Origin of the sequence: Vibrio sp. J2-4, from assembly GCF_021728155.1 — a bacterium.
Lineage (GTDB): Bacteria > Pseudomonadota > Gammaproteobacteria > Enterobacterales > Vibrionaceae > Vibrio > Vibrio diabolicus.
Genome location: NZ_JAKKCN010000007.1, coordinates 57,672 through 115,342, shown reverse-complemented (window position 1 = coordinate 115,342; position 57,671 = coordinate 57,672). Strand labels below are relative to the sequence as shown.

Genomic DNA, 57,671 nt, shown 5'->3' with positions numbered 1-57,671 from the left:
AAAGTGAAATTACGGTATAAAACCTGCCATAGCTACTGTCCTAACTGCATTTTCTTGAAGTTACGTTCAAGCTTCCTCATTTCCTTTGTAGCAGCCTTATCTAGGTGCTCATCCAAGTAGTCACTTTGCCTTTGAGAACGCCAGCGATTGAATTGTGGATGGCTAAATAGAGTGTAATGCACGTGACACTCTAAGTGAGGAGCCCCAGAGTCTTGGTAGTAGTGGTCTAAAGCGGCTTGTAACAATATAAAGTCCTGCATACCGAACTCTTGTAGTATTGCGAATTTCATTACCTCTAGAGCTTCCCTGTTCACTTCAACGACTGTATTTAGGGTTGTATCACCATGTTTAGGGATGTTTGGTCCAAGAGTCTTTATTACTTGTAAGGCTTGATAAGCTTGATTGAAGAGGGCTTGTTCTTTATCAGTGATTTTGCACATAGCCCATGTTGGCATTTTCTTTGCCGCATTACGGCTTGATTTTAATTTCCCTGACTTAGTTCTCGGTCCAGTAGACTGTCCTCCATGTAATTTGCACTTTCCGTTGAGCTTTGAGCCTCGTCGCTTACATGGTGTTCCAGCTCGTGTTGTTGCCCCACACAATGGTAGAGCTGTCAGATCGAAGCGTTTTTTAGACATAATTGTTTGTTATAAAGATCCTAAACCTCGCAGAATGCTTCGGTGAAAATGACACAATACATTCGGTTCATGGGGTTTGATTTGATGAAAAAATTGAGTTGTTACTGTGCACTGTTTTTAAGGCGGCTATATCTGAACACGTTTGTATAATTGCTAAATTCCGTTTTGCCCTCCTTTTTTGCCATATAGCTCAGACGCATTCTCAGTGCTCTTAACTCATGACCATTTCCATTGCGATGAATACGATAGATTCTGTTCCTCACTCTAAAAGAAAAGTTATCTGGATGTATGCTCTGCCACGCTTCTTGAACGACTTTGTCTACTAGTGTGCTTTGTTGGCACTTGTGACCATTCAACATAATTACCATGTGATAGTGGTGAGATTCAGCCTTGTCTTGTTCTCTAACCCAAAAGTATCCGATCTCACATTTGTAGTGTTTCTTTAATTTGCCCTTTAGCTTTTGAATCATACGTGTCAGTAGCTTATTGTCTTCAGTGGATTGAGCTTGATGAAGTTGGACAAGCACAGCGGTTACCTTGCTGTAGTAGCTGAGCATGATGTCTATTATGCGATAAGACTTATTGAGTATTTCTTGGATTATTCCTTTTTTACTAAGGAATATGAGTTGAGGCTTTCCTTGGTATACAAAGTAAGCCAAATGTTTTTTTGACGGGTGGAGAAGAATAGGGCACATACAATATATAGTAACCTGCATATTGATGACTTTTGTTTACTCGAGCCGCTCCGCCAGCAAGGAGGAACGGTTCGATTTATGGTTATCATAAAGTTGGGATCTAGAGTCAAAATGGGTCAAAAGAAACCAACATTTAGTTTGGGCAGAGGCCTCAAGTGTTACTTGGTTGTGATTCGCTTTGTTTTTTTAACCATTGCAATATTGTGTTTTGTGTCCATCCACCATTTCGACCTTGTTGAGTTTTCAACGGCACAGGTAAGCGACCATCTTTAATCATTCGACCTACGGTTGAGATACTTTTACCTAAAAGTAGGGCGACTTCTTTTTTCGTTAGGATCCTGCTGAGCTCTTCTTTTGTCATGTTTCTACTGTAATCGTAGTAGCGAGTCGTTTTCATTATTGAACTCCTTCTCGTGTTTCGATCCACTCCAGAACCTCAGATAAACGCCAAGCAACAGAGCGATTACCAAGTCGGATTCTTCTCGGAAAGAGCCCTTTTTTCTCTAATAACCATGCTTGTGAGCGAGATATAGACGTGAGAGTTCTCCGCTCATCTTCTCGAATAAGACGGTCGGTAGGTTTATTGGGTGAGTTATAAGTATTAGCTGAGTGTTTTAGCATTTTTTTCCCTTGTTTAGGCTTGTTTTCAATAGGTTCTATTTTGCCAATAGGGAAATTTGCTTTCGTAAGTTCAGCTAGCCTTGGTAATTAAATGAGAAGAGCTTCTCTACCAAATATTTCTTGTGTTACTGCTTTTAGCTTTTCTATGTCCGAAAGAGTGCTTCTTCCTCTTCTGAAAGCTGACTTTGGTGCAAGCTCACTTATAACTTTGCGCAGAGTATTGTGAGATAACTTAGGCATTCCTTTAAACACGGAGCTTTGACAGTGACCCTGTATGAAGTTGATAACGGCTCCAACTTGTACGTCTAAATGTGCGTAAATTGATTTTGCGAATTCTTTAGTCTTTTCAATAGCAGGTAGGTATGGAGCTTGAACTATACATCCACCAATAATACGTTCTAGCAGGCTTTTAAAATGCTTTTGCTCATACGTTGTTAGGGGATGAGGAGACTTATCACGCTGTCTGATGTCCGCATGTTGCAATGCTTTTGTTTCAATTTGAGCTTCTAGGTTCTTAAGTTTTGAGTTTTGTGCCACTTTGGTCTTTAAGGCAAGGCGTACAAATGCACTAGCTGGATTTAATGGCGCTACTTGTTGAAGCTCTGACTCCAATTCTTCTAACGTTGGGGCTAGTTGCCACCCACGTGATGACATATTAACTATTTTTATGCCACCTATTTTTACTAAGTAGGGTTGTTGTGATGCACCTGTACCAACTGGCAGTGTATTAAGTGCATGTTCTTGTAGAGAGACTGAATTACATATCATAAGAAATGCCTAAGTGTACATATAGGGGTACATAAATAAAAAAGGCCACTAACGAGATAACGCTAGTGGCCTGATTTAAAAGACTTTTTTGCAGGATTTTTAGTTCATGCCGTATTTCTTAAGTTTTTTGCGAAGAGTACCGCGGTTGATACCCATCATAGTTGCCGCGCGAGTTTGGTTACCGCGAGTGTACTGCATGATGGTATCTAGTAGTGGCTGTTCAACTTCAGCTAGAACTAATTCGTATAGTTCTGTTACTTCCTGGCCGTTTAGTTGAGCAAGGTAGTTTTTAAGAGACGCTTTAACAGAGTCACGTAAAGGCTTCTGAGTAATCTGGTCTTGTGACGTTACTGTAGTTACTGTTAATGCTTCTGAAGTCAGATTTTGTTCGAACATATTCGGTCTAGCTCTTCTCTTAATTATGATGCAACGTTATCAAAATAACCTTCTAACGCCTCAATTTGCAGCGGAGCTGCGTCGATAGCGTTGAAGGTACGGCGAAACTCACTTGCCTGTTCATGCTCTTTCAGGTACCACCCAACGTGCTTGCGCGCGATACGTGGACCTAAGAACTCCCCATAAAATTCATGCAGAGCATTTACATGACCAAGCATAATGGTTTTCACTTCCTCAGTTGGAAGCTCCTCCATTGTGGTGCCGTTTTCCAAATAGTGATGGATTTCCTGGAAAATCCACGGACGACCCTGGGCAGGGCGTCCAATCATTAAAGCGTCCGCACCGGTGTACTCCAGTACAAATTTGGCTTTCTCCGGGCTATCGATATCACCGTTCGCGATAACCGGAATTGAAATCGCCTCTTTTACCGCTTTAATGCTGTCATATTCGGCCTCACCTTTGTACATACATGCTTTCGTTCTGCCATGCAGAGCAAGAGCTTGTATGCCGCAGTTTTCGGCTAATTTAGCGATCTGGACACAGTTCTTGTTGTCTGTATCCCAGCCAGTTCGAGTCTTTAACGTTACAGGAACGTCCACTGCATTCACGACCGCTTTCAAAATCTCTTCGATAATGTTTGGGTATTGAAGCAGAGCAGAGCCCGCTAGCTTCTTATTCACTTTTTTTGCCGGGCAGCCCATGTTGATGTCGATGATTTGTGCACCGTTCTCAACACTGAATTGAGCTGCGTCCGCCATAAGCTGTGGATCGGAACCCGCAATCTGTACAGAGCGAATGCCCGATTCGCCCTCGTGTACCATGCGCTGTTTCGACTTTGACGTTCCCCATAGTTTTGGGTTAGCAGACATCATTTCACTGACGGCCATTCCCGCACCATAGCGAAGACACAACTCGCGAAACGGTCTATCCGTTACACCAGCCATAGGGGCTACGATTAGATTGTTCTTAAGTTGATAGTTTCCGATTTTCAAAACGTCATCACAGTTCTGTACCAGCAAGGGCGCGCATTTTACGCATTTTTTCACTGCGTGAAAAGACTAATATTTGAGCATTTACAAATTGTTTTTGTAAATTGTATGAATTTCAAACAATTAGCTCTGAAAACCTTGTCTAGCCTTGCTTACGACCAGAGATGCGACACCATTCACTTTGCTCAACAATCGGGTCAATGTGAAGCTCGTCACGGTAATAGTTCGCAACATCTTCGGCTTGAGTGTCTAATACGCCAGACATAGCGAGGTCGCCATGTGGCTTAACTAGGCCTTTAATGATTGGTGCAAGTTCACGCAATGGGCCAGCAAGAATGTTAGCAACAACCACGTCTGCAATCAGACCTTCTGGTTGGTTTTGAGGAAGGTAAACTTCTAGTTTGTCGGCAACGCCGTTACGCTCTGCGTTGTCTTTCGAAGCAAGCAGTGCTTGAGGATCAATGTCGATCCCTATCACTTTTTCAGCGCCTAGTTTGATCGCCGCGATCGCCAGAATGCCCGAGCCACAACCGAAGTCGATAACGGTCTTACCGCTTAAGTTCATGCTTTCTAGCCACTCAAGACAAAGTGCTGTTGTAGGGTGAGTACCCGTACCGAATGCAAGGCCAGGATCCAACATAACATTAACAGCGTCAGGATCTGGAATGTCGCGCCAGCTTGGACAAATCCATAGGCGTTCACCAAATTTCATTGGGTGGAAGTTTTCCATCCATTCGCGTTCCCAGTCTTTATCTTCAAGCTGTTCTACTTTGTAAGCAAAATTGTCAGCCAGCATATTGCTCGCTTTAATTTGGTCGATGATGAAGTTGGTGTCTGCTTCTGCATCATACAGTGCCAGAATGTCAGTATCGCCCCATAAGCGAGTTTCGCCAGGTAGAGGTTCGAATACAGGTGTATCCTGCGCGTCTAAGAATGTAACAGACAGCGCGCCAGTCTCTTCCATTAGCATATCGCCGATTTGCTCAGCGTTTTCATTGGTCGCGTTGAGTTTGATTTGAATCCAAGGCATTGGTTTTTGCTCTTAAAGTGAATGAAGTGGCGCAGAGTTTACCAGAACTCTACGATTTGTTTGAGTATATACCCAAATAAGCCTACGTATTTGTTGAATGCTTAGAGTACATACAAAACAAAAATGCCCACGGGTGTGGGCATTTTTTAAGACGTTAGCTAAGGCTTATTGTAAGCCGAGCTTCTTCTCTAGGTAGTGGATGTTTGCACCACCATGCTGGAAGTTTTCGTCATTCATAATAGAGAATTGCAGTGGCACGTTGGTTTTGATGCCTTCGATGATCATCTCACCCAGAGCATTCTTCATGCGCGCAATCGCCACATCACGGTTTTCACCGTACGTGATTAGCTTACCAATCATTGAATCGTAATGAGGTGGTACTGTGTAACCAGAATAGATGTGTGATTCCCAACGTACACCCATACCGCCAGGCGCGTGGAAACGCTCGATCTTACCTGGAGATGGTAGGAAGCGTTCTGGGTCTTCTGCGTTGATACGGCACTCAATCGCATGGCCACGGATCTTAATGTCATCTTGAGTGAATGACAGAGGTTGACCCGCTGCAACGCGAAGCTGTTCTTTGATTAGGTCGATGCCGGTAACCATTTCTGTTACTGGGTGTTCTACCTGAATACGAGTGTTCATTTCGATGAAGTAGAATTCACCGTTCTCGTATAGGAATTCGAACGTACCTGCGCCGCGGTAACCAATTTCGATACATGCACGAGTACAACGTTCACCGATGTACTTACGCATCTCTTCAGTGATACCTGGTGCTGGCGCCTCTTCCACTACTTTTTGGTGACGACGTTGCATTGAACAATCACGCTCACCAAGGTGGATTGCGCCGCCTTGACCGTCAGCGATAACTTGCACTTCAACGTGACGAGGGTTTTCTAGGAATTTCTCCATGTAAACCATATCGTTGTTGAACGCTGCTTTTGCTTCAGCACGCGTCATTGCAATCGCTTGGATTAGGTCTTTTTCTGCGCGAACGACACGCATACCACGGCCACCGCCGCCACCAGACGCTTTGATGATGACTGGATAACCAATGCGTTTAGCAAACGCCTTGTTTTTCTCTTCGTCGTTGTCCAGAGGACCGTCAGAACCAGGTACACAAGGAACGCCAGCTTTCTTCATTGCGTTGATAGCCGACACTTTGTCACCCATCAGGCGGATAGTGTCTGCTTTTGGACCAACGAAGATGAAACCACTGCGCTCAACTTGCTCAGCGAAGTCTGCGTTTTCTGACAAGAAGCCGTAACCAGGGTGGATAGCCACAGCACCAGTTACTTCTGCTGCAGAAATAATTCGTGGGATATTTAGGTAGCTGTCGATACCACGAGCAGGGCCGATACATACGGTTTCGTCTGCGAGTAGTACGTGCTTAAGATCGCGGTCAGCTGTCGAGTGAACAGCGACGGTCTTTATACCTAATTCTTTACAAGCGCGAAGAATACGAAGTGCAATTTCACCTCGGTTCGCGATGACTACTTTGTCTAGCATAAGGCAAGCCCCGCTTATTCGATTACAACAAGAGGTTGGTCGAATTCAACTGGTTGGCCGTCTTCAGCTAGGATCGCTGTAACAACGCCAGATTTGTCCGCTTCGATTTGGTTCATCATTTTCATTGCTTCAACAATACATAGAGTATCGCCAGCATTTACTTTCTGACCCACTTCTACGAATGCTTTAGAGTCTGGGCTTGGAGAACGGTAGAAAGTACCAACCATTGGAGAAAGAACTTGGTGACCTGCAGGCGTTGCAGCTGCTGGAGCTTCTGCTGCTGGCGCTTCTGCTACTGGTGCCGCTGCTGCTGGAGCAGGTGCCGCTACTGGAGCTGCTGCGTAGTGAACTGGTGCTTGAGGGGCTGCAGTGCCGTGACGACTGATGCGTACTGACTCTTCACCTTCAGAAATCTCTAGCTCAGCAATGCCAGACTCTTCAACTAACTCAATTAGCTTCTTGATTTTACGAATATCCATCTTTTCTTTCTCTTTTATCTTGTGATTAAGACAACCCTCGTGGGGTTGCAGAGTGTTAGGGTTACTTTGCCTGTAGCTTGTTAATCGCGGCAGACAGAGCGAATTCATAACCTTGTGCGCCTAAACCGCAAATCACGCCTTCTGCTTTATCTGACAGATAAGAGTGATGACGAAATGGTTCACGTGCGTGCACATTTGATAAGTGCACCTCAATAAATGGGATGGCGACGCCAAGTAATGCATCTCGCAGTGCCACACTGGTATGAGTGAAAGCCGCTGGATTGATGATGATGAAGTCAATCTTGCCATAAGCAGCATGAATGGCTTCAATCAGTTCGTACTCACGATTTGATTGTAGGTGTTCCAGTTCCACCCCAGCGTTATGAGCTTGCTTCGTAAGAGCATCCACAACTTGTGCTAAGGTGCTGTGACCATAGTGTGTCGGTTCGCGCAGACCCAATAGGTTAAGATTTGGTCCGTTTAGAACAAGAATCCGTGACTTTGCAGACATTATGTTGCTATCTTCCCTTATCGTGAGTGGAACGTTTATATTCCCAAATATACGATAGTTCAGCACGATTTTTTTGTTAAAACCGAGCAAATTTTAAAAAATCGACCAAGATTATAGCTAATTCATAGCAATTAGCAGCAATTTACTGGTCTAATCTCCTAATAGCCACCTTCGTTTCTGTAACCAAGTTAACAAAAACAACATAATTGCCATGTTCTTTATGTGGCTAATTTGTGCGCAAAAGCAAAAAACCGCCATGAGTGATGGCGGTTTTTAAAGTGCTTTTAAAACAGTTGGTTGAATTTATGCCAATTCTGCTTTCTCTGCGATAAGTTTGTCTACCACGCTTGGATCGGCAAGCGTTGACGTGTCTCCGAGGTTGCTTGTATCGCCCGTTGCAATCTTACGCAGGATTCGACGCATTATCTTACCAGAGCGAGTCTTCGGTAAGGAATCCGTCCAGTGCAGTACATCTGGTGTCGCGATTGGACCAATTTCTTTACGCACCCAATCTTTAACTTCTTTGTGCAGCTCAGCTGACGGGAATTCACCATCGTTCAATGTAATGTAAGCGTAGATAGCTTGGCCTTTGATGTCATGTGGAATACCAACAATCGCCGCTTCTGCAATCTTGTGGTGCGCCACTAGCGCTGATTCAATTTCAGCGGTACCCATACGGTGACCCGACACGTTCAGTACGTCATCAACACGGCCAGTGATCCAGTAGTAGCCGTCTTCGTCACGACGCGCACCATCACTGGTGAAGTACATCCCCTTAAAGGTTGAGAAGTAGGTCTGTTCAAAGCGCTCATGGTCGCCGTAAACCGTGCGCATCTGGCCTGGCCAAGAATCAAGGATAACCAAGTTACCTTCAGCAACGGTATCTTCAAGAATGTTGCCCATATTATCGACAAGAGCAGGCTGGACGCCGAAGAATGGGCGAGTCGCAGAGCCTGGTTTTAGATCGGTTGCCCCTGGTAGTGGCGCAATCAAGATGCCGCCAGTTTCCGTTTGCCACCAAGTATCGACGATAGGTGAGTTCTCGTTACCAATCGTTTTGTAGTACCACTCCCACGCCTCTGGGTTGATTGGTTCGCCCACTGAGCCCATGATGCGCAGGCTTGAACGAGATGTGCCTGCAACCGCTTCATCACCTTTTGCCATTAGCGCACGAATCGCGGTTGGGGCGGTGTATAGAATGTTGACTTGGTGTTTATCAACCACTTCACTCATTCGGCTTGTGCTTGGGTAGTTTGGTACACCTTCGAATAAGATGGTCTTCGCCCCATTTGCAAGTGGACCGTAGATTAGGTAAGTGTGACCGGTAATCCAACCCACGTCCGCGGTACACCAGAAGGTTTCGCCTAGTTGGTAATCGAACACATATTTGAAGGTCATCGCCGCGTAAACGAGGTAACCGCCTGTTGTGTGTAGTACGCCTTTAGGTTTGCCTGTTGAACCTGAGGTGTAAAGGATGAAGAGCGGATCTTCGGCTTTCATCTCTTCTGGTGGGCAAACGTCAGAAACGTTAGCTGTTGCTTCGTGCCACCAAACATCACGGTGTTCATGCCATTCGACATCACCACCTGTGCGTTTAAGCACCAACACTTTATTGATGGTTTTTACGTCTGGGTTAGTTAGTGCTTCGTCCACGTTCTTTTTCAGAGGAACGGCACGCCCGCCGCGTACGCCTTCATCAGCGGTGATCACGACTTTCGCGTCAGAGTCGATGATACGGCCAGAGAGTGCTTCTGGTGAGAAACCGCCAAATACTACGGTGTGAACCGCACCAATACGGGTACAAGCGAGCATAGCCACTGCGGCTTCTGGCACCATTGGCATGTATAAACACACCACGTCGCCTTTACGTACGCCTTGCTCTTTCAATGCGTTGGAGAACTTACATACTTCTTTGTGCAGTTCGTTGAAAGTGAGTGTTTTGTCGTCGGCTGGATCATCACCTTCCCAGATGATTGCGACGTCATCCCCGTGTTCTGCGAGATGACGGTCAATACAGTTCGCCGAGACGTTCAGTGTGCCATCTTCAAACCAACGAATGTCGACATGACCAGTATCGAAAGAGGTGCTTTTTACTTTGGTGAAAGGTTTGATCCAATCAACGATTTTGCCGTGTTCGTTCCAGAAGCCCTCTGGATCGGTTACCGACTGCTGATACATGGCTAAGTAAGTATCATTATCCGCGTGTGTATGAGTTTTAATATTTTCTTTTACCGGATAAACGTGGGCTTCGCTCATGGCTTCTCTCCTTGTGCCTTATTTCTCGGCCTTACACCAATCTAGATAAGATTTTGAATATGTTTTTGTAGGGCTGTTTTTTGGTTCTAAATAACTTGGTCGTGGTAATGACGACGTTGTGCTTATAACTGTCAGTCACTGCGCGTATTTCTACAATTAGACTTTAGGATGAGAGTGAAGGAAGCGCCGTGAAATCGCTGAAACAAAAGTATTTCTGGGAGCTAGGTCAACTGATTTTTATGTATACGGCGCGGTTAGGTTGGGCAAATCGCCTTTCGTTAAGCGAACAAAGACCAAAGCGGCAGAAATCGCATCTTGTAAAGCGTCGTGTTTATCTTGGATAGGAAGTTCGAGGTGTTTACAAATGGCATCCAGACTTAAGTCGAAATAGGCATTCGGCAAATGTCTTTCCAGCTTGTCGTGATAAATCTGACTTACCTCGATGAGCGGGTTAGGAAGTGGAAAGCCAAGTTGCCTCAGACAAGCAAGATCTAAGATCTTTTTATCGTAACGAATGTGATAACCGACAAGTGGTCGGTTGCCGATAAAGTCGAGCAGCTCGAGCAGCGCCTCTTTTTCGCTAATCCCGTCGACTAAGTCTTGGTGGCGAATTCGATGAATTTTGACTGAGCCAGAATCGAGCGATTGCGGCGCGCGTAAGCGGACTTCAAATGGCTGGCTAGTGATGATGCGGTTGTCGATGATCTTCGTGGCCGCAATGGTCACCAACTCGGCGCGATTTGGATCAAGGCTGGTGGTTTCGCAGTCGAGCGAAACGTATTCCGTTTTATCGGGCGTGCAAAAAAGCGACTGATAAGGAGAGCCTTTCAGTTTGTAGTGCCAGTATTTGCGTTGTAACCAGTTCATTGCCTACGCCTCTGTATGATTTATGAAAATCATGGTTAATCACGAATTTGATAGTGGAAGCCTAAAAATTGCTTAAATTTTTTCACTACATGTAAGCTGTGGCGAAGTAAATCACGCTCGGTTCTATCCAGTTGTTTAATATCAATGTTATTCAATGCTTCTTGCTTTTTGAGTTGTTGATTAAGGCGAACCTTAAAGAACAATTTCAGTGCTTCGTTGAGGTTATCTGCCGTTTCAGGCTCTAAGATGCGTTTTTTCCGAAGTGCTTCAATGCGCTCAAACGTGTTCTTCTCCTCAATGGCATATTCCAAAGACAAGGTGCGAATGCCGTGCACAATTGGGAAAATGCCGCCGCGTTTAATATCTAACCCGTCCTTAGCACTTTTTACGTTGCCAAACAGAGTTAGGGGCACAGAAAACTGCAAGGCAGGGCGAGTAAAATCAGACAGTATCAACATGCGATCTTTCATTGTGTCGCGAAGGTGGGTCGCGATTGGAGCCAGCAGTTCGCGATTTCCCGCAACAGCATGGGCGTCACTGAAAATGGCTAAGTCCATGATTTGTTGTGGTTCGGCTTTGGCTATCCAGCGGTCTAAGGTGTTTATCCACTCTTGCTGCGTTTTGACCCATTTCGGGTTGTTGACCATGACTTTACCCGGGCAAAGTGGATAACCGAGCTGTTGTAGAGTGTGCGTGAAGGATTGCATCACTTGTTCGCAATGAGGCCATTCCAAACCATCTTGAATAATTAGAGCATTGTCTTGGTCTGTCTTGAGAATTTGTTCTCCTCGACCTTCTGAGCCGAGTACGATTAAGCAGCAATGATCGTGCAAGGCTGGTGGAACCACTAACTCGAACGCTTTTTCGATAATTTGCTCGTTCACGGCGGAAATTAACTCCATGATAAAGCGAGTGCGGATGCCGTTTCTCAATAAGCTCTCGACCAATTGACGTTGGCGGTTTGAGGCCAATGCGAGCTCTTCCACACTGCTTGCTCTGGCAATACTGAGCGTTAACACGTGAGAGTGGGTGGAGAACGCGCTGAGAATTTGGGTCATATCCAGCATGCCGACGGCTTGGTTGCCATCACATACCATGAGACGTTTCATTCGATTTCGGGTCATGGTGATCATGGCATTGAATAAAAAATCACCATCATCAACGTGATAGACAGGAAAGGTGGCGATATCACCAACAGGGGTATTGAGTGCGCTGCCATCTAACATCACGGAGTGCAGCATGTTGGTTCGCGTCACGATGGCGTATGGATGAGCCGAGGGCCATTTTTCTAATCGCGGATCGTCATCATTGAGTTTGACAAGTGCTGCATCGATCCCATTTGCTTTTAGGGTGTGCGTCACCTCGTTAATCGGCGTATTTGGCTCAAGGATCATCGGTGGGTGATAAATGCTGCGGTCAACTTTGGTGAGGATAAACTCTGCCAAGTTTTGTTGTTGGTGAGCGGCTTCGATGAGTTCTTGTCGCTTTGATAAATTGTTATCGAAATAGGCCGCAAACTGACCATTCTCGTTGTAAAGCGCCAGAAAGACGTCTTTCGGTAGCAGATAGGAGAGCGTGTCTTCAAGTGCGATGTATTGATGACGTACGTTGTCTTCAAGTAACGAGCGCACATCAAACATATCGTCGTTGGCATAATGCGCGAACACTTCCTGCTGATCTTGGGAGCGCTCTTCTACCGCGCCTTTGATCAGAATATGCAAGTGAGGGTTCTTCTGTCCGCAAGATAAAATTACATCTCGAGCTCGATAGTAGGCAACGTCCAGAGACGAGCGCAGTCGTGTCTGTTGTGCTTCGGTTAAGCGGTCGAACGGTGGAGATTGCATGTTAAATTTGTCAGGCATGAGAACACCCAATGATGGAAGGAACACTCTCTAAGTCTGACAAATTTCCTACCGGAAGCCAGACGACTTTGGTCTAAATCACGATGATTTCGCTTTAAGATGGCCAATGTCGCAAAGTTAGTATTCCATCGAGGAAACGATAAGTTGCCTATTCTTCCCTTTTTATAATACGCATAGCGATCCATAATTCCCGGTTCGAACGTTGATGTTCCCGTTTTAGGATATTAGTAATGTTGAAACCTTCTCCGTATGGCTGGATTTCCCAGTACTTTCTCGGATTCTTCTTTGCGTATGGCGTATATCTGCCATTTTGGTCACTTTGGTTTAAGGAGCAAGGTGTCTCTTCGACCGACATCGGTTTGCTAGTTGGGTTGGGTCTTGCGACACGTTGTGTCGCCAATATCGTGATCACCCCACGAGTGCACAAAGTTGAACACCTTATGCCTGCTTTACGTTGGTTGAGTTTCGCTGCCCTCCTTTTTGTTGGATTTCACTTTTTTACAGGTGGCAGTTTTTGGTTAATGGCGTTAGCGACGGTGCTATTTAACCTCTGTTGTGGGCCGATTGTTCCATTATCGGACGCGATGGCAAACTACTACGCTCGTCTGAAAATGCTCGACTACGGCCGTACGCGCTTATGGGGCTCGATCGCCTTTATCGCGGGTTCGACGGCCGTGGGTTATCTGGTGGCTGAATTTGGCTCTGATATGATCTTGTACACGGCGATGGCCGGGGTATTAGTTTCGTTGCTATTTTCAATGCGTATGACTAACCCGATGCCCGTTACGCTTGGTGGGCAAAGCGCGGAGCGTCCAAAACTGAGTGCTCTTTTGACAGACAAGCCGATACTTAAATTCTTAGTGTTGGTGTCATTAATTCAGGGCAGTCATGCGGCTTACTACGGTTTTAGCGCTATTCACTGGAAAGCCGCAGGTCATTCGGAAGATGTGATTGGCTATCTGTGGAGCTTGGGTGTTGCAGCCGAAGTGGCAGTGTTTGCGCTGAGCAAGCGTTTATTCGTCGGTTGGTCAATGCGCGCGTTATTTGTTGTTGCTGCCGTTGGTGTGATGATGCGTTGGGGCATTACGGCATCGACAACGTCGATTGTTGCTTTGGTGATTGTTCAATTATTGCATGGCGTGACATTCGCAACGGCACACATTGCTGCGATTCAATATATCCAAAACTCGGAAGAGAATAAGATAGTGGCGCTGCAAGCATTGTATAACGCGATTCCGCTAGGCGCATTCATCGCACTGATGACCGTGTTGAGCGGTTGGGGTTATGAGCACTGGGGACCACTTGTGTTCTGGGGCATGGCCGCGATGGGTTTATTGGCATTGTTCATCAAGCTCGAACCACAAGAGCCACATCATGTGGTCGATGTATCAGACAAGTCACTGGAAACACAGAATTAGACTTCTGTGACAAAGGTTAAAAACTAAGCTTTGTCTCCGTTGTGAAAGCAGTGTTAAATGAAACCTCTCCCTAATGGAGAGGTTTTTTTATTCTCTTGCTTTAAAACGGCAAGAAAGGCAAGAAAGGATATCGGATGCAAGGATGGCTGGTGGTTCCCGTTTCTTTGGCGTATTTGGGAGCCTTATTTATCATCGCGTGGTACGGCGACATTCAGAAAAGGTGGTTAGCACGCTGGCGGCCGTGGATTTATAGCCTTTCCATTGCGGTGTACTGTACATCGTGGACCTTCTACGGCACGGTCGGGCAGGCCAGCAGTAACCCTTGGTCTTTCTTGCCCATCTATATTGCCCCCATTTTAGTGTTTACCATCGGATGGCGCGTTTTAGCTCGGCTTATTTTGATTGCTAAACGGGAACACATCACGTCGATTGCTGATTTTATCGGAGCTCGTTACGGCAAATCTCAAGGTTTGGCCGTAGTTGTTACACTCATTGCAGTTGCGGGAATTTTGCCGTACATCGCTTTGCAGTTGCGTGGTATCACCATGGGGCTAGAAATCATTGCCCCAGAACTGGCTACCGATTTTGGTTATCAAAACGATAGCGTGTCGTGGTTTGTCGTGGTCGCACTGGCAATTTTTACCATGCTATTTGGTACCCGGCACATTGATAACACGGAACACCATCGTGGGATGATGATGGCGATTGCCTTCGAATCGATTATCAAACTGTTGGCGTTTTTAGTAGTCGGTGTATTCATTGTTTGGTTGGCGATGAACACCGAGAATTTGAGCTTAGTTGATGTTGCCGCACAGACGTATCAGTCACCAAACATCCCGACCATATTGATTCATACCGTACTCACGATGCTGGCGATTGTTTGTCTTCCACGACAATTCCATACGATGGTAGTGGAAAATGAACGCGCGCAAGATTTGCATGTTGCTCGTTGGTTGTTTCCCATTTATCTGATCTTGATGGGGATTTTTGTTTTACCTATTGCGTGGGTAGGGCAAGGTTTGTTGAGTGGTGCTTCGCCTGATACTTATGTGATCAGTGTGCCGATGTCGGTAGGGGCGAGTGAAATCGCTTTGCTTGCATTTTTAGGTGGCACTTCGGCGGCCAGTGGCATGGTTATCGTGTCGACGATTGCCTTAGCGATCATGGTATCGAACGACTTGGTTATGCCACTACTATTGCGTCGCATGCGATTGACGCAGCGTAACCATCATCACTTCTCTGAATTATTACTGCGGATCCGCCGTGGTCTGATTTTAGTCCTACTAATTGGCGCTTGGGGTTTTTATCAAGCGTTAGATACCATTCACTCACTCTCAGCGATCGGCTTTCTCTCATTTGCGGCGATCACGCAATTCGCGCCTGCGCTGGTGGGCGGTATGTACTGGCGTCAAGGGAATAAGAAGGGTGTGTATGTTGGCTTGGCGGTAGGCTTTACCATTTGGCTGATTACGTTAATGAGCCAAACGGACATGCTTGCCGGGAATGCCAGTAACAACTTTTTGATTTGGTTGATCACCCCACCAGAGGTATTGGCTGGCTTTGACATTGCGATTTCAGATTGGGGGATGATCCTCAGCGTGGTCGCCAATGCAGTGTGTTTTGTCGTGGTTTCTATGACTACACGACCAAGCCTAAGTGAGCGCTTACAATCGGCATCATTCGTTGGTACGCCACTGCCTGAAAGCGAAAACATGAGCCTATACCAGAGTCGTGTTACGGTTGCGGAACTAGAAATGCTAGCGTCTAGGTTTGTTGGGCGAACGCGAGTAAAAGCGGCTTTTCAAGCGTATTGGAGCCAGCAACGAGAAGAGCTAATGCCGAATCAGCAGGCGCCATCTTCTCTGATTCGACATACCGAACGTGTATTAGCCGGGGTATTCGGCGCTTCTTCTGCTAAGTTAGTACTCACTTCTGCGTTGCAGGGAAGAAACATGCAGCTTGAAGAGGTGGCGACTATCGTCGATGAAGCCTCTGAACTGTACGATTTTAGCCGAGGCCTACTTCAAGGGGCGATTGAACATATCGGGCAAGGTATTGCGGTGGTCGATAAGCAATTACGCTTGGTGGCTTGGAACCAACGCTACTTAGAACTCTTTGAATTTCCGCCAGGCTTGATCCAAGTTGGGCGACCGATTGCGGATGTGATTCGGCACAATGCAGAGCAAGGTTTATGTGGCCCAGGCGATCCTGATGACCACGTCCGTCGCCGTGTGTATCACCTTGAGCAAGGGACTCGGCACACCTCTTCTCGGGTCCGCCCCGATGGTCGCGTGATTGAGGTACAAGGTAACCCAATGCCAGGTGGTGGCTTTGTGATGAGCTTTACCGACATCACCGTATTCCGAGATGCAGAGCAAGCGCTGAAAGACGCCAACGAGACATTGGAAGAAAGGGTACGTCTGCGGACTCGGGAATTAGAACAACTTAACAAGCAGCTGGTGGCAGCGACGCAACGCTCCGATTTGGAATCGAAGTCCAAATCACGGTTCTTGGCGGCAGTAAGCCATGACTTGATGCAGCCACTCAACGCTGCGCGCCTGTTCGCTTCTTCATTGTCGGAAGTAGCCAAAGACAGCGAAGCCAAAAAGCTGTCGGCTCACATTGAGAGTGCTTTAGAGGCGGCCGAAGACCTGATAGGAGATTTGCTGGATATTTCGCGCTTGGAGTCGGGCAAGCTGGAAGTCAATGTGCACGGTTTTGCGTTAAACGATGTGTTGTCGAATTTGAATGCGGAGTTCAGCGCATTAGCCAAGCAACAAGGTATAGCATTCACCATGATTCCATCCTCACTCATGGTGAAATCGGATCCCAAACTGCTGCGCCGTGTGGTGCAAAACTTCCTGACCAATGCGTTTCGTTATAACCCGAATGGCAAAGTGGCGCTTGGTGTTCGCCGGGTAAAAGGGCGAGTGCGTATTGATGTGTGGGACAACGGTGTAGGTATTGAAGAAGAGAAGCAGCAAGAGATCTTTGAAGAGTTTAATCGCGGAACTCAAGTTCGTTCCGACCAAGGTCTCGGGCTTGGTTTGGCGATTTCCAAGGGAATTGCTCAAGTGCTCGGGCATGAAATTTCGATGCGTTCTTGGGTTGGTAAAGGCAGTGTCTTTTCTATCACGCTTGATAAAGCCGATCATGTGCAGCCGCACCCAGTTCAAGTCACGACAAGTAACCAGTCTGAACTTGGTCATCTAAGAATTCTATGTGTGGATAATGAGCCCGATATTTTAGTCGGTATGGAAAACTTACTGTCTCGATGGGGCTGCGATACGCGAGTGGCGACCGATTTGGTCGAAAGTCTACAAGCTCTCGAGGATGGTTGGATTCCGGACGTGATTTTTTCCGATTACCGACTTGATGATGGTCGTACTGGCTTGGAAGTGCTACAGCAATGTCGCTTGAGACTAGGCAGCTGCTTTGAAGGTGTCATCATCAGCGCGGATCGCACCGATGATATGCTTGATGGCATCAAGGCAAATGGGTTCAGCTTTATTGCGAAGCCAGTTAAGCCGCTTAAATTGCGTTCGGTGCTCAACCGCGTCGCATAGATTTAGAGTGTTTTAGCGTTGCTATAAAAGAGACCTCCGAATGGAGGTCTCTGTGTTTGTAATCTTATTTTGGTTTGTAGGCTGAGTTTGCCGCTTATTCCGCAACACCACCTTGGGTGAGTTTTGCGGGATTAAGCAATCGTTCTAACGTGGCTCTATCTAAATCGGTTTCTTCTTCCGCGACATCAATAATCGCACGACCCTGCTTATAGGCTTTCTTCGCGATTTCTGCCGCTTTCAGGTAGCCAATGACCGGGTTGAGGGCCGTGACCAAAATTGGGTTTTTGGCGAGCGCTACATCCAAGTTATCTTGACGAACTTCGAATGTTGCAATGGCTTTATCAGCTAAAGCCGTTGCGCTGTTAGCGAGCAACTCGATGCTCTCCAATATATTATGAGCAATGACAGGTAGCATGACGTTTAGTTGGAAGTTGCCTGCTTGGCCCGCGACGGTAATCGTGGTGTCATTACCAATGACTTGCGCTGATGCCATAGCTGCGGCTTCTGGGATCACAGGGTTTACTTTGCCAGGCATGATGGAAGAACCCGGTTGCAAGCCTTGTAATTCAATCTCACCTAAACCAGCCAATGGGCCTGAATTCATCCAACGAAGATCGTTTGCGATCTTCATGATCGCAACTGCTGCTGTTTTGAGCTGTCCCGATAGGGCGACGATCGCATCTTGACTGCTTAAATTGAAAAAGAAGTTATCACTGGCCGTGAACTGAATACGAGTTGACTGGGTTAGGTTGCTAGCGAATAAGTCTGCAAAGCGTGGATCGGCATTGATCCCCGTTCCAACTGCCGTACCACCTTGGGCTAAGGCTTTTACCGCTGGCAGTGCTTGCTCAATCGCTTGCTTAGCATGGTCGATTTGGAACTGCCAACCGCCAAGCTCTTGAGCAAAGGTTATAGGCATCGCGTCCATTAAGTGAGTGCGCCCGGTTTTTACAACATCTTTCAGTGCTTGCTGCTTAGAATGTAGTGCTTGGCTGAGGTGTGACAAGGCCGGAAAGAGCTGTTTTTCAATGGCTAATGCTGCGCTAACTTGAATTGCGGTTGGCACCACATCGTTACTGCTTTGTCCCATGTTGACGTGATCATTAGGACTGACGGTACCGCCTAGATGCTGGGAGGCCAGTGTTGCAATCACTTCATTCGCATTCATATTTGAGCTGGTGCCTGATCCGGTTTGAAATACGTCAATTGGGAACTGCTCAATATGATTGCCCTCGATAATCGCCTGAGCTGCGTCAGCAATCGCATTAGCGATATCACCTTCAAGCAGCCCCAATTGTGCGTTGGTGAGTGCCGCAGTCTGCTTGATGTGTGCCAACGCTTGGATGAAGCCAGATGGCATCTTATGTTGACTGAATGAGAAGTTATCGACGGCGCGCTGAGTTTGGGCTTGGTAGAGTGCATCTGCTGGGACTTTCACTTCGCCCATACTGTCAGTTTCTATGCGGAATTCGGTGCTCATGGTAGGGATCCTTTTGGTTAATCGAGTGAGATTTGAATCAGGCGTAATTGTTGTTGTAATGCGAGAAATTTCACGTCGCCTTGTTCAAACTGATAGTAATAGCGTTTGAGACAGAATAATGGCGTATGGATAGAATCGAGACAGACACGACGGAAGATGCGACTGCGAGTGGAGTCTTGAATTGCGTCTAGTAGATGGAAATAAACCTGACGCAAAAACAGCTCACACAACAATAGATTTTCTTCATCGGCATCGTGTTCATAGCAGGAAGACAACACCATTCCCCAATGAATATAGTCATGAATTACGTCTGGCTCAAAGCCGTGTGGTGCGGCGAGAAGGAATCTATCTTGTGCTTTAAAAAATGCGTTGAAGATGTCCCGTTTGTTGTCCATAACCACCTCTCATTTAATGTAATGATAATTATTATCAATTAAGTGGCGAGTTGGCAACCATTTTCAGAGTAAGAGGTTTGCAAAGAAAGCATTACAAAGCAAAAAGCCGACGTAAAAGCGTCGGCAGGGAGGGAATTATTTAGTCCTGAGGTGACAATGAGGTATCGACGTTTTGGATATCGGTGTCTTTATCTGTGGCCATTACTCTGTAAATAAGGTTTCGTACTTCACAAACGCGGTTTGTGTTTCGCCGTAATAAAGTGTGCCTCCAGATTGAATGACGACTCTTAACCAACTTTCTGCGGATGCTGGTCTTGGTAAGGTAATGTACCAACTTTTTCCAGCCTGATCGGCGGGCTTCATATCAATCGGCTGAGCATTTTTCTCTTCGTCATTAACGATGGAAACTTTGACCCCTTCGAGTGGATAGGCGGCATTGAGTGACAATTCTAAGCCATTTTTCGTGAGCTGTTCTGAGCGAAACTTCACTTTAAAGTCGCCATTTTCCATGTCACACAGTCCACTGGTGTAACGACAGTTAGACTTACTCGCGAGTTTGTAAGTTTCCCCTTCTTGTGCCGCGTGGGGTTTCTCGCTGAGTGCCATATCGGTGCCGAAGTAGGCGATCAAAGAAAGAATCGGCGCAATCAGCAGAGCGAGAATAAAGTGCTTGTTTTTGAACATAAAATACTAATTCCATCAATTATCTGTTCATTTTAACTGGCTAAAATCACTAATAACTTCGTTAATGATTTTGAAGGTAGAGCAACTAGCTTGCTGCAATCTTTGCCCTGTTCTAAACGATTGTTTCTGCGTTCCCCGAACATATAACCAAAGCCATTCCTGTGCTTCCTTGCTACGGCTCAGGGAATCTAATTATTAGAATAAGTTAGGTGAATAAAAAAGCCCCAAGTGGGGCTTTTGTGGCTTGCGTTATATTTTAGTGGTCCACGGCATCGCCTGCACCAACAGGGACACGAACGTGTTCAACAAGATCTTTAACTTCTTGAGGTGTTTCCGCCGTAACTTTCGATACCGCGAATGCCACGATGAAGTTAAATAGTGCGCCGATAGCACCAAACGCGTTTGGCTCAATACCCAGGAACCAGTTGGTTCCCCAGCTTTCTAGATATTTCCAGTCAGCAACGAATAGGATGCCTTTGTGCTGGAATACGTAGAACAGCGTGATACTGATACCGGCAATCATACCGGCGATTGCGCCTTCTTTATTGATGCCTTTGCTGAAGATACCCATCATCAACGCAGGGAAGATGGATGATGCAGCAAGACCAAAGGCGAGCGCCACCGTACCAGCGGCAAAGCCAGGAGGATTCAATCCGAGATAGCCTGCGGCTGCGATTGCCACCGCCATCGAGATTCGGCTGGCAAGCAGCTCCTTCTTCTCGGATATGTTCGGGTTTATAACCCCTTTAATTAAGTCATGGGAAATCGCCGACGAAATAGCAAGCAACAGACCCGCTGCTGTGGATAGTGCTGCAGCGAGACCACCAGCGGCTACGAGCGCAATGACCCAGTTTGGTAGTTTAGCGATTTCTGGGTTTGCTAGTACCATGATGTCACGGTCAACTCGCAATTCATTGGTATCAGGATTTGAGGTGTACTCGATCAGGCCATCGCCATTCTTATCATCAAAGCCTAATAGACCTGTTGTTTCCCAGTTTTTGAACCAATCAGGGCGCTCATCATACGCAAGGTGCTGACCAGGCGCAGGGTTGACGGTATCCATTAGGTTTAGACGTGCCATTGCTGATACTGCTGGCGCCGTTGTGTATAGAATAGCGATGAACACAAGTGCCCAGCCTGCAGAAGTACGCGCATCACGCACCTTAGGTACTGTAAAGAAACGGATGATAACGTGTGGTAGACCTGCAGTACCGATCATCAATGACATGGTGTAAACGAACATGTTTAGTGTGCTACCGCGAACCTGCGTAGTGTATTCACTAAAGCCGAGTTCGGTCACCACTTGGTCGAGCCTATCGAGCAGATAAACATCGGTGCCTTGAATGGTACTCCCGAGGCCAATCTGAGGTAGCGGGTTACCTGTAAGTTGCAGAGAGATAAAGATTGCAGGGATAGTGTAAGCAAGAATGAGTACGCAATATTGAGCAATCTGCGTGTATGTGATGCCTTTCATGCCGCCAAGTACTGCGTACATGAATACAATACACATACCAATCAGTAGGCCTGTTGAGTAATCAACTTCTAGGAAGCGACCGAAGGCAACGCCAACGCCTTTCATCTGGCCGATAACATAAGTGACCGATGCGATGATAAGACAGATAACCGCCACGATACGTGCCGTGTTCGAGTAGAAGCGTTCACCAACAAACTCTGGCACCGTAAACTTACCAAACTTACGTAGATAAGGGGCGAGCAACAGTGCAAGCAGTACGTAACCACCCGTCCAACCCATTAGGAATACGGAGCCGCCGTAACCCATAAAGGCAATCAGACCCGCCATTGAGATGAACGATGCCGCCGACATCCAGTCAGCAGCGGTTGCCATACCGTTAGCGATTGGGTTGACCCCGCCACCTGCGACATAGAACTCTTTGGTTGACCCCGCACGCGCCCAGATCGCAATACCGATGTAGAGGACGAAGGTTGCACCAACAACCAAGTAGGTAATAGTTTTCAAATCCATCTGAGTTACTCCTTACTCATCTACGCCGAATTCACGGTCGATTTGGCGCATCTTCCATGCGTAATAGAAAATAATACCTAGGAAGGTGTAGATGGAGCCTTGCTGAGCAAACCAGAAACCAAGTTTGTATCCACCTAATTGAAATTGATTAAGTACGTCGACAAATAAAATGCCGCAGCCGAAAGACACTACGAACCAGATGACCATAAGGCCAATCATGAGCTTCACGTTTTTGTCCCAATAGGCTTTGGCTCTTTCTTCGCTTTCAAATGCCATTGCCGTCTCCTTACGATTGGTATTGTTGTTAAAAAAATGTTTCAACATGTACATTAGCAAGGTGTTGGCAAGAACTCTTTTCAACTTTAGTCGGGGTATGAAAAATAAAAAACTCCCGTGATATGGGCGCTTAGAGAAGAGTTAGGGTTATTTGTTAATGTTAAAAAGCTGTTAAATTAGCCAAAGGTCTAAGGAGAGAAATGATAAAAAGCACGAATAAGAGACGTGATTAATTTTTTCTTCATTGATTTTAGCGATCCTTAACAGAAACATTCTGCGTTCTTCTTTTTATCAATCAGCGAAAAAACTGGCGTGAAAAATTCACAAGTAATTTATTTACATAAAGTTTTCGTACCAAATCACCGTTTTAGCGCACAATAAAGTAATATAACTGAGTCATTCTCGTACAACCTCGCGCTTTGGGACGGTTTAAGGAGGAGGCAGATTAAGGCATTAACTTATTAACGAAGTCGCCTTAGCTCATCACAAGCATATCGTTTTTCATTAAGGGAGGGTGAGAATGGACGCAGACACCATTAACAGTTTTTTTCTTATAGGTGCGTTGTTAATCGCACTTAGCGTTCTTTTAAGCCCAGTTTCCTCTAAGTTGGGAATCCCAATTCTTTTGGTATTTTTAGCCGTTGGAATGCTGGCGGGGGAAGACGGTTTAGGCGGTATTTTATTTGATAATTTTTCGATCGCTTACTTGGTCAGTAACCTCGCATTAGCCATCATTTTGCTTGATGGTGGTATGAGAACACGGGTTGCCAGCTTTAGGGTGGCGTTATGGCCTTCGGTGTCTTTAGCAACGTTTGGGGTTGCAATCACCACTATTTTGACCGGGCTGATGGCAACGTGGTTATTCGACTTAGACTTGCTGCAAGGTATATTAGTTGGTGCGATTGTCGGCTCCACTGATGCCGCCGCGGTTTTTTCTCTACTCAAAGGTCGTAGTCTTAACGAACGTGTTGGCTCAACGCTGGAAATTGAATCCGGCACCAATGATCCTATGGCGGTGTTTCTGACTGTTACTCTGATTGCTATTTTAGCGAACCCAGATGCAGATTTGAGTGTGGGTTTTTTGGCGCTCAGTTTTCTTAAGCAGTTTGGTATTGGCGCTTTACTCGGTTTTGCTGGTGGCTGGATTTTGTGGAAGGTCATCAATCGTAATCAACTGCCGGATGGCTTATATTCGATTTTAACCGTCAGTGGTGGCTTGCTGATTTTCGCTTTATCTAATGCATTAGGTGGCAGCGGTATTCTGTCAATTTATCTGGTTGGTTTACTGCTAGGTAATCGTCCAACACGCAGCCGCCATTCCATTCTTCATGTGCTAGATGGCATGACGTGGCTAGCTCAAATCGGTATGTTCCTCGTGCTTGGTTTATTGGTTACGCCTTCCAACTTGCTCTCTATTGCGTTGCCTGGTTTGGCGCTGGCCTTTGGGATGATTTTATTTGCCCGTCCAATCTCGGTTTGGATCGGTTTACTGCCATTCAAGAGTTTCACACCACGTGAAAAGTGGTTTGTTTCTTGGGTGGGCTTGCGCGGTGCTGTCCCAATTATTCTGGCGGTATTTCCAATGATGGCAGGATTGCCAGATGCGCAGTTGTACTTCAATTTGGCGTTTTTCGTGGTAATGGTCTCTTTGATTGTACAAGGTGGCACATTGACTAAAGCGATGTCTCTGGCGAAGGTAGAGCTACCTTCTAAACCTGAGCCAATTTCACGCACAGGTGTGGAGATTTACCCAACTAGTGAGTGGGAACTGTTTATCTATAAGCTTAAAGCGGATAAATGGTGTATTGGTGAACCATTGCGTAGTCTTTCGATGCCGGATGGAACGCGCATCGCCGCAGTATTTCGCAATAAGGCGTTATTGCATCCGTCAGGCAGCACGCGCCTCGAAGAAGACGATACCTTGTGTGTGTTGGCGCAAGAAAAGGATTTGGATGCTCTGAGCTTGCTATTCAGTGAAGCGCCTGAGAAAGCGTCATTGGCACGATTCTTTGGTGATTTCTTCCTAGATATTGAAGTGAACCTTGCCGATATTGCGATGATGTATGGCTTGAACTTGGGCGATGAGTCACTCGATAAAAGCTTAAGAAACCTTGTAGAAGAACAATTGGGGAGTACACCAGTGTTAGGGGACCAATTCGAGTGGCAAGGCTTGCAATGGATCATTGCCGATGTCGTTGACCAACAAGTCACCAAAGTAGGTATCCGTTTGCCAAGCGAGCAAAGCCTGCTCGCTGACGAGGAGTGAGCCTAGTCGTTCATCTCCGTTAGCATGATGACGGCTTGTGTGCGGTTTTTTACGCCGAGCTTGCGGAAAATCGCCGTCATGTGCGCTTTGATGGTGGCTTCTGAAACATTCAATTCGTAGGCGATTTGTTTGTTCAGTAAGCCATCTGACAACATCCCCAACACCTTATATTGCTGTGGCGTTAGCGCGGCAATCTTCTCCGCTAAGTCATTACATGCCGCGTTATTGGTGATCAGCCCTTCAGGAAAATACGGGTCGCCATTGAGCACTTGATTGAGCGCATTCACCAATTCGCGCATGTCGCTCGATTTAGGAATAAAACCAAACGCACCATGGCTTTTCACTTGTGTCACGATAGCTGGCTCTTCACTAGCCGAGACGACGACGATTGGTAAGTCTGGGTGTTCTGCTCGCAAGTGAATCAAGCCAGACATACCATTTGCTCCTGGCATTTTGAGATCCAATAGAACCAAATCTGGCTCTTCTTCTCGCTCTAACAAAGCCAGTAGTGCGTCGAGTGAGTCCGCTTCCAGCAAATTTGCCCCACTGATTGCCATGTGGATAGATTGAAACAAGGCATTACGGAAGAGTGGGTGATCATCTGCAATGATGATGGTGTAGGTCGAATCCATGACGTTAAACACTTTTTACTATTTCGTTAAATTTATTATTGTCCAGCTTTGAGAGAGTGGACAATATTTATTCGCTAAAAGTCTGAACCAAATCGACTTTTATTAGGAAAATTGCATATAAGCGCAATTTTCTCATTCAAATCTGGGTAATAAAAAACGCCAGTGGTCATCACTGGCGTTTGAATATCTGGTGATCAGAATTGTTGGATGTGCTCTAAGAAAGGCTCGGCTTGCATAAAACCGGTTAAACGTGCGTTTGAAACGTGTTCGCCATTCGCATCCCAGAACTCGATGGTTGGCAAGCCAAGTACGTTCATGTGTTTGAGTAACTCAATATCTTGCACTTGGTTCTTGGTTACATCAGCTTGCAAAAGAACAAAGTCTTTTAGCTTGGCTTCGACGCTTGGATCATGGAAGGTGTACTTCTCAAACTCTTTACACGCCACACACCAATCGGCGTAGAAGTCGAGCATCACAGGTTTGCCCGCTGCTTTGGCTAGCGCTAGTTGTTCTTCCAACTCTGCAACATTGGCAATGCGTGTAAAGCTTACGGAAGTTTGTTGAGCTTGCGTTGCGTTATTACCAAACCAGTAATTTAATACTGGCTGTGCTGACGCGAGCAAACCCAATACGGCGATGATGCCAACGGCGCTTTGTTTCCAGCCACCAAACTCCAAGCTGTTTTTCACATGATACAGCCAACCAAAGGCAGCGATGCCCAGTGTTGACCACAGAATTGTTGACCACATTTCTGGCATGATGCGTTCCAACAAGAAGATAGGCGCAGCAAGCAGAATAAAGCCGAACAGCGTTTTCACGCGGTCCATCCAACCGCCGGCTTTTGGTAGCAACTTGTTGCCAAATACCGCTACAAGGATCAACGGAATACCCATGCCCATCGCTAGCGCGTAAAGGGCGACCCCACCGGTGAGTAAGTCGCCACTTTGTGCGACGTAAAGCAGCGCACCAGAGAGTGGGGCGGTAGTACACGGAGAGCAAACCAAGCCAGATATTGCCCCCATTGCAAACACGCCAGCACTGCTACCACCTTGCTGCTTGTTACTTAAGTTATTCAGCCACGTTTGCACGCTGCTTGGTAACTGCAATGAGTACAGACCAAACATCGACATAGCTAATGCAATGAACAGTACACTCAAACCAATCAGCACATAAGGGTGTTGCATCGCCGCTTGGAACTGCATGCCCGCAGACGCCACTACAAGGCCGAGCAGTGTGTAAGTCAGCGCCATACCTTGTACATAAACAAATGACAAACCAAGCGCACGACGTTGGCTCAGCTTGCCACTGCCAAGCACGATGCTGGTCAAAATTGGGTACATCGGCAGCACACAAGGGGTAAATGCTAGACCCACACCAAGTGCCAAAAACAACAACGGCGTCCACCACTTGTCGGCTAGATTCGCGGCTAAGCTATCTTGCTCACTGACTGGTACTGAAGTGGTGGTTGGTTTTGTTGCTGGCTGTGCTTTTTCTGTCGTCGGTGCCTTGGCAGTCGGTGCTACGGTGTCGGAATTGGATGAAGAAAACGCGCTGATTGGAATCTCACGTGTTTCTGGTGGGTAGCAGAAGCCCGCTTTCGCACAGCCTTGATATTGCACAAGGACGCGCGCGCCCTCTTGCCAATTACTCAGTGGGATATTGACAAATAGTGGTGTGGTATAGATATGCACATCACCAAAGAATTCATCTTTATGTGGCGTGCCGTTTTCCATTTGCAGTTCGCCCAGTGAGATGTTCTCACCAGACACAGATAAACGCTCTTGATACAGGTAATAACCATCGCGTACCTGCCAATCGAGCATCAATTTGTCGTCTTGCTGGTAGAAATTAAACGGAAATGCCTGATCGACCGGAACAAAGCTGTCGCTGCTGCTACCAAAACTGTTGTTCTGGCTATTGGTAAACTGGTCTTTGCCAAATAAAGCTAAAGACGGAGTGGAAAAGGTAATGAGCCCTAAGAGTAAAACGGAAAGTAATGCGCGCATAAAAGAGTCAATTCATCTTAGATAATTGCCGTTAGTGTAACTCAATCAGACCCGGAGGCGAGTCAATAAGTTTCATGAAAATGAAGATTTATTGAGCATAAATCAAGACAACAGGCAATAAAAAAGGGAGCCGAAGCTCCCCGAGTAAGACTCTGTTTCTACTAGATCAGTAGACCACCGAATGCGAAGCCAAGTGCTACCGCAGAAGCAATGGTTACCACACCAGGTACAAAGAATGGGTGGTTGAATACGTACTTACCGATACGCGTTGAACCCGTGTCGTCCATCTCAACCGCTGCTAGAAGCGTTGGGTAAGTTGGCAGTACGAATAGCGCACTTACTGCTGCGAAAGATGCAACTGCGGTAAGTGGTGCCACACCGATAGCAAGTGCTGCTGGCATCAGCGCAACCGTGGTTGCACCTTGCGAGTAAAGCAGCATAGACGCGAAGAATAGAACAAGCGCTAGCATCCATGGGTAGTCTGCTAGTAGTGCTCCAGCGACTTCTTTGATGCCGTCAACGTGCGCGTTAACGAACGTAGAACCTAACCATGCCACACCAAGAACACACACACACGCTGTCATACCAGAGCGGAATGTTGCTGCGGCTGGAATTTTGCCAGCGTCGATTTTACAGCTCATTACGATAGCTGCCGCGGCTGCTAGCATTACCGTCATGATAGCTTCGTTACGACCTAGAGCAGGGTTCTCGATAAGGCCAACAGAGCCAGAAATTGCTGCTGCGTAACACACTACGAATGCGATCGCGCCTAGGAAGATGAAGGTTGCTTTTTTCGCTGTTGGCAGGATTTCGCGTTTTGCTTCTGTATTTAGCTTGATTAAGCCTTTTTCTAGACGCTCTTGGTATTCAGAATCGTCTTTTAGCTCACAGCCCATGAAGTTCGCAACAAACGCACCGATCATACAAGCGATGAACGTGGTTGGGATACAGATTGCTAATAGTGTTAGGTAGTCAACGCCAAATGGGTGCAGCATTGCCGCAAACGCTACAACAGCCGCTGAGATTGGCGAGGCAGTGATAGCGATTTGCGATGCCACTACTGCGATAGACAGTGGACGAGAAGGACGCACGCCTTGGCCTTTCGCGACTTCTGCAATCACTGGCAAAGTAGAGAATGCCGTGTGGCCGGTACCAGCCATCAGCGTCATTAGGTAAGTTACGATAGGCGCATAAAAGGTGATGCGCTCAGGGTGCTTGCGCAAAAAGTTTTCAGCAACTTGCACCATCCAGTCTAAACCACCTGCCACTTGCATTGCTGCGATAGCCGTGATGACCGACATGATGATCAAAATTACGTCAACTGGGATGTAAGCTTGGCTTGTTGGCACACCTAAGATCAAAGACAACGCAATGACCCCAGCACCACCAGCAAAACCAATGCCGATACCGCCGATTCTAGCCCCCAAATAAATGAAGAGCAGAACCACGAAGAGTTCGACCATGACCATATTGATACCTCTTTAGTTTTTTATTGATTCTGATTTTTTGAACACTCAGGAACAGGAGTAAATGCTCAGAGAATTAGAACCCAGTGGCCTAATGGCAATAAAAGCATATAAAAAATGTGGTTAACCGTATGAGAGCCTAAAAAAGGGGCCTGAGTGGCCCCCTTCGAATTAGTTATTACTCGTAGCGTTTCGCTTTGTAAGTTGGATGCATGAAGTTTTCGACTGACAAGATTTCATCAAGCTCTTCTGCGGTTAGCAGGCCGCGCTCTAGCACAACTTCGCGAACACTCTTACCGGTTTCCGCACAAATCTTACCTACGATGTCACCTTCGTGGTGGCCGATGTATGGGTTTAGATAAGTGACGATACCGATAGAGTTGTAAACGTAGTTTTCACAAGTCTCTTTGTTGACCGTGATGCCGTCGATACATTTATCACGTAGGTTCACACACGCATTGTGTAGTAGAGAGATAGACTCAAACATGCTTTGTGCGATAACTGGTTCCATTACGTTTAGCTGTAGCTGACCGCCTTCTGCTGCGAAAGAAACCGTGTTGTCGTTACCTAGAACTTTAAAGCAAACTTGGTTTACTACTTCTGGGATAACTGGGTTTACTTTTGCTGGCATGATTGAAGAACCTGCTTGCATTTCAGGTAGGTTCAATTCATTTAGACCAGCGCGTGGGCCAGAAGAAAGTAGACGAAGGTCGTTACAGATCTTCGATAGTTTCACCGCTAGACGTTTTAGTGCACTGTGCGTCATTACGTATGCGCCACAGTCAGAAGTCGCTTCGATAAGGTCTTCTGCCGCAACAACGTCAAGACCTGTTACTTCCGCTAGATGTTTTACTGCAAGCGCTTGGTAGCCAGTCGGGGTATTTAGACCTGTACCGATTGCGGTTGCGCCTAGGTTGATCTCTAGGAGTAGTTTAGAGGTGTAATCTAGAGCACGAATCTCTTCGTTTAGTGTTACTGCCCAAGCGTGGAACTCTTGACCTACAGTCATCGGTACCGCGTCTTGTAGCTGAGTACGACCCATTTTCAGTACATCTTTAAACTCAATTGCTTTAAGTTCGAATGCGCCTTTTAGGTACTCAATTGCTTCCATTAGTTTGTGTACGCTGTTGTAAACCGCGATACGGAAACCCGTTGGGTACGCACAGTTGGTTGATTGGCTCTTGTTTACGTGGTCATTTGGGTTAACAAATTCGTATTGACCTTTCTCTTTACCCATTAGCTCAAGCGCAACGTTTGCGATCACTTCGTTCGTGTTCATGTTCACGGAAGTGCCCGCACCACCTTGGAATACGTCTGATGGGAACTGATCCATGCACTTGCCAGTTTCTAGGATCAAATCACACGCTTCGATGATGTAGTTTGCAACGTCTTTTGGAATCGCACCAAGTTCTTTGTTTGCCAACGCCGCTGCTTTTTTGGTCATTACCATACCGCGTACAAATTCTGGTACGTCAGAGATGGTCATATTAGAGATGTTGAAGTTCTCGATCGCACGTAGCGTATGAATACCGTAGTACGCATCTGCAGGGACATGACGTTGACCTAATAGATCTTCTTCAATACGAGTGGCTGGGTTTGCTGTTTTTGGAGCATCAGATAGGGTAGCCATAGCAGGATCCTTAGATGATAATTCTGATAATAAAGTTATTTATTAGCCATTTCTGCAATCTAGAATCCATTCATCAGAATTTTTGGCTGGAAAATCCGTCCTGACTTATGTGGCACATGATACTGCACCTAGCGCATAAAAATAGTAACTAGATCACCTTTTTCGTTTTTCATGAGTCAATAATTTGCAAAGTATGAACGGGTTATTAATAACCCTTTATGGGTACGCGATTTTCCTCGACAAACATGGGTTTTTAGAGTTCGAAATTAGCACTTTAAAAGCACGAAAAAATCGGTATGCAATTGAATGAAACACTCCACTACCGCTTTTTCTGAGTAGGAAGAGACCAGTATGAACACGCTTTTTTACAACGATTCGTTTGAGCTTAGTCCGCTTTTACCATTACACTGAATTAAACAAAGGAGGGCGTGTGTTTCCTATCTTATTATTGGCGTTTATTTTTGTCCCGATCATTGAAATCGGCTTATTTATTCAGGTGGGCGGCTTTTTAGGTTTGTGGCCGACTATCGCATTAGTATTAATCACGGCATTTGTCGGTGCATCGTTGGTGCGCAGCCAAGGCATCCAAACTCTGATGTCTGTGCAGGGGCGTCTGGAACAAGGTGAAATTCCAGCACAGCAAATTTTTGAAGGCGTAATGCTAGCGGTGGCTGGCGTGCTGCTGTTAACACCGGGCTTTATGACCGATGCTCTTGGTATGCTGGTGTTGCTTCCTGCTCCACGCGCCGCGATTGCCAAATACTTGATGAGTAAAATGGTGGTGAAAACCATGCATGGTGGTGGCTTCCAAGGTGGTTTCTCTAACCAAGGGCCATTTGAGCAAGACCCGTTCCGCCGTGACCCATTTAATTCCCAGTCAGACGATGGCAATACCTTCGAAGGGGAATACGAGCGTAAAGACGATGATGATCGCAACAAGCTCAACTGATTGAGTCAGAGTGTACAGAAAACAAAAGGGGCGCACTAAGCGCCCTTTTTTGTATCTGAAAATCGTGGTGCTTACAACGCGCCTTCAAACCCCATTTGACGCCATGCTTCAAAAGCAATGATCGCAACGGCGTTCGAAAGGTTTAGGCTGCGCGCATCTGGCATCATTGGAATGCGGATACGCTGCTCCATTGGCAAGCTATCGATGATTTCAGCAGGCAAGCCACGAGTTTCTGGACCAAACATCAATACGTCACCTGCTTGGTATTGTGCATCAACGTGGTGACCTGTGGTTTTGGTGGTGCAGGCAAACAATCGGTAGTTACCTTGTTTCTCTTTCTCTAAATATTCTAAGAATGCTTGATAGTTCTTATGACGCGTTACGCGAGCTAAATCATGGTAATCCAAACCAGCGCGGCGGACTTTCTTCTCTTCAAGATCGAAACCCAGAGGTTCAATTAAGTGAAGGTTTGCACCGCAGTTGGCACAAAGTCGAATGATGTTGCCGGTGTTCGGCGCGATTTCTGGTTCGTATAAAGCGATATCAAACATGGTATTGAAATAGAGTTGGTCAAATAGAGGGGCAGTATATACCCAAGTCAGCAAGATATGCGAGATTCAGCAAGATTGACCTGGGTATGAAAGCAGTCATTAGCGCGGACGCTAATACCGTAAGTATCGATGCTCTTTATAATAGAGCGTGAGCGTAATTTTCTTCAACCGCTCGCCAATTAACGACGTTCCACCATGCATCAATGTATTCTGGGCGACGGTTTTGGTAGCTGATGTAATACGCGTGCTCCCACACGTCAAGAGCGAGAATTGGCTCGCCGCGTACATCCACTACGTCCATCAGAGGGTTATCTTGATTGCTGGTGGACGTAATGTGAATCTCTCCATCTTTTACGATCAGCCATGCAAAGCCAGAACCAAAGGTATTAATCGCGGCTTGGGCAAACGCTTCTTTAAATTGCGCAAAGCTACCAAATTTATCGTTAATTGCCTGAGCAAGTGCGCCTTGAGGCTCACCGCCACCATTTGGTGACATGCAATTCCAATAAATGATGTGGTTGTAGTAGCCGCCGCCATTATTACGCACTGCAGGGCTGAGCTTAGAGATATTGTCAAAGATCTCGTCTAATGACTGAGTTTCGAGCTCGCTCCCTTCAACGGCACTTACGAACTTATCGAAATAAGTCTTGTGATGTTTGCTGTAATGCACTTCCATGGTTTTCGCGTCGATGTACGGCTCTAGTGAATCGTACGGGTAAGGCAGAGCGGGAAATGTATGTGACATAGTAAATCCTCCTTAATTGGAAAATTCACTTTAATGCTAACGATAATTATTATCAACTTTGATCTTTGTAAGGGTATTCGAAGGCGTTCCCACCCAATTTCTAAAGTGAAGATGAAGCCGTGAATCTCTCACTCTAGAAATAGGGTGTGGCTTACTGTTAGCTCATCGGCTTGAAGTTAACGATTGATAGGTAAGGTGATACTCATGCGCAATCCGCCTAACGGACTTCGACTGGCGACGATCGTTCCACTGTGCTGGCGGATGGCACTTTCGGTAATGGTTAGGCCGAGACCCGTGCCGCCGGAGTGGCGATCGCGGGCCGTTGAAACGCGATAGAACGGACGAAAAATCGCGGCTAATTCTTCTTCAGGAACGCCCTCGCCATTGTCATCAACCGTGATATGCAGCGTATCATCATCGGCCTTGATGTCGATTTGCACCTCATCTTTCCCGTAATAAATGGCGTTACGAACGATGTTTTCCACCGCACTCATCAGCAGTTTAGGATTGCCGGAGATACTTCGTTTTGGCAGTTCAGAATAGTGTAGGTGCTTACCCATTTGCTCAGCTTCAAACTGCGCATCTTTAATGATCTCTTCCCACAAACTTTCCAGTGGCTGCGTTTCGCGAGTCATATGGCTGTTCGCCTGCATGCGAGACAGTTCAAGCAATTCGCTGATCATCTGTTCCAAGCGCTGCGCTTCGGTATCGATACGAGTCAGTTCTGGGCTTTCGCCTTGTTTACGCGTTGCTAATGCGCTTGCCATGCGTAGACGAGTTAAAGGTGAGCGCAGCTCGTGAGAGATATCGGATAGCAGGCGTTGTTGTCCTGAAATCATTTGATTAACCGCCTCGACCATCTGGTTGAAGCTGCTGCCAGCCTGACGAAACTCTGCCGTGCCTTTTTCTAAATTTGGGTCTGTGACAAATTCGCCTTTCGCCACACGTTGAGCGGCGGCTTCAAGACGACGCGCTGGCTGACTTAGTGCCCAGGCAAGCCATAACAGCAATGGTGTACTAACCAGCATGACCGCGAGCAACAGCTGGAATGGGTGATCAAACAGACGCAAGAGTAGTGGTGGTGGCTCATTCCACTTGAAGCCCACATACATCAAGATATCGGAGCCAGCCAAAGTTATCGGGATTGGACCTGCAATCATGTATCGACCATACAGTTTCTGCTTTGGCTGGTTGTAATCTTCGATACTGGTGACAAAGTTTTGCATGGCACGTAATTGGAAATTACTGCGTTTTTCTGTCGTAAGAACATTACCGCTGTAGTCAGAAAAAAATACGCGCGGACGAGGGTCATGCTTACCGTGACGGTTACCCTCGATACGAAATAGTATTCGACCTAAATCAGTTTGCTGACGGTATTTTTGTTGGATTGCGTCACGCGTTTCTACCATACGTTTATAGTGCTCTTCTGGAATGTCGCGAGCTTTGCGAGGGTCCAAATGTGGCAGTGATAGCACGGCTATCAACACCAATAACATAGTGAACCAAAAAATGGCAAAGATGCGTCCATACAAGCTATTGATGTTTGGCAGTTTGATGCGTGATAGGCGCATTAATCCTCCTCAAGCAGCATATAGCCACGACCACGCAGGGTTTTGATTCGCGGCTTGCCATTGCTCTGATCTGGTAATTTTTTACGTAAGTTCGAAACATGCATATCGATCGCGCGATCAAAAGCGGCGAGTCGTTTACCAAGCACATCTAGGCTCAATGTCTCTTTAGTTAGCACTTGTCCTGGGTTTTGCACAAAGTGGGTCAACAGAGCAAACTCGGTTGCTGTGAGATCGAGCAACTGTTGATCGCAGTATGCTTCTTGTTTACCTGGGTAAAGACGGAGCTCTTGATACTCAATGCAATCGCTGTTTTTGGTGTTTTTTTGTGTGCTGCTGGTACGGCGTAAGATCGCACGGATACGCGCTAACAGTTCACGGTCGCTAAAAGGTTTCGGTAAATAATCATCCGCGCCTAGCTCTAAACCGATCACGCGGTCAATTTCTTCCCCTTTAGCGGTCAGCATCAAGACAGGAGTTTCCCAGTTTTCACGCAAGCGTTTAAGGGTTTCCATGCCATTTAGCTTCGGCATCATGACATCCAACAAAATCAAATCAATCTTATCATTGACCGCAGCTAAGCCTGCTTCGCCATCATTTGCTTCGCTGACGTCAAATCCTTCGAAACTGAGTACTTCTTTTAATAAGCTGGTTAGCTCGATATCGTCATCAATTAAAAGAATGTTTGCCATGGGGGCACCTATAGTAAGTTACCGATAGCTTAATATTACATTGGAATGATGTGCTGCGAAGAGGGTAAAAATCACTCTTTACGATTCTTTACGCTCCCTATACGTCGCTTTACCTAGTGGGTCGTATTCTATACTCAAGCGCTGTGAGAACAGCTCAAAAGAATCACTCACCTGTGTAAGGAATCAAATTATGAAATCTGCAAAAAAACTTGTGTTAGCTGCTGTTGTTCTACCTCTTACCCTCGGCGCAGCAAGCGCATTCGCTTACGGTGGTAAAAACCATCATCAAGGCCCGCGTGATGAATGTGGCATGGGAATGGACCGCGGCATTATGCGTGATTTGAATTTGACGGATGCTCAAAAAGATCAGCTTAAGTCTTTCCGTGAAGCAAACCGCGCACAGATGAAAGGCAAATATTCTGAAAATCGCGAAGCTCGTATGGCTGAGCGACAAGCACACCATGCAAAAATGCAATCACTCTTACTAGCGGATAGTTTTGATGAAGCACAAGCGACCGCATTAGCAAAAGAAATGGTTGAACGCCAAACTGAGCATCGTGTGCAAATGCTAGAAAGAAAGCACCAAATGCTGAGCGTATTAACGTCAGAACAAAAAGCAGAGTTTGTGAAGTTGCAAAATGAACGCATGCAAGAGTGTGGCGACAGAATGCATAAGCGCATGGAAAAATACCGCAATAATTAAGTCATGAATTGATGTTATATAAAGAGGCAGCCATTGGTTGCCTCTTTTTTGATCTGGTTATTTCATGGGCATTCAATATACTCAACGTATGGTTTGAGTTAACTCTTTGATTATGAAACAGCAATATGCACGTTTAGTGACGACCGCAGCTTGGACTGCAACTATTGTGGCGACTCTTCTCTTGATTGTAAAAGTCATCACGTGGTGGGTAACCGGCTCAGTTAGCCTATTGGCATCACTTATCGACTCAATGTTGGATATCGCCGCGTCGGTGGTAAATCTCGTTGTTGTCCGTTATGCCTTACAACCAGCAGACCGCGAACATACGTTTGGGCATGGTAAAGCTGAGTCTTTAGCGGCCTTAGCTCAGGCGATGTTTATTTCGGGGTCGGCGGTATTTTTGATCCTGAACGGGATTGACCGATTTTTCCGTCCGCACGCACTACATGCGCCGGAGCTCGGTGTTTATGTATCGCTGTTTGCGATTGTGGTCACACTTGGCTTGGTGATGTTCCAAAAACATGTGGTACGCGTGACAGGGAGCCAAGCAATCGCGGCGGATTCTCTGCATTATCAGACTGATTTGTATATGAACGCTGCGATCATGGTGGCTCTGGGACTCAGCTACTTTGGCGTGACGCAAGCGGATGCGGTGTTTGCGATTGGCATTGGTGTCTTCATTCTTTACAGCGCCTTCAAAATGGTCAGCGAAGCGATTCAGACGTTATTAGACCGAAAGCTACCGGATTCCGAATTGGAGCAAATCCGTAATGAATGTTTGAATGTGAAAGGGGTTCTTGGGGTTCATCAACTGCGCACCCGCATGTCAGGGCCGACACGCTTTATTCAGTTGCACTTGGAGCTAGACGATAACTTACGTTTAATCGAAGCGCACTATATTGCCGATAAAGTTGAGGAAAACCTTTTAGCTTTGTTTCCTGATGCGGATGTTTTGATCCATCAAGATCCATTGTCTGTCGTTTTTGGGCCAGAGAAAGAGCAAAAAGCGCAAGATTGGTAGGGCTCGAAAAATCCATAAGTGCCTGACGACAAACAGGCACTTATTGACTATCTTTCCATCAATACTTATTAAGATTCGTGATCCTGATGTGAATCAACAAAGTTTCATAGAGAAACTGTAATACTCTTACATAAGTAGAAAAGTTACATAAAAAAGTGCGTTTTCATTGGTAATCCTGTAGAGGAAATGTAACATAACGCACAGTTCTGGATTATGCAGGTTGCTTGGTAACAAGGGGCCTAAAAGAAAATTAAATAATTGATTGCCAAAGATCGAGGGTGAGCATGATTAAGAAGATCGGTGTTTTAACAAGTGGCGGTGACGCACCTGGTATGAACGCGGCGATACGCGGCGTAGTACGTACAGCACTATCCGAGGGATTGGAAGTATTCGGTGTGTACGACGGCTACCTAGGCCTATACGAAGGCCGCATCGAGAAGCTAGATCGTTCTAGCGTTTCAGATGTGATCAACAAAGGTGGTACGTTCCTAGGTTCTGCACGTTTCCCTGAATTCAAAGAAGTGGAAGTGCGTGAAAAAGCGATTGAGAACCTGAAAAAACATGGTATTGATGCGCTAGTCGTGATCGGTGGTGACGGTTCGTACATGGGTGCGAAGAAACTGACTGAAATGGGTTACCCATGTATCGGTCTTCCAGGCACAATCGACAACGATATCGCTGGTACTGACTACACAGTGGGCTACCTAAGTGCACTAAACACAGTTATCGATGCAATCGACCGTCTACGTGATACTTCTTCATCTCACCAACGTATTTCAATTGTAGAAATCATGGGTCGTCACTGTGGTGACCTAACTCTGATGTCTGCAATCGCGGGTGGTTGTGAGTACATCATCACTCCAGAAACTGGCCTAGACAAAGACAAGCTGATCAGCAATATCCAAGACGGCATTGCAAAAGGTAAGAAACACGCAATCATCGCGTTGACTGAGCTAATGATGGATGCCAATGAACTGGCTCGTGACATCGAAGCGGCGACAGGTCGTGAAACTCGTGCAACAGTACTTGGTCACATCCAACGTGGTGGTCGTCCAACGGCATTTGACCGCGTTCTAGCATCTCGCATGGGTAACTACGCTGTTCACCTATTGATCGAAGGTCATGGTGGTCGCTGTGTAGGTATCGTGAAAGAGCAACTTGTTCACCACGACATCATCGACGCGATCGAAAACATGAAGCGTCCAGTACGCAACGATCTATACAAAGTTGCTGAAGAACTGTTCTAAGCAAGTTTGAAATAGATAAAGAAAAACCGCGGCTTTCCGCGGTTTTTTTGTATTTGAGTATTAGCAAAAGGAAGCTGACGCATCGGACAAAATCTTACGAAGCGCTGCTCTGTTCAATGAGCGTCAATTTACGTTCGCGCAGTGCAAACATATAGCCAAGTAGGCCACCTAACGTATTCCCCACTGCGATACCTATAAACAAGCCTTCAATACTGTAAATTTGGCTTCCGATCCATGCCGATGGCAGGGTAAACACAAACAAACGCATAAAGCTCCATTGGAATGCTCGTAATGGTTTGTGCATCGCATTCAACCCACTGATTAACATCATCACAATGCCTTGAAAACCATAACTGAACGGCACCACAAGCAGGTAATGCCACAGCAGATTTTTAACCGCTTCTTCCTGCGAGAACAATGCCGCTAGAGGAATACTCAATGGCACCATCATCAAGAAGATAAACCCTTGGAACACCACCGCAAAACGCATGCTGATAAATAAGCCGGAAAAGGCGCGTTGAGGGTTTTTTGCCCCTAAGTTTTGTGCCATGAATGGCGTGAGTGCTGAGGTCAGAGACATCAAGACTAGGATCAAAATAGACTCAATACGCTGCGCCGCACCGTAAGCCGCAACTGCTGCCGTACCGTGGTTGGATAACAGCATCATCAGAATGGCACCGGACAATGGATTCATCGCGTTCGACAGTGCGGCAGGAGTGCCGATTTTTAAAGTTTGCTGCCAATCTTGTTTCAGCAAGGACCATTGGGGTTGAGCGAGCAACTTTTCGCGTTTAACTAGCACATAGAATGAGCCACATAGTGCACCTAACCAGCTAAAAGCACTGGCTATTGCCGCCCCTTGGATACCAAGCTCGGGGAATGGGCCAAGTCCGAAGATCAGTAGTGGATCGAGCATGCCGTTAATCAAGCCCGCCAACATCATGATTTTGGCTGGTGTTTTTGTATCCCCAGATGCTCGTATCGCGCTATTGCCTGCCATTGGGATCACCAACAATGGAATGGTGAGATACCACACCTGCATGTACTCTTCGATGAGTGGAATTAGGTCGTCGGCTGCGCCAAGAAAGCGGAACAGTGGTGCAATGGTGGCAAAGCCAATCGAAGAGGCGATAGCCACGAGTAACACCGCTAATAACAAACCGTGAGTGGTAAACCGAGCGGCTTGTGGGGCGTGACCTTGTCCAAGTAAGCGACCAATATTGGTCGATAGACCCATCCCTATCCCCATCGTGATGCAGTTAACCGCAAAGGTTACAGGGAAGGTATAGCTGATCGCCGCTAGCGCTTGAGTACCAAGCAACGAGATAAAAAACGTGTCCACCAAGTTAAACATCAAAATCGCGATCATGCCCATGGTCATGGGGACGGTCATTTTCCGCAGCGTTTCAGGAATGGGTGCGGTCAACAAACCATGCTTATCGGTCGCTTGGGGTTCCAGCTTGTTATTTTCCTGCATGTATGACAACTATGTGGTGAGCAAACTGCAAGGATACAAGAAAGCGAGATGCTGGGCGAGTGAGCATTTCGAACGCAAACCGTTGCTTAGTTGTTCGTTATTTTAACTAAGTCACAAAAATTTTGTGCCACCCCCTTGGGATCGCTGCTTCGACCCCTTATATAGGGATCACGTGTCTGGGGCTACAGTCCCTAAGGACAATTATCAAATAAACATGGAAATTTTCAGGAGAGACGACCGATGAACATTCGTCCATTACATGACCGAGTTATCGTTGAACGTAAAGAAGTTGAATCTAAGTCTGCTGGTGGCATCGTTCTGACTGGTTCTGCTGCAGAAAAATCAACTCGCGGTGTTGTTCTAGCTGTGGGTAAAGGCCGCATCCTAGAAAACGGCACAGTACTGCCGCTGGACGTTAAAGTTGGTGATACTGTTATCTTCGCTGAAGGTTACGGTACAAAAACTGAAAAAATCGACGGTAAAGAAGTGCTTGTCATGTCTGAAAACGACATCATGGCGATCGTTGAATAATAGCAATCATTGAGTAATTTTTTGCTCAGATTCAATTACGAAATTACACACAAAGAATTTTAGAAAGGAAATCAAAGATGGCTGCTAAAGACGTTAAATTTGGTAATGACGCACGAGTTAAAATGCTAGAGGGTGTAAACGTTCTGGCTGACGCAGTAAAAGTAACACTGGGTCCTAAAGGACGTAATGTCGTTCTAGACAAATCTTTTGGTGCACCGACTATCACGAAAGATGGTGTATCAGTAGCGCGTGAAATTGAACTGGAAGATAAATTCCAGAACATGGGCGCACAAATGGTTAAAGAAGTTGCGTCTAAAGCAAACGACGCGGCAGGTGACGGTACAACAACAGCAACAGTACTAGCACAATCTATCGTAAACGAAGGTCTAAAAGCAGTCGCTGCGGGTATGAACCCAATGGACCTTAAGCGCGGTATCGACAAAGCAGTAGCTGCAGCAGTAGAGCAACTAAAAGAGCTTTCTGTTGAATGTAACGACACGAAAGCGATCGCACAGGTTGGTACTATCTCTGCAAACTCAGACGCAAGCGTAGGTAACATCATTGCTGAAGCAATGGAGCGTGTGGGCCGTGATGGCGTTATCACTGTTGAAGAAGGTCAGGCACTACAAGATGAGCTAGACGTAGTAGAAGGTATGCAGTTCGACCGCGGTTACCTATCTCCTTACTTCATCAACAACCAAGAGTCAGGCAGTGTTGATCTAGAAAACCCATTCATCCTGCTAGTTGATAAGAAGATCTCAAACATTCGTGAACTTCTTCCAACGCTAGAAGCTGTAGCGAAAGCGTCTCGTCCACTGCTTATCATCGCAGAAGATGTAGAAGGCGAAGCGCTAGCAACATTGGTTGTCAACAACATGCGTGGCATCGTGAAAGTTGCAGCAGTGAAAGCACCTGGCTTCGGTGACCGTCGTAAAGCAATGCTACAAGACATCGCTATCCTAACTGGCGGTACTGTGATTTCTGAAGAAATCGGTCTAGAGCTTGAAAAAGTAGCACTAGAAGATCTAGGTCAAGCGAAGCGTGTTTCTATCACGAAAGAAAACACGACTATCATCGATGGTATCGGTGAAGAAGAGATGATCTCTGGCCGCGTAGCTCAAATTCGTCAACAAATCGAAGACGCAACTTCAGACTACGACAAAGAGAAACTACAAGAGCGCGTAGCGAAACTGGCTGGCGGTGTTGCAGTAATCAAAGTTGGTGCAGCAACTGAAGTTGAAATGAAAGAGAAGAAAGACCGTGTAGAAGATGCGCTAGCCGCAACTCGTGCAGCGGTTGAAGAAGGTGTTGTTGCTGGTGGTGGTGTTGCACTTATCCGCGCGGCATCTAAGATTGCTCACCTAACGGGTGACAACGAAGAGCAAAACGTTGGTATCCGCGTTGCACTACGTGCAATGGAAGCGCCAATCCGTCAAATCACGAAGAACGCAGGTGAGGAAGACTCAGTGGTTGCGAACAACGTGAAAGCGGGTGAAGGCTCTTACGGTTACAACGCGGCAACAGGTGAATACGGCGACATGCTAGAGATGGGTATTCTAGACCCAACGAAAGTAACTCGTTCTGCGCTACAGTTTGCAGCATCGGTTGCGGGTCTGATGATCACGACTGAAGCAATGGTTACTGACCTACCGCAAAAAGACGCACCAGCGATGCCTGACATGGGCGGCATGGGTGGCATGGGCGGTATGGGTGGCATGATGTAAGCCAGCTTATCTCTTTGCTCTAAGGGAATCCTTATAGCGGAAAGATAACCGACCAAACCTTTAAAAGTCGAGGCATTTGCCTCGACTTTTTTATGCGCGTTATCCGAGAAATATAGCATTCTGATGTGGCTTCGATTGTGAGAGGCGAGTTCAAGAAATGTCAGTGGAAAAACATGAAAATAGAAGCGATAAAATTTTTTCTTTTGAGTCAGATGGTTAAATCTGACCTACCGCTAACACTTTTTGAACGTAGATAGCGCAAAATCTGAACATTACACTATGTTGTAAATTGTTGCTTCCCATCATGGAGATGAAAATGAAAAAGCTTATGACGTCATTGGCGGTTGCAGCCGCTATCGCATCACCAGTTGCTCTTGCTGACAGTACACCTGTGATGTTCTCTACTATCGACAACACAAACGCACCTTCTAATTCGTCAGTTGGTGGTGTTCGTTTAGCCGTGTTGCATGGACAGGTGAATGAGGTTAAAGGTGTCGACTTTTCACTGCTTGGTATGTCAGAAACGGATCGTACGACAGGTGTGAACTTCGGTCTGTTTTTTGGTGCAGCAAAAGTAAACCAAGAAATGAAAGGTGCGTCTTTAGGCTTAGTTAACTGGAACCAAGGTCAGACGACGGGTGTTAACTTGGGTGCTGTCAACATTACGAACAATGTAAAAGGCTTGAACTGGAGCGCGGTGAACTATTCTGAAGGCTACACCATGGCGGATGTGGGCTTAGCGAGTATCTCTAAAAAGTCTAACTTCCAGTTTGGCTTCTTCAACATGACCGATCAAATTGATGGCGTACAAATTGGTCTTTTGAACTGTGCGGATAACGGTTTCTTCAAGTGTTTCCCACTCATCAACTTCGCTAAATAATCCCTGAGCAAGTCAGAATCTTTAGATACCGAAAGCCCTCGATATTCGTCGAGGGCTTTTTAATTACTGATGGGGTGAAGCGAGTTATCGGCGCGTTAACTATTTAATTAAGCGGGATGAGGTTTTGCGTTGTTGAATTCTTTGGTGAACCCCTCGGCGCAATGCTTTGATGTGGTTTTCTGCTTTATCCACGCCCAGCAACACCGTTAAAGCCAGTAGGGTAATGACCACCGACTGCGTTAAATAACCCAAACCGATCATCAACCCTAATCCTGCCAGTACCCAAATAACCGCTGCGGATGTTACGCCGTGGATTTTTCCATCGAGTGTCATCATCACCCCTGCACCCAAGAAGCCGACGCCAGTAATAATCTGACCAAGCACGCGTGCTTGATCGAGTGTATTTGGCGATAACGATACTGCCATCGACATAAACAGGTAAGTGCCTGAAATAATAAGAATTGCCGTGCGAATGCCAACAGGTTTACCACGAGTTTGGCGTTCGATACCGATCATTAGCCCATTAATGGCACAGCATAGTAGGGCAGGCCAGCTGAATGGGCCAAGATCGAAAATTTGTTCGAGTGCTGTATGCATCTTGACCTCCAAAAGAGCGGAGTATGCATAGACTTACCGTGCAAAGCGAACAAAAAGGAACGGTCGTGACGACAAATTTAATTGAGCGTCAGGACCTATTCTAAATGCAAATCCAACGGCGTTTTACTTGGCCTGCCACCAATTTCTCGTGTCAGTTTTGGTACCAGATAACCCGATACACGTGTGATGAGTCCGCGCATAATGGCTTTTGCTTCTTCGTCCGAAATAAAGTAGTGCGCCGCGCCTTGCACCTTATCAAGAACGTGGAGGTAATAAGGCAAGATACCCGCGTCAAATAAGGCTTCACTTAACGCCACTTGAGCTTCTACCGAATCATTCACGCCTTTCAGTAGAACGCCTTGGTTTAGAAGCGTAACGCCCGCTCTTTTGAGCTTGAACATCTGTTCAGCAAATTCGTCATTGATTTCGTTGGCATGGTTGATGTGAGTCACAAGGATGATTTGTAACCTTGATGCTTGCAGCAGTTGGCATAGTTCATCAGTGACTCGAGCGGGAATCACCACAGGTAAACGGCTATGAATACGCAGACGTTTGATGTGAGGTATATGAGCAATGTGCTCTAAAAGCCAATGAATTTCATCGTCTTTTGCCATCAATGGGTCACCACCTGAGAAGATGACTTCGTTCAACTCTGGTTGTTGAGCCATGTACTCTAAGCACTTTGCCCATGCCTGCTTGCCGCTTTTATTTTCTTGATATGGGAAATGACGACGAAAACAGTAACGGCAATTTACCGCGCAGCCACCTTTGACAATCATCAGGGCGCGGTTGCGATACTTGTGTAGCAGACCAGGGACTTCATTATCCTGCTCTTCTAACGGATCGTTGGAATAGCCCGGATGTACTTCAAATTCGTCACTTAATGGTAAAACCTGACGTAAAAGAGGGTCTTTAGGGTTGCCTTTCTCCATCCTATCGACAAAACTTTGCGGTACACGCTGTGCAAACAGCTTGCGCGCGGCAAACCCGTCTTGCCACGGTGAAGGATCTATTTCCAGTATTTCGAGCAATTTTGCAGGATCAGAGATCCCATTCACCAACTGTTTGAGCCAGTTTTGCTCAACAGATTCGACTTTTCGGGTTATTATGTGCGGCATTGAATTTAGCTCTAAGAATGTAAGAGGAAAAAATGGCTACAGTTAGCACCAATGAATTTAAAGGCGGTCTTAAGTTAATGCTTGATAACGAGCCTTGTGTAATTCTGGAAAACGAATACGTTAAACCAGGTAAAGGCCAAGCGTTCAACCGCGTTAAAATTCGTAAACTTCTTTCTGGTAAAGTGCTAGAGAAAACATTCAAGTCTGGTGACACTTGTGAAGTGGCAGACGTAATGGATATCGACCTAGATTATCTATATTCAGACGGCGAATTCTACCACTTTATGAACAGTGAAACGTTTGAACAGATCGCAGCAGACGCAAAAGCGGTAGGTGACAACGCTAAGTGGTTGGTAGAAAACAACACTTGTATGATCACACTTTGGAACGGTAACCCAATTACTGTTACTCCACCAAACTTCGTTGAGCTAGAAGTGGTAGACACAGATCCAGGCCTGAAAGGTGATACTCAAGGTACTGGTGGTAAACCAGCTACGCTATCAACTGGCGCTGTTGTTCGTGTTCCTCTGTTCATCTCAATTGGTGAAGTGATTCGCGTAGATACTCGTACGGCTGAATACGTAGGCCGTGTGAAGTAAGCACTTTAGATTGATTGTTAGAAAGGTCGCTTCGGCGGCCTTTTTTATTGCCTGTAATTCTCTCTTGAATGTTCCTGCATAGAAAATCGATATCCTCCGCAAATTTTCGATGATTTTGTATTATTCGTAAAAATCTTATTTATTTCATGAATCTGTCGATTATTCCTTAATGTAACATTTTGATACATTAGTTCTTGTTGTTGAGTTGCATAGCAATCTGATTTTTATCGATTTAACTCAGTAACAATCCAAAAAGGAGAACAAAATGGAAAGCAGAGGTTTAGGAAGGGGTTTAAAGGTGGAAGAAAGACGTCAGTTACTACACAAAGGATTGAAAGCTGCGGTGTTTGGCGTACCGCTGTTGGCAATAGGCTTAACGATTAATAGCTCTGTGCTGATGACCGATGCAGGTTACAGCTACGTGCATCAGAACAATATCACTGGTGAGTTGGATGTGTTTACTGAACCTGGCATTCATTTTCGCATGCCATTTCTGTCCAAAATCACCAAGTATGACCAAGTGATCACTGTGTCATTCGGTAACAGCAAGGGCGAAGATTTTTATCAACGTCTTGATGCGATTCAGGTTCGATTTGCCGACACCTACATTGGTCAGATCCCCGTAACATTCCGCTTTAAGCTCAGTAATGACCCTGAAGCGGTTAAGAAGATGCACAAAGAGTTCCGTAACAACAGTAACTTGATTGATGCGCTGCTTGTAAAGAACGCACGTAACGTGACGGTGATAACTGCTACCCAATACACGGGTGAAGAGTTTTTCCAAGGTGGTTTGAACCAGTTCAAATCGAAACTTGGCGATCAGTTGCGAGAGGGGATTTATCTAACAGAGCGACGTCAGGTTGAAGTGGAAGAGTTGAATCTTGCGCCTGTTGGGGCGAATCAGGCCAATGCGAACCAACTACAGCGCACCAATCAACTGGTTTGGAAAACGGTGCCAGTTGTAGATAAAACCGGGCAACCAATTCGTCAAGACAACCCGTTACAACAATACGGCATTCAAGTGACGCAGGTGACCATTGGTGACCCACAGCCAGAAAAGCAATTGGATCAGCTATTGGCGGATAAAAAGCGTTTAGTGGCGGATCGTATTCGCGCGATTCAGGAACAAGAAACGTCGAAAGCACAGGCTGAGACCGAGCAGTTACGTAAAGAGATTCAACGAACACGTGAAGTGCAAGACGCTCAGCGTGGTAAAGAACTCGCTATTATTGCTCAGCAAAAAGAAGTGGAAGTTGCACGTCAGATTGCAGAGCGTGAAATCGTTGAAGTGGAAAAAACCAAACGACTTGCTGAAGTCGAGAAGGAGAAAGAGCTAGCTATCGCAGAGGCTAACTTAGCCATTCAAAAGGCGAACGCACTTTCTGCTGAGTTTGAAGCGAAAGCGATATTAGCGAAAGGTCGTGCAGAATCTGAGGTCCTAAAAGCGAAGTACTCGGCGTTAGGGGCAAACCGTGAAGTTTATTTGGCAGAGTTGAATCGAGACGTAGCGAACTCGTTGTACAACAACTTGCAAAACTTCCAAGTTCAGATGCCACAAAACTACATTGGTGGTAGCGAAGAAACGGGCTTGAAAACAAACCTAGATGTGATTACTGGCTTTGGCGCCCTGGGTCTTATGGACCAAACGAAGAAGGTCATACAGCAATAAGATCATGGGTGGTCAAAAGCTTAAAAAGCAAAAAGATCATGGGTAACCCAAAGCAATAAAAAAGCTGGCATAGAGCCAGCTTTTTCTTTTTAGTCAGTATCTTAAATCATGAAGATAAAGATAACGGCTAGTGCAGTAATGAGGCCTGAAAATGCATAGCATGCAATTTTACCTATCACACCAGTGTGGAATTTAAGGTCGTGCATGCCGTGGTGTACACGGTGCATCGCATGCCACATTGGTAGAGCTAGGGTGCCAATGATGAATAGCGCACCGATGATACTGGTTGCGAATTCGGAGACACGCTCGTAGCTCATCGCTTCTGCATCAATCACGCCTAGTGGGACCAAGATGCCCAGCACCAATACCGTGATTGGCGTGATCATCGCGAACCAAGTACCGCCAGCACCAAATAGACCCCACCAGATTGGCTCATCAGAACGTTTTGGTGATGTGTTTACACTATAATTCGGTTTCATGCTCAGCTCCTTACACCACGATGAGAACGATCAGTGAGATGAACGCAACCGCGGCCCACTGAGTCAATACGATGATTTTCTTGTCCACCAGTTTGCCTTTCAAACGAATTGGCATTACTTGCGGCATCATGCTGAAGAAAGTTTGAGCGTGGAATAGGCTACCTAGTAGTGCAACGATGTTGATTGCGACTACGATTGGGTTTGCCATAAAATCCAACCAACCTTGCCATGCTTCAGGGCCTTTCACCAAGCAACCTAAACCGAAAGTTAGGAACAGAGTGAATAGGATCAAAGGCAGCACAGTCGCTTCACGTATCATGTAGAAGCGGTAGAAAGGATGGTTCTTCCACCAAGTGCGTTTTACTTCACGAACGTAAGGTTTACGATTGCTCATCCTTATGCCTCCACTTTCTTTGGTGAACCATCAGGTTTCAACATAGCAATCACGAAGTCCATAGAAGACTCCACTTTGCCTTGGTTTACTGCCGCTGCTGGGTCAACGTTCTTCGGACAAACTTCAGAACAGTAACCAACAAACGTACAACCCCAAGCACCGTTTTCACCGTTGATAAGCTTCATGCGCTCATCTTTACCGTTGTCACGGCTGTCTAGGTTGTAGCGGTGTGCTAGCGTTAGTGCCGCAGGACCGATGAACTCTGGGTTTAGACCAAACTGAGGACATGCTGCGTAGCATAAACCACAGTTGATACAACCAGCGAACTGCTTGTATTTCGCCATTTGCTCTGGCGTTTGCAAGTTCGTACCGTCTTCTGGTTTACGGTCGTTACCAATGATGTACGGTTTGATTGCTTCAAGACGTTCGATGAACGGCGTCATATCAACAATCAAGTCTTTCTCGATTGGGAAGTTCGCTAGAGGCTCGATAGTCACACCGTCTGGGTAATCACGTAGGAAGCTCTTACAAGCAAGTTTCGGTACGTTGTTCACCATGATGCCGCAAGAACCACAGATCGCCATACGGCAAGACCAACGGTAAGACAGATCTTTGTCTAGGTGATCTTTAATGTAGCCCAGTGCGTCAAGCACAGACATGGTTTCATCGAATGGCACTTCGAATGTTTGCTTGTATGGTTCTGCATCTTTTTCTGGGTCATAACGCAGAATGTCTACTTTTTGAATGCGATTTGCTGACATTATGCTTGCTCCTCTGCGTTCTTCTCTTCAGCTGCGGCTTTTTCTGCTGCTTCACCGTATAGACGAGCTTTTGGTTGTGACTTAGTGATAGTCACATTGCTGTAATCGATACTTGGCGCTGAATCTGGTTTGTAGAAGGCAAGTGAGTGTTTTAGGAAGTTCACGTCATCACGTTCTGTACAACCGTCGTCCAGACGTTGGTGCGCACCGCGAGATTCTTTACGTAGAATCGCAGAGTGAACCATCGCTTCTGCGACTTCTAGGCCGTAACCCACTTCAATTGCGTACAGAAGATCAGTGTTAAACACTTTGCCTTTGTCTTTAATGCTGATGCGTTTGTAGCGTTCTTTTAGTTCGGTGATCTTGTTAATGGTTTCTTGCATCAAATCTTCTTGACGGTAGATACCACAACCCGCTTCCATGGTATGACCCATTTCAGTACGGATGTTTGCCCAGTTCTCATCACCTTCTTGGTTCATCAGTTTGGCGATGCGCTCTTCAACTGCTTTCACTTGAGCATCGATTGCAGACTCGTTCCAACCTTTGAATTCTTCAGCGCGTTTCACTGCGTTTTCACCCGCTACGCGACCAAATACCACAAACTCAGCCAGTGAGTTAGAACCTAGACGGTTTGCACCGTGAAGACCAACAGACGCACATTCACCAACCGCGAATAGACCTTTAATGCGAGTTTCACAGCCGCCGTTTGTCTCGATACCACCCATGGTGTAGTGAACCGTTGGACGAATTGGAATTGGCTCTTTTGCAGGGTCTACGTTCACGTAAGCTTTTGCTAGCTCACAGATGAATGGTAGACGCTCTTGTAGGTACTCTTCACCTAGGTGGCGAAGGTCTAGGTGCACCACGTCACCCAGTGGGTGTTTGATGGTGTTGCCTTTCTGTTGTTCGTGCCAGAAAGCTTGAGAAACTTTGTCACGAGGACCCAGTTCCATGTATTTGTTCTTCGGTTGGCCAACTGGAGTTTCAGGGCCCATGCCGTAATCTTGTAGGTAACGGTAGCCGTTCTTGTTAACGATGATACCGCCTTCACCACGGCAACCTTCCGTCATCAGGATACCTGTGCCAGGAAGACCGGTTGGGTGGTATTGAACGAATTCCATATCACGTAGAGGAACGCCGTGACGGTAAGCCATTGCCATACCATCGCCCGTTACGATACCGCCGTTAGTGTTACAGTGGTAAACTCGGCCCGCGCCACCTGTTGCTAGAACAACAGATTTTGCTTTGATAGTAACAAGCTCGCCTTCAGACATGTGAATAGCAATCAGACCTTGAACTTCGCCTTCATCAACAAGCAGATCCACCACAAAGTACTCATCAAAGCGTTTGATGTTGCTGTACTTCATGGATGTCTGGAATAGCGTATGAAGCATGTGGAAGCCAGTTTTATCTGCAGCGAACCAAGTACGTTCAACCTTCATACCACCAAAGCGGCGTACGTTGACTTCACCGTTCTCTTTACGACTCCATGGGCAACCCCATTGCTCCATTTGGATCATTTCGCGAGTCGCGTTCTCTACAAAGTATTCAACAACGTCCTGTTCACATAGCCAGTCACCACCGCCAACAGTGTCGTTGAAGTGGTTGTCTAAGCTATCTTCATCCTTGATAACTGCTGCTGAGCCACCCTCTGCAGCGACCGTGTGGGAGCGCATTGGATAAACTTTAGAAATCAGAGCGACTTCTAAGTCTGGGTTTGCTTCAGCCGCTGCAATAGCAGTACGAAGACCAGCGCCGCCTGCGCCGATGACTGCGATATCTGTGGTGATAATTTGCACAGTTATCCTCCAGTGTGTGATTGCGGAAATCCGCTTGTTATTGTCATTACGAGGCGCTCTTTAAAAAGAACTCCCCAAAAGTAGTAGGGTTAGTGTAGATGAGCCACATGGCAGAAAAATTGATGTAATTGGGTTTTTGCTTCGGTAATGCACTTAAGGGCATAGAATTTATAGGTTATGTGACTGCTATCACGGCATCGAGGTTTTGGCCCTCAAGCATTAACATTAGGGATGTTAAACCTGTGTTGCGTGACATTAACCGCATGGATAATAGGATTTTAACTGAGTGTTTTTTGTGCTGCGGCACGAGTAATACTTGCCTCAAATAGGCGAGCACGTTAGTAAAAAGAAGAAGGGATATTCCTCTCTTCTTGAAGAGTAAAAAGCATGTAGAATGAGACTTTCCTCGCTGAATTAAAGTTTGAGAGACTTGTTATGCAAACCAACTGGCAACCTACTGCTTCCATTGACCAACTTCGTCAACGTGCGACGTTAATCGCGTCGATTCGCCAATTCTTCGCTGATCGACAGGTGATGGAAGTCGACACGCCAGCCATGAGTCACGCAACCGTGACTGACATTCATTTGCATACTTTCCAAACCGAGTTTGTTGGCCCGGGTTATGCCGATGGTAGCAAGCTGTTCTTTATGACCAGCCCTGAATTCCACATGAAGCGCCTGCTGGCGGCTGGCAGCGGTTGTATTTATCAAATCAACAAAGCATTTCGTAACGAAGAAAATGGTCGTTACCACAATCCAGAATTCACGATGTTGGAGTGGTATCGCGTTGGCTTTGACCATCATAAATTGATGGATGAAATGGATGATCTGTTGCAACTGGTATTGAAGTGTGGCGCAGCGCAGCGCATGACTTATCAACAAGCCTTCATTGATGTGTTGGGTGTGTGCCCACTAGAAGGCTCGATGACGGAGCTGAAAGCGGCGGCAAGCAAGCTGGGTTTGAGTGACATTGCAGAGCCTGAAGAAGATCGCGATACGTTACTGCAATTGCTATTTAGCGTGGGAGTCGAACACAAAATTGGTCAGGATGTGCCTGCTTTTGTGTACGACTTCCCGGCATCACAGGCGGCGCTTGCGAAAATCAATCCTCAAGACCATCGTGTTGCGGATCGCTTTGAGGTGTATTTTAAGGGAATTGAGCTGGCAAATGGGTTCCATGAACTCGATAACCCGAAAGAGCAACTGGCGCGTTTTGAACAAGATAACGCGAAGCGTCTCGACATGGGTTTAAAACCGCAGCCAATCGACTATCATTTGATCTCCGCATTGGAGGCAGGGTTGCCAGATTGTGCGGGTGTTGCGTTAGGCATCGATCGTTTGATCATGCTAGCGCTCGGCTGTGACCACATTGATCAAGTGACGGCTTTTCCATTCCCAATCGCATAAGGATATTCAATGAACTTGGCTGCTGCACGTTTGGTCATTCTCTGCTACGCAATACTGATCGCTTACTTATCGTTGAGCTCGGGAGAGTTGCAAGACTGGGGCAACATTGCGTATCTTGATAAAATGCAGCACGCCATGGCGTACAGCGGATTTGCGTTTTTAGGTTGCTTTTGCGTGTGGCGTTGGCGTCAACGTTGGGCGGTGGCGATTGGTATCTTATTATTTAGTGCTGCCATCGAATGGCTACAAGGGTATGTCGGAAGACAAACTTCTTGGTTAGACCTTGTCGCCAACTCAACGGGTATTCTAACTGGTCTGTTATGTTACCGTATTTGGAGCCTCTATCGACCTAGGTTGGTGAAGTCGCTATACTCGATTCGTTAATGAAGAGGGAACACGATAACAATGAAAACGCGCGACAAAATAGTCTACGCGGCACTGGAGTTGTTCAACCAACATGGTGAGCGCAACATCACCACCAATCACATTGCCGATCACATCGAAATTAGCCCTGGTAATCTGTATTACCACTTCCGCAATAAGCAAGAAATCGTTCGTGAGATCTTTGCGCTTTATTCAGCAGAACTTTTAGAAAGATTTACCCCTATTCAAGGCTCACAAGAAAGCCTGACTATGCTGAAGAGCTACCTAGATTCCATCTTTACGCTAATGTGGAAATACCGCTTTTTCTACGCGAATCTACCTGAGATCTTGTCACGAGATGAGCAGTTACATGAGCAGTACATCGATGTGCAAGAAAAGCTGCAAGCGAACCTCATTGCGATCATGCAAGAGTTTGTATCGCTGAAGCTGCTTAATGTTGATCAACAGCAGTTGAAGTCACTGGTGTGTACGTTGCATTTGATTGCGTGTAGCTGGTTGGCGTATCAATCTGCAATGGCTTCGAAAACCAGCATCACTGAGCAAATGGTGAAGCAAGGGATGTTGCAGATGCTTAATGTCGTTAAGCCATTAGCAACTGAGCAGGGGTTAGAGCAGCTACTGTTATTGGAAGATGCGGTCAGCAATCTACACAGTTAAACGTCAAACTGCTTAATATTTCGAGAGTCACTCTCATTTTCGAGTCGTGGCTCGAGTTGACTTGTCAAATATGCCACGCACAATGTCCTCATACCGTTCAGCCCTCTCTGGGATATGACTCTCGATAAAGGAACTATCGCTCCATGAATTACGACATTTTTAATGGCGATGCTGATGGCATCATTGCGCTTCTACAATTACGCTTGGCTGATCCTATCGAGGCTCAGTTAATTACTGGTGTAAAGCGCGACATCAAGCTGGTGGAAAAAGTAGACGTGCAAGCGGGTGATGAGCTAACGGTGTTAGACATTTCGATGGAAAAGAACATGGTAGGCCTAGAGCAAGCATTGGCTCAAGGCGCGCACGTGTTTTACGCCGATCACCATAAGGCGGGTGATATTCCTCAGCATGGCAACTTGGATGCGCACATCGATCTCGATGCCAACACGTGTACGGCTTTAATTGTCGATCAATTGCTAAATGGACGTTTTCACACATGGGCGATTACGGCGGCTTATGGCGATAACATGATCGCGAAAGCAGATGAATTGGCTGACAAGGTCGGATTGTCACACGATCAGAAAGCGCAGCTTAAAGAGCTTGGCACTTTGATTAATTACAACGGTTACGGTTCGAAAGTGGATGACTTACATTTCCATCCAGCGGATTTGTACCAAGCTTTGCTGAAGTACGCGTCGCCATTTGACGCTATTGAAGATAAAACCTCGCCTTACTACCAACTGCAGTCTGCTTACCAACAAGATATGGATGCAGCTCTGGCACTGCCTGCCACGCATGAGAGCGGTAAGCTAAAGCTGTTCGAACTACCAAACACGGCCGCATCACGTCGAATCAGCGGTGTGTATGGCAACTGGCTGGCAAATCAAAACCCAGATTCTGCTCATGCAGTACTCACCGAAAATGCAGATGGCACTTACACGGTCTCTCTACGTGCCCCGTTGAACAACAAACAAGGCGCCGTTGCCGTGTGTGGGCAGTTTCCAACTGGTGGCGGCCGAGAAGCGGCGGCAGGCATCAACGCCTTAAGCAAAGATGATGTAAGTGCTTTTATTGATGCGGTAGAAACGTACTACGTATAGCATTTGCCAAAATATGAATACAAAAAAGGAGCCGAGTGGCTCCTTTTTTATTATAAGTCGATGAGTCAGATAATCAGCGCTTCAACCAAGATTTCGGGTTTTGTGCTTCACTGTTGCGGCGAATTTCGAAGTAGAGTGATGCGCGATCTTGCCCGCCAGTATCACCCGCAAGAGCGATCACTTCGCCTGCGGTCACTCGATCGCCTTCTTTTTTCGTCAACGCTTGGTTGTAGCCGTAGAGCGTCATGTCACCTTTGCCGTGGTCAAGCAATACCACTAAGCCATAACCGCGTAAATACTCCGCAAACACTACAGTGCCCGGGTAAACGGCTTTCACTTGTTGACCATAATTGGCCGCAAGCACCATGCCCTTCCAGTTTACTTGCCCGGTTTGGCGAGTACCGAAGTTGTGTAATACACGACCTTTGAGTGGCCATGGCAGTTTACCGCGCTGTTTGCCCAGTCCGTCCATTGGCACGGCATTACGCTTAGCCGCTTTGGCGATCTCGGCTTTTAGGCGTGTTTCGTTGCGCTGCAGTTCAGCAAGGTAGCGTTTATCGTTCTTGATACTGCTCTGAATTTTATTCAGGGTTTGCTTACGTTTGGATTGTGTACTTGCCAGCGCAGTACGTTTCTCAGATTGCTGTTTGAGTAACGTCTCGATTTGCTCTTTTTCTAGCTCAAGCTGGTTTTTGTTGTGTGCCAATTCTTGAGTGGTTTTGGTGATTGCATCAATCACTTCAGCACGCGCTTTGGCTAAGTGCTGGAAGTATTGACTCATGCGGTCTTCTTCCACACCTTGATTCAACAAGTGCCCATTGGCTTTTGCTCGTTCGGTCACGTAATACGTTTGCAGCAACTGTTTGAGCTCTTCCTCTTGCTCTTGGCGCTGCGCTTCTTGCAAGGCAATTTTCTCTTCTAGCTTGTCTATGTTTTTGTCTGCTTGTGCGAGCTCAGATTTGGTTTGTCTTATTTCGCGTTCAAGTTTAGAAATGCCAAGTTCTTGCTCTTTGAGCGATTTTTGTAGCTCATTGAGTTGCTTTTCTTGGGACGAGAGAGATTTGCGTTGACGGCTTATCTCACTTGATACGCCTTTGAGCTCTTGTTGACTAGCGGCAGAAGAGGCGAGGGGATATGTGGCAGATAAAGCACAAGTTAATAAAATAGCCGAGCGTAGAACAGGGTGATTTTGTTTTCGCACTTGAGATTTACCTACCACGTTGTTGTCAAAAGGTTTGTTGACAATTAAATACCATCTCCATGGATAAAGCTTTGTGATTTACCATTAAAGCCTTGATCCATATCGAGAGAAGGTTTGTCCGTTTTTGGACGACCGACGATTTTCGCAGGAACCCCCGCCACAGTTGTGTGTGGTGGCACTGCTTGCAATACCACAGAGCAAGAGCCGATTTTCGCGCCTTCGCCCACTTCGATATTGCCAAGAATTTTTGCACCTGCACCAATCATCACACCTTCACGGATTTTCGGGTGACGATCGCCGCACTCTTTACCCGTACCGCCTAAGGTAACGTCTTGTAGAATTGAGACGTCATTATCGATAACTGCAGTTTCACCGATGACAATACCCGTTGCGTGGTCGAGCATTATGCCGCTACCAATGCGTGCTGCCGGGTGAATGTCTACCTGACACGCAACCGAAATTTGGTTTTGCAGGTAGGTGGCCAGTGCATGGCGCCCTTGCTTCCATAGCCAGTTTGCCACGCGGTAGCCTTGCAGAGCGTGGTAGCCCTTTAAGTACAGCAGCGGCATAGAGTACATCGAAACTGCAGGGTCGCGATTAACCGTGGCACAAATGTCACAAGCGGCACAATCGGTAATGGTTGGGTCGGCAGAGAACGCTTCTTCTACCACTTCACGTACTGCCATTGCTGGCATCGATGCCGTGTTTAACTTGTTTGCCAAAATGTAGCTGAGCGCGGCACAGAAACTTTCATGCTTGATGATGGTGGCATGGTAAAAGCTGGCCAGCATTGGCTCTTGCTCTGACATTTCGCGGGCTTCTGAGACAATTCTGTTCCAGACTTTTTGTTTTTCGCAGTGTTTCATTCTCAATATCCTGAGTGGTTCTTCCGTGACCCGACAACTTCTATTCTTCTCAGATGAGGTGCGAAGGGGCGTAGAGTGCTACTTTCCTTCGGCTTTTTTGTCACGAGCAAGTAAATCTTGCGCTGCCAGGCGTGCATCCTTACCTTGATACAATACTTGATAAATTTGATCAACAATTGGCATCTCAACACCCATGCGTTGAGAGAGCATCCATACTTCTTTCGTGTTGCGGTAGCCTTCTACGACTTGGCCAATTTCTTCTTGTGCCGTGTCGACGTCTTTACCTTGACCTAGCGCTAAACCAAAGCGGCGGTTACGTGATTGGTTGTCGGTACACGTTAGGACAAGGTCGCCCAAACCAGCCATACCCATGAAGGTTTCTGGTTTTGCACCAAGCGCAGCACCAAGACGACTCATTTCGGCCAAACCACGAGTAATCAATGCAGTACGCGCGTTGGCTCCAAAACCGATGCCGTCAGACATACCCGCACCAATTGCGATAACGTTTTTCACCGCGCCGCCCAATTGCATCCCGATAAAGTCACTATTGGCGTACACGCGGAAGGTTTTGCTGCAGTGGATTTTTTCTTGTAGGTCAGCGACAAATTCAGCATCTGGAGACGCAACTGAAATTGCAGTAGGCATGCCCATCGCGAGCTCTTTGGCGAATGTTGGGCCAGACAATACAGCCAGTGAGTAGTTTTCACCGATAATGTCATAAGCGACGTCTTTCAGCAGACGCCCCGTTTCTGGCTCAAGACCTTTGGTTGCCCAGCAGATACGAGAGTCTTTACGTAAGAAAGGCTTACAGCTGTTCAGCACGATGCCAAAAACATGGCTTGGAACCACAACCAATAAATCTCGGCTTGCTTGTACGGCTTTTTCTAAATCCGATTCAATGATCAAGCTTTCAGGGAAATCAACGTCAGGTAAGAAAGCGTGGTTCGCGCGATCCGCTTCTAAACGTGCCATGTGCTCAGGCTCGTGTCCCCAAAGGACTACGTTCGCGCCGTTACGAGCGAGTGAGATCGCCAGAGAGGTACCGTATGAACCTGCGCCAATCACCGTCATTGCGATGTCTTTACCGTAAGCATTGTTTGTATTTGCTTGTGTCATGCTACCGCCTAATTGTCTTTCTACTAGTAGAATCTAGTTCCTAATCGTCAAATTTTACGCCTTCTGGCGATTAGGAACTAGGAACTTTTGTCAGAAATAAAAAATGCACATTGCATCGGATGGTAGACGCTCTGTGCATTTTATTAGAGTCGGTGACGTCAGCACTCAGGCTATTCGTCACTTACAAAACGTGAATTACGCTTCAGCTTCGCCTTGTTGAGCTTGCTGTTGTAGGTAGTTCATGAATAGCGCGTCGAAGTTAACTGGCGCTAGGTTCAGTTGAGGGAACGTACCTTTAACCACTAGGCTTGAGATAGTTTCACGAGCGTATGGGAATAGGATGTTCGGGCAGAATGCGCCTAGGCAATGTGCAAGTTGGCCTGCTTCCATTTGCTCAGCAGTGAAGATACCACCTTGTTGAACTTCACATAGGAACGCTGTTTCTTCTTCGTTCTTCACAGTTACAGTTAGACGTAGAACCACTTCGTAAACGCCTTCACCAAGCTCACGGCTTTGAGTGTCTAGGTCTAGTTTAACGTCTGGGTTCCATTCTTTTTGGAAGATTACTGGAGAGTTTGGCGCTTCGAAAGAAACGTCTTTTAGGAAGATGCGTTGAATTGCGAAGTTTTGTTGTGCTTCTTGAGGTGCTGCTTCAGCCATTTTTTAATCCTTAAATAAATATTTGTAGAGCCTAGAAACGTCTAAACTCAGAAAACTGGTATGTCCCGAGACTAACTGAGCCAATCTACCTTGACTAGATGAAGCGTGTATTACGTGCAAAGCGTCACAACTTAATGCTTCAACTGCTTTCAATTTGCTCAGTTTATTATCCACGAAGCTTGGCAAAAACACGCTTGGTGCGTACCTTGTATTTTGCCTCTGCCACGTTATCGAAGCTGCCGGGTATTACTTTTTACCACGTACTAAAGGCAGGTTCGCTTCGTTCCATGCAATCAAGCCGTTCTTCAGTAGGCTTACTTTTTCAAAGCCTGCTTTTACTAATAGGTTCGCG

Annotated in this window: 55 protein-coding genes (1 of these 55 only partly in view); 16 read left to right on the top strand and 39 right to left on the bottom strand. The window is 46.4% G+C overall.

Annotated features, from left to right (window positions below; all coding sequences use genetic code 11):
* Window positions 1-32: 32 nt before the first annotated feature.
* From L3V32_RS21695 to L3V32_RS21630, 14 genes are all read right to left on the bottom strand, one after another.
* Window positions 33-638, bottom strand: coding sequence for an HGGxSTG domain-containing protein (locus tag L3V32_RS21695; RefSeq protein WP_025527109.1), 606 nt, complete (start codon window positions 636-638; stop codon window positions 33-35).
* A 101-nt stretch (window positions 639-739) separates the two neighbouring features.
* The gene (locus L3V32_RS21690; RefSeq protein ID WP_237285172.1) at window positions 740-1,195 is read right to left on the bottom strand and encodes an inovirus-type Gp2 protein; all 456 of its coding nucleotides are present in this window, start codon (window positions 1,193-1,195) and stop codon (window positions 740-742) included.
* Between the two features lie 289 nt (window positions 1,196-1,484).
* Window positions 1,485-1,730, bottom strand: a complete 246-nt coding sequence (locus L3V32_RS21685; protein ID WP_025499526.1) for an AlpA family transcriptional regulator — start codon at window positions 1,728-1,730, stop codon at window positions 1,485-1,487.
* Window positions 1,730-1,954 carry an AlpA family transcriptional regulator gene (locus L3V32_RS21680; protein WP_079856111.1) on the bottom strand — a complete coding sequence of 75 codons (225 nt, stop codon included), beginning with the start codon at window positions 1,952-1,954 and terminating at the stop codon, window positions 1,730-1,732. Before L3V32_RS21680 ends, L3V32_RS21685 begins: the two co-directional genes overlap by 1 nt.
* Window positions 1,955-2,041: 87 nt before the next feature.
* Window positions 2,042-2,722, bottom strand: a complete 681-nt coding sequence (locus L3V32_RS21675) for a hypothetical protein (protein ID WP_237285166.1) — start codon at window positions 2,720-2,722, stop codon at window positions 2,042-2,044.
* Window positions 2,723-2,821: 99 nt separating this feature from the next.
* The gene (fis, locus tag L3V32_RS21670; protein ID WP_000462885.1) at window positions 2,822-3,118 is read right to left on the bottom strand and encodes a DNA-binding transcriptional regulator Fis; all 297 of its coding nucleotides are present in this window, start codon (window positions 3,116-3,118) and stop codon (window positions 2,822-2,824) included.
* Window positions 3,119-3,141: 23 nt separating this feature from the next.
* The gene (gene dusB, locus L3V32_RS21665; protein WP_005382505.1) at window positions 3,142-4,110 is read right to left on the bottom strand and encodes a tRNA dihydrouridine synthase DusB; all 969 of its coding nucleotides are present in this window, start codon (window positions 4,108-4,110) and stop codon (window positions 3,142-3,144) included.
* 139 nt (window positions 4,111-4,249) lie between these two features.
* The gene (gene prmA / locus L3V32_RS21660) at window positions 4,250-5,137 is read right to left on the bottom strand and encodes a 50S ribosomal protein L11 methyltransferase (RefSeq protein ID WP_182034910.1); all 888 of its coding nucleotides are present in this window, start codon (window positions 5,135-5,137) and stop codon (window positions 4,250-4,252) included.
* 165 nt (window positions 5,138-5,302) lie between these two features.
* On the bottom strand, window positions 5,303-6,646 hold the full coding sequence (gene accC, locus L3V32_RS21655; protein ID WP_005397839.1) for an acetyl-CoA carboxylase biotin carboxylase subunit: 1,344 nt from the start codon (window positions 6,644-6,646) through the stop codon (window positions 5,303-5,305).
* 14 nt (window positions 6,647-6,660) lie between these two features.
* Window positions 6,661-7,125: an acetyl-CoA carboxylase biotin carboxyl carrier protein gene (accB, locus tag L3V32_RS21650; RefSeq protein ID WP_005397840.1), complete on the bottom strand. Its 465-nt coding sequence runs from the start codon at window positions 7,123-7,125 to the stop codon at window positions 6,661-6,663.
* A 61-nt stretch (window positions 7,126-7,186) separates the two neighbouring features.
* On the bottom strand, window positions 7,187-7,636 hold the full coding sequence (gene aroQ / locus L3V32_RS21645) for a type II 3-dehydroquinate dehydratase (protein ID WP_005397842.1): 450 nt from the start codon (window positions 7,634-7,636) through the stop codon (window positions 7,187-7,189).
* Between the two features lie 303 nt (window positions 7,637-7,939).
* Window positions 7,940-9,892: an acetate--CoA ligase gene (gene acs / locus L3V32_RS21640; RefSeq protein ID WP_237285164.1), complete on the bottom strand. Its 1,953-nt coding sequence runs from the start codon at window positions 9,890-9,892 to the stop codon at window positions 7,940-7,942.
* Window positions 9,893-10,129: 237 nt separating this feature from the next.
* Complete coding sequence (locus L3V32_RS21635) at window positions 10,130-10,759, bottom strand: 3'-5' exonuclease (RefSeq protein ID WP_005382363.1); 630 nt, start codon at window positions 10,757-10,759, stop codon at window positions 10,130-10,132.
* 35 nt (window positions 10,760-10,794) lie between these two features.
* Complete coding sequence (locus L3V32_RS21630) at window positions 10,795-12,621, bottom strand: DUF294 nucleotidyltransferase-like domain-containing protein (RefSeq protein WP_161445900.1); 1,827 nt, start codon at window positions 12,619-12,621, stop codon at window positions 10,795-10,797.
* A gap of 230 nt (window positions 12,622-12,851) precedes the next feature.
* Between L3V32_RS21630 and L3V32_RS21625 the strand changes: the two genes are divergently transcribed.
* Together L3V32_RS21625 and L3V32_RS21620 are read left to right on the top strand one after the other, a co-directional pair.
* Window positions 12,852-14,039: a 3-phenylpropionate MFS transporter gene (locus L3V32_RS21625; RefSeq protein ID WP_005397849.1), complete on the top strand. Its 1,188-nt coding sequence runs from the start codon at window positions 12,852-12,854 to the stop codon at window positions 14,037-14,039.
* Between the two features lie 134 nt (window positions 14,040-14,173).
* Window positions 14,174-17,605 carry a PAS-domain containing protein gene (locus L3V32_RS21620; protein WP_048626672.1) on the top strand — a complete coding sequence of 1,144 codons (3,432 nt, stop codon included), beginning with the start codon at window positions 14,174-14,176 and terminating at the stop codon, window positions 17,603-17,605.
* 94 nt (window positions 17,606-17,699) lie between these two features.
* On the opposite strand, the gene L3V32_RS21615 is transcribed toward L3V32_RS21620, so the two are convergent.
* The 5 genes from L3V32_RS21615 to L3V32_RS21595 form a co-directional block, all read right to left on the bottom strand.
* Window positions 17,700-19,085 (bottom strand): lyase family protein, encoded by a 1,386-nt coding sequence (locus L3V32_RS21615; protein ID WP_237285163.1) that lies wholly within the window; start codon window positions 19,083-19,085, stop codon window positions 17,700-17,702.
* 17 nt (window positions 19,086-19,102) lie between these two features.
* On the bottom strand, window positions 19,103-19,480 hold the full coding sequence (locus L3V32_RS21610) for a hypothetical protein (RefSeq protein ID WP_005382370.1): 378 nt from the start codon (window positions 19,478-19,480) through the stop codon (window positions 19,103-19,105).
* Window positions 19,481-19,681: 201 nt separating this feature from the next.
* Window positions 19,682-20,164, bottom strand: a complete 483-nt coding sequence (locus L3V32_RS21605) for a hypothetical protein (RefSeq protein WP_012841321.1) — start codon at window positions 20,162-20,164, stop codon at window positions 19,682-19,684.
* A 256-nt stretch (window positions 20,165-20,420) separates the two neighbouring features.
* Entirely contained in the window at window positions 20,421-22,148 is a 1,728-nt protein-coding gene (locus L3V32_RS21600) for a sodium:solute symporter family protein (RefSeq protein WP_005397550.1), read from the bottom strand.
* 12 nt (window positions 22,149-22,160) lie between these two features.
* A complete protein-coding gene (locus tag L3V32_RS21595) occupies window positions 22,161-22,424 on the bottom strand; it encodes a DUF4212 domain-containing protein (protein ID WP_005397548.1) in 264 nt (87 codons plus the stop codon).
* A gap of 520 nt (window positions 22,425-22,944) precedes the next feature.
* Between L3V32_RS21595 and L3V32_RS21590 the strand changes: the two genes are divergently transcribed.
* Window positions 22,945-24,690: a potassium/proton antiporter gene (locus L3V32_RS21590; protein WP_047010251.1), complete on the top strand. Its 1,746-nt coding sequence runs from the start codon at window positions 22,945-22,947 to the stop codon at window positions 24,688-24,690.
* 2 nt (window positions 24,691-24,692) lie between these two features.
* On the opposite strand, the gene L3V32_RS21585 is transcribed toward L3V32_RS21590, so the two are convergent.
* From L3V32_RS21585 to aspA, 4 genes are all read right to left on the bottom strand, one after another.
* Entirely contained in the window at window positions 24,693-25,322 is a 630-nt protein-coding gene (locus L3V32_RS21585) for a response regulator transcription factor (RefSeq protein ID WP_005397542.1), read from the bottom strand.
* 194 nt (window positions 25,323-25,516) lie between these two features.
* Window positions 25,517-27,328, bottom strand: coding sequence for a protein-disulfide reductase DsbD (locus L3V32_RS21580; protein WP_237285161.1), 1,812 nt, complete (start codon window positions 27,326-27,328; stop codon window positions 25,517-25,519).
* Window positions 27,329-27,489: 161 nt separating this feature from the next.
* Window positions 27,490-28,797 (bottom strand): anaerobic C4-dicarboxylate transporter, encoded by a 1,308-nt coding sequence (locus L3V32_RS21575; protein ID WP_065646964.1) that lies wholly within the window; start codon window positions 28,795-28,797, stop codon window positions 27,490-27,492.
* A gap of 175 nt (window positions 28,798-28,972) precedes the next feature.
* Window positions 28,973-30,424, bottom strand: a complete 1,452-nt coding sequence (aspA, locus tag L3V32_RS21570; RefSeq protein ID WP_005397540.1) for an aspartate ammonia-lyase — start codon at window positions 30,422-30,424, stop codon at window positions 28,973-28,975.
* Window positions 30,425-30,854: 430 nt separating this feature from the next.
* Between aspA and L3V32_RS21565 the strand changes: the two genes are divergently transcribed.
* On the top strand, window positions 30,855-31,373 hold the full coding sequence (locus L3V32_RS21565) for an FxsA family protein (protein ID WP_053807754.1): 519 nt from the start codon (window positions 30,855-30,857) through the stop codon (window positions 31,371-31,373).
* Window positions 31,374-31,444: 71 nt separating this feature from the next.
* Here the strand turns inward: L3V32_RS21565 and trmL are convergent, their stop codons facing one another.
* The 4 genes from trmL to L3V32_RS21545 all read right to left on the bottom strand — a co-directional run bounded on the left by trmL (window position 31,445) and on the right by L3V32_RS21545 (window position 34,929).
* Window positions 31,445-31,924: a tRNA (uridine(34)/cytosine(34)/5-carboxymethylaminomethyluridine(34)-2'-O)-methyltransferase TrmL gene (trmL, locus tag L3V32_RS21560; protein WP_005382381.1), complete on the bottom strand. Its 480-nt coding sequence runs from the start codon at window positions 31,922-31,924 to the stop codon at window positions 31,445-31,447.
* A gap of 136 nt (window positions 31,925-32,060) precedes the next feature.
* Complete coding sequence (locus L3V32_RS21555) at window positions 32,061-32,669, bottom strand: superoxide dismutase (protein WP_005397537.1); 609 nt, start codon at window positions 32,667-32,669, stop codon at window positions 32,061-32,063.
* 176 nt (window positions 32,670-32,845) lie between these two features.
* Window positions 32,846-34,240 carry an envelope stress sensor histidine kinase CpxA gene (gene cpxA / locus L3V32_RS21550; protein WP_053807755.1) on the bottom strand — a complete coding sequence of 465 codons (1,395 nt, stop codon included), beginning with the start codon at window positions 34,238-34,240 and terminating at the stop codon, window positions 32,846-32,848.
* Window positions 34,240-34,929, bottom strand: coding sequence for a response regulator (locus L3V32_RS21545; RefSeq protein WP_005397534.1), 690 nt, complete (start codon window positions 34,927-34,929; stop codon window positions 34,240-34,242). Before L3V32_RS21545 ends, cpxA begins: the two co-directional genes overlap by 1 nt.
* A 190-nt stretch (window positions 34,930-35,119) precedes the next feature.
* Between L3V32_RS21545 and L3V32_RS21540 the strand changes: the two genes are divergently transcribed.
* From L3V32_RS21540 to pfkA, 3 genes are all read left to right on the top strand, one after another.
* Complete coding sequence (locus L3V32_RS21540) at window positions 35,120-35,632, top strand: CpxP family protein (RefSeq protein WP_150918199.1); 513 nt, start codon at window positions 35,120-35,122, stop codon at window positions 35,630-35,632.
* Window positions 35,633-35,744: 112 nt separating this feature from the next.
* Window positions 35,745-36,653, top strand: a complete 909-nt coding sequence (gene fieF / locus L3V32_RS21535) for a CDF family cation-efflux transporter FieF (RefSeq protein WP_005397530.1) — start codon at window positions 35,745-35,747, stop codon at window positions 36,651-36,653.
* A gap of 284 nt (window positions 36,654-36,937) precedes the next feature.
* Window positions 36,938-37,900 (top strand): 6-phosphofructokinase, encoded by a 963-nt coding sequence (pfkA, locus tag L3V32_RS21530; RefSeq protein WP_005397529.1) that lies wholly within the window; start codon window positions 36,938-36,940, stop codon window positions 37,898-37,900.
* 94 nt (window positions 37,901-37,994) lie between these two features.
* Here the strand turns inward: pfkA and L3V32_RS21525 are convergent, their stop codons facing one another.
* Window positions 37,995-39,377: an MATE family efflux transporter gene (locus L3V32_RS21525; protein ID WP_074190085.1), complete on the bottom strand. Its 1,383-nt coding sequence runs from the start codon at window positions 39,375-39,377 to the stop codon at window positions 37,995-37,997.
* A gap of 240 nt (window positions 39,378-39,617) precedes the next feature.
* Between L3V32_RS21525 and L3V32_RS21520 the strand changes: the two genes are divergently transcribed.
* From L3V32_RS21520 to L3V32_RS21510, 3 genes are all read left to right on the top strand, one after another.
* The gene (locus L3V32_RS21520; protein ID WP_005381516.1) at window positions 39,618-39,908 is read left to right on the top strand and encodes a co-chaperone GroES; all 291 of its coding nucleotides are present in this window, start codon (window positions 39,618-39,620) and stop codon (window positions 39,906-39,908) included.
* A gap of 77 nt (window positions 39,909-39,985) precedes the next feature.
* Entirely contained in the window at window positions 39,986-41,632 is a 1,647-nt protein-coding gene (gene groL, locus L3V32_RS21515) for a chaperonin GroEL (RefSeq protein WP_005381509.1), read from the top strand.
* A 316-nt stretch (window positions 41,633-41,948) separates the two neighbouring features.
* Window positions 41,949-42,512: a VC2662 family protein gene (locus L3V32_RS21510; protein WP_005395435.1), complete on the top strand. Its 564-nt coding sequence runs from the start codon at window positions 41,949-41,951 to the stop codon at window positions 42,510-42,512.
* A 99-nt stretch (window positions 42,513-42,611) separates the two neighbouring features.
* On the opposite strand, the gene L3V32_RS21505 is transcribed toward L3V32_RS21510, so the two are convergent.
* Both L3V32_RS21505 and epmB read right to left on the bottom strand, forming a co-directional pair.
* Window positions 42,612-43,109 carry an MgtC/SapB family protein gene (locus L3V32_RS21505; RefSeq protein ID WP_005395427.1) on the bottom strand — a complete coding sequence of 166 codons (498 nt, stop codon included), beginning with the start codon at window positions 43,107-43,109 and terminating at the stop codon, window positions 42,612-42,614.
* A 95-nt stretch (window positions 43,110-43,204) separates the two neighbouring features.
* Window positions 43,205-44,227, bottom strand: a complete 1,023-nt coding sequence (epmB, locus tag L3V32_RS21500) for an EF-P beta-lysylation protein EpmB (RefSeq protein WP_237285159.1) — start codon at window positions 44,225-44,227, stop codon at window positions 43,205-43,207.
* Window positions 44,228-44,259: 32 nt separating this feature from the next.
* On the opposite strand from epmB, the gene efp reads away from it, so the two are divergent.
* Entirely contained in the window at window positions 44,260-44,826 is a 567-nt protein-coding gene (efp, locus tag L3V32_RS21495) for an elongation factor P (protein ID WP_005395425.1), read from the top strand.
* Between the two features lie 265 nt (window positions 44,827-45,091).
* Entirely contained in the window at window positions 45,092-46,495 is a 1,404-nt protein-coding gene (locus L3V32_RS21490) for an SPFH domain-containing protein (protein ID WP_237285158.1), read from the top strand.
* Between the two features lie 101 nt (window positions 46,496-46,596).
* On the opposite strand, the gene frdD is transcribed toward L3V32_RS21490, so the two are convergent.
* Genes frdD through frdA form a run of 4 tightly spaced genes read right to left on the bottom strand, consistent with a single transcriptional unit; the run spans window position 46,597 to window position 49,928 of the window.
* Window positions 46,597-46,974 (bottom strand): fumarate reductase subunit FrdD, encoded by a 378-nt coding sequence (gene frdD / locus L3V32_RS21485; protein ID WP_152815361.1) that lies wholly within the window; start codon window positions 46,972-46,974, stop codon window positions 46,597-46,599.
* A gap of 10 nt (window positions 46,975-46,984) precedes the next feature.
* Window positions 46,985-47,368, bottom strand: a complete 384-nt coding sequence (frdC, locus tag L3V32_RS21480) for a fumarate reductase subunit FrdC (RefSeq protein ID WP_237285156.1) — start codon at window positions 47,366-47,368, stop codon at window positions 46,985-46,987.
* Between the two features lie 2 nt (window positions 47,369-47,370).
* On the bottom strand, window positions 47,371-48,129 hold the full coding sequence (locus L3V32_RS21475) for a succinate dehydrogenase/fumarate reductase iron-sulfur subunit (protein WP_005381489.1): 759 nt from the start codon (window positions 48,127-48,129) through the stop codon (window positions 47,371-47,373).
* Window positions 48,129-49,928 (bottom strand): fumarate reductase (quinol) flavoprotein subunit, encoded by a 1,800-nt coding sequence (gene frdA / locus L3V32_RS21470; protein ID WP_047010259.1) that lies wholly within the window; start codon window positions 49,926-49,928, stop codon window positions 48,129-48,131. Before frdA ends, L3V32_RS21475 begins: the two co-directional genes overlap by 1 nt.
* Window positions 49,929-50,363: 435 nt before the next feature.
* Here frdA and epmA point away from each other — a divergent pair, with 435 nt between their 5' ends.
* The 4 genes from epmA to L3V32_RS21450 all read left to right on the top strand — a co-directional run bounded on the left by epmA (window position 50,364) and on the right by L3V32_RS21450 (window position 53,476).
* A complete protein-coding gene (epmA, locus tag L3V32_RS21465; RefSeq protein ID WP_046874653.1) occupies window positions 50,364-51,335 on the top strand; it encodes an elongation factor P--(R)-beta-lysine ligase in 972 nt (323 codons plus the stop codon).
* 9 nt (window positions 51,336-51,344) lie between these two features.
* Window positions 51,345-51,719, top strand: coding sequence for a VanZ family protein (locus L3V32_RS21460; RefSeq protein ID WP_074190090.1), 375 nt, complete (start codon window positions 51,345-51,347; stop codon window positions 51,717-51,719).
* A 21-nt stretch (window positions 51,720-51,740) separates the two neighbouring features.
* Window positions 51,741-52,376, top strand: a complete 636-nt coding sequence (locus L3V32_RS21455) for a TetR/AcrR family transcriptional regulator (RefSeq protein WP_005395413.1) — start codon at window positions 51,741-51,743, stop codon at window positions 52,374-52,376.
* 143 nt (window positions 52,377-52,519) lie between these two features.
* Window positions 52,520-53,476 (top strand): DHH family phosphoesterase, encoded by a 957-nt coding sequence (locus L3V32_RS21450; protein ID WP_237285155.1) that lies wholly within the window; start codon window positions 52,520-52,522, stop codon window positions 53,474-53,476.
* 73 nt (window positions 53,477-53,549) lie between these two features.
* Here L3V32_RS21450 and L3V32_RS21445 read toward each other — a convergent pair whose 3' ends face one another.
* The 5 genes from L3V32_RS21445 to L3V32_RS21425 form a co-directional block, all read right to left on the bottom strand.
* Entirely contained in the window at window positions 53,550-54,695 is a 1,146-nt protein-coding gene (locus L3V32_RS21445; protein ID WP_048626686.1) for a murein hydrolase activator EnvC, read from the bottom strand.
* 26 nt (window positions 54,696-54,721) lie between these two features.
* Complete coding sequence (cysE, locus tag L3V32_RS21440; RefSeq protein WP_005395410.1) at window positions 54,722-55,543, bottom strand: serine O-acetyltransferase; 822 nt, start codon at window positions 55,541-55,543, stop codon at window positions 54,722-54,724.
* 78 nt (window positions 55,544-55,621) lie between these two features.
* Window positions 55,622-56,659, bottom strand: a complete 1,038-nt coding sequence (gpsA, locus tag L3V32_RS21435) for an NAD(P)H-dependent glycerol-3-phosphate dehydrogenase (RefSeq protein WP_114324019.1) — start codon at window positions 56,657-56,659, stop codon at window positions 55,622-55,624.
* Window positions 56,660-56,854: 195 nt separating this feature from the next.
* Window positions 56,855-57,319 (bottom strand): protein-export chaperone SecB, encoded by a 465-nt coding sequence (secB, locus tag L3V32_RS21430; RefSeq protein ID WP_005395400.1) that lies wholly within the window; start codon window positions 57,317-57,319, stop codon window positions 56,855-56,857.
* A gap of 246 nt (window positions 57,320-57,565) precedes the next feature.
* Window positions 57,566-57,671 carry the 3' end of a rhodanese-like domain-containing protein gene (locus L3V32_RS21425; protein WP_005395399.1) on the bottom strand. It continues 329 nt past the right edge of the window, so 106 of the gene's 435 nt are visible here — the last part of the coding sequence; its start codon lies off the right edge, out of view; the stop codon is at window positions 57,566-57,568.

Coding starts and splice junctions, on each gene's coding strand:
- L3V32_RS21555 (WP_005397537.1), bottom strand. CDS start 32,669: ATGTCACATACATTTCCCGCTCTGCCTTACCCGTACGATTCACTAGAG.
- L3V32_RS21695 (WP_025527109.1), bottom strand. CDS start 638: ATGTCTAAAAAACGCTTCGATCTGACAGCTCTACCATTGTGTGGGGCA.
- cpxA (WP_053807755.1), bottom strand. CDS start 34,240: ATGCGCCTATCACGCATCAAACTGCCAAACATCAATAGCTTGTATGGA.
- frdD (WP_152815361.1), bottom strand. CDS start 46,974: ATGAAACCGAATTATAGTGTAAACACATCACCAAAACGTTCTGATGAG.
- L3V32_RS21580 (WP_237285161.1), bottom strand. CDS start 27,328: ATGCGCGCATTACTTTCCGTTTTACTCTTAGGGCTCATTACCTTTTCC.
- L3V32_RS21460 (WP_074190090.1), top strand. CDS start 51,345: ATGAACTTGGCTGCTGCACGTTTGGTCATTCTCTGCTACGCAATACTG.
- L3V32_RS21475 (WP_005381489.1), bottom strand. CDS start 48,129: ATGTCAGCAAATCGCATTCAAAAAGTAGACATTCTGCGTTATGACCCA.
- L3V32_RS21450 (WP_237285155.1), top strand. CDS start 52,520: ATGAATTACGACATTTTTAATGGCGATGCTGATGGCATCATTGCGCTT.
- L3V32_RS21455 (WP_005395413.1), top strand. CDS start 51,741: ATGAAAACGCGCGACAAAATAGTCTACGCGGCACTGGAGTTGTTCAAC.
- L3V32_RS21680 (WP_079856111.1), bottom strand. CDS start 1,954: ATGCTAAAACACTCAGCTAATACTTATAACTCACCCAATAAACCTACC.
- L3V32_RS21605 (WP_012841321.1), bottom strand. CDS start 20,164: ATGTTCAAAAACAAGCACTTTATTCTCGCTCTGCTGATTGCGCCGATT.
- accB (WP_005397840.1), bottom strand. CDS start 7,125: ATGGATATTCGTAAAATCAAGAAGCTAATTGAGTTAGTTGAAGAGTCT.
- L3V32_RS21625 (WP_005397849.1), top strand. CDS start 12,852: ATGTTGAAACCTTCTCCGTATGGCTGGATTTCCCAGTACTTTCTCGGA.
- L3V32_RS21595 (WP_005397548.1), bottom strand. CDS start 22,424: ATGGCATTTGAAAGCGAAGAAAGAGCCAAAGCCTATTGGGACAAAAAC.
- epmA (WP_046874653.1), top strand. CDS start 50,364: ATGCAAACCAACTGGCAACCTACTGCTTCCATTGACCAACTTCGTCAA.
- trmL (WP_005382381.1), bottom strand. CDS start 31,924: ATGTTTGATATCGCTTTATACGAACCAGAAATCGCGCCGAACACCGGC.
- L3V32_RS21575 (WP_065646964.1), bottom strand. CDS start 28,797: ATGGTCATGGTCGAACTCTTCGTGGTTCTGCTCTTCATTTATTTGGGG.
- L3V32_RS21545 (WP_005397534.1), bottom strand. CDS start 34,929: ATGGCAAACATTCTTTTAATTGATGACGATATCGAGCTAACCAGCTTA.
- acs (WP_237285164.1), bottom strand. CDS start 9,892: ATGAGCGAAGCCCACGTTTATCCGGTAAAAGAAAATATTAAAACTCAT.
- L3V32_RS21620 (WP_048626672.1), top strand. CDS start 14,174: ATGCAAGGATGGCTGGTGGTTCCCGTTTCTTTGGCGTATTTGGGAGCC.
- L3V32_RS21525 (WP_074190085.1), bottom strand. CDS start 39,377: ATGCAGGAAAATAACAAGCTGGAACCCCAAGCGACCGATAAGCATGGT.
- L3V32_RS21600 (WP_005397550.1), bottom strand. CDS start 22,148: ATGGATTTGAAAACTATTACCTACTTGGTTGTTGGTGCAACCTTCGTC.
- L3V32_RS21610 (WP_005382370.1), bottom strand. CDS start 19,480: ATGGACAACAAACGGGACATCTTCAACGCATTTTTTAAAGCACAAGAT.
- cysE (WP_005395410.1), bottom strand. CDS start 55,543: ATGAAACACTGCGAAAAACAAAAAGTCTGGAACAGAATTGTCTCAGAA.
- L3V32_RS21685 (WP_025499526.1), bottom strand. CDS start 1,730: ATGAAAACGACTCGCTACTACGATTACAGTAGAAACATGACAAAAGAA.
- L3V32_RS21615 (WP_237285163.1), bottom strand. CDS start 19,085: ATGAGCACCGAATTCCGCATAGAAACTGACAGTATGGGCGAAGTGAAA.
- L3V32_RS21635 (WP_005382363.1), bottom strand. CDS start 10,759: ATGAACTGGTTACAACGCAAATACTGGCACTACAAACTGAAAGGCTCT.
- prmA (WP_182034910.1), bottom strand. CDS start 5,137: ATGCCTTGGATTCAAATCAAACTCAACGCGACCAATGAAAACGCTGAG.
- L3V32_RS21690 (WP_237285172.1), bottom strand. CDS start 1,195: ATGCTCAGCTACTACAGCAAGGTAACCGCTGTGCTTGTCCAACTTCAT.
- groL (WP_005381509.1), top strand. CDS start 39,986: ATGGCTGCTAAAGACGTTAAATTTGGTAATGACGCACGAGTTAAAATG.
- aroQ (WP_005397842.1), bottom strand. CDS start 7,636: ATGTCTGCAAAGTCACGGATTCTTGTTCTAAACGGACCAAATCTTAAC.
- secB (WP_005395400.1), bottom strand. CDS start 57,319: ATGGCTGAAGCAGCACCTCAAGAAGCACAACAAAACTTCGCAATTCAA.
- fieF (WP_005397530.1), top strand. CDS start 35,745: ATGAAACAGCAATATGCACGTTTAGTGACGACCGCAGCTTGGACTGCA.
- L3V32_RS21505 (WP_005395427.1), bottom strand. CDS start 43,109: ATGCATACAGCACTCGAACAAATTTTCGATCTTGGCCCATTCAGCTGG.
- L3V32_RS21585 (WP_005397542.1), bottom strand. CDS start 25,322: ATGGATTCGACCTACACCATCATCATTGCAGATGATCACCCACTCTTC.
- efp (WP_005395425.1), top strand. CDS start 44,260: ATGGCTACAGTTAGCACCAATGAATTTAAAGGCGGTCTTAAGTTAATG.
- frdC (WP_237285156.1), bottom strand. CDS start 47,368: ATGAGCAATCGTAAACCTTACGTTCGTGAAGTAAAACGCACTTGGTGG.
- L3V32_RS21630 (WP_161445900.1), bottom strand. CDS start 12,621: ATGCCTGACAAATTTAACATGCAATCTCCACCGTTCGACCGCTTAACC.
- gpsA (WP_114324019.1), bottom strand. CDS start 56,659: ATGACACAAGCAAATACAAACAATGCTTACGGTAAAGACATCGCAATG.
- pfkA (WP_005397529.1), top strand. CDS start 36,938: ATGATTAAGAAGATCGGTGTTTTAACAAGTGGCGGTGACGCACCTGGT.
- epmB (WP_237285159.1), bottom strand. CDS start 44,227: ATGCCGCACATAATAACCCGAAAAGTCGAATCTGTTGAGCAAAACTGG.
- fis (WP_000462885.1), bottom strand. CDS start 3,118: ATGTTCGAACAAAATCTGACTTCAGAAGCATTAACAGTAACTACAGTA.
- L3V32_RS21675 (WP_237285166.1), bottom strand. CDS start 2,722: ATGATATGTAATTCAGTCTCTCTACAAGAACATGCACTTAATACACTG.
- accC (WP_005397839.1), bottom strand. CDS start 6,646: ATGCTAGACAAAGTAGTCATCGCGAACCGAGGTGAAATTGCACTTCGT.
- L3V32_RS21510 (WP_005395435.1), top strand. CDS start 41,949: ATGAAAAAGCTTATGACGTCATTGGCGGTTGCAGCCGCTATCGCATCA.
- L3V32_RS21540 (WP_150918199.1), top strand. CDS start 35,120: ATGAAATCTGCAAAAAAACTTGTGTTAGCTGCTGTTGTTCTACCTCTT.
- L3V32_RS21590 (WP_047010251.1), top strand. CDS start 22,945: ATGGACGCAGACACCATTAACAGTTTTTTTCTTATAGGTGCGTTGTTA.
- L3V32_RS21490 (WP_237285158.1), top strand. CDS start 45,092: ATGGAAAGCAGAGGTTTAGGAAGGGGTTTAAAGGTGGAAGAAAGACGT.
- aspA (WP_005397540.1), bottom strand. CDS start 30,424: ATGGCTACCCTATCTGATGCTCCAAAAACAGCAAACCCAGCCACTCGT.
- L3V32_RS21520 (WP_005381516.1), top strand. CDS start 39,618: ATGAACATTCGTCCATTACATGACCGAGTTATCGTTGAACGTAAAGAA.